General features: G+C 36.0%; 44 protein-coding genes and 1 other RNA gene (1 of these 45 running past the window's edge). 18 read left to right on the top strand and 27 right to left on the bottom strand.

Translation table 11 applies throughout. The features are described from left to right. Positions 1 to 26 precede the first annotated feature (26 nt). The 3 genes from C245_RS0115925 to C245_RS0115935 all read left to right on the top strand — a co-directional run bounded on the left by C245_RS0115925 (position 27) and on the right by C245_RS0115935 (position 4766). Positions 27 to 1742, top strand: coding sequence for a gliding motility-associated C-terminal domain-containing protein (locus C245_RS0115925; RefSeq protein ID WP_198288056.1), 1716 nt, complete (start codon positions 27 to 29; stop codon positions 1740 to 1742). Positions 1743 to 1896: 154 nt separating this feature from the next. Continuing rightward, entirely contained in the window at positions 1897 to 2814 is a 918-nt protein-coding gene (locus tag C245_RS0115930; RefSeq protein ID WP_026110108.1) for a type IX secretion system membrane protein PorP/SprF, read from the top strand. 11 nt (positions 2815 to 2825) lie between these two features. Beyond that, positions 2826 to 4766 carry an OmpA family protein gene (locus tag C245_RS0115935; protein ID WP_017497611.1) on the top strand — a complete coding sequence of 647 codons (1941 nt, stop codon included), beginning with the start codon at positions 2826 to 2828 and terminating at the stop codon, positions 4764 to 4766. Between the two features lie 379 nt (positions 4767 to 5145). Here the strand turns inward: C245_RS0115935 and C245_RS0115940 are convergent, their stop codons facing one another. From C245_RS0115940 to pyrR, 7 genes are all read right to left on the bottom strand, one after another. Next, positions 5146 to 5658: a CAP domain-containing protein gene (locus tag C245_RS0115940; RefSeq protein ID WP_017497612.1), complete on the bottom strand. Its 513-nt coding sequence runs from the start codon at positions 5656 to 5658 to the stop codon at positions 5146 to 5148. A 171-nt stretch (positions 5659 to 5829) separates the two neighbouring features. Continuing rightward, complete coding sequence (gene pdxH, locus C245_RS0115945; RefSeq protein ID WP_017497613.1) at positions 5830 to 6474, bottom strand: pyridoxamine 5'-phosphate oxidase; 645 nt, start codon at positions 6472 to 6474, stop codon at positions 5830 to 5832. A 112-nt stretch (positions 6475 to 6586) separates the two neighbouring features. Beyond that, positions 6587 to 7492 carry a ribonuclease Z gene (locus C245_RS0115950; protein WP_017497614.1) on the bottom strand — a complete coding sequence of 302 codons (906 nt, stop codon included), beginning with the start codon at positions 7490 to 7492 and terminating at the stop codon, positions 6587 to 6589. 96 nt (positions 7493 to 7588) lie between these two features. Next, positions 7589 to 7921, bottom strand: coding sequence for a hypothetical protein (locus C245_RS0115955; protein WP_017497615.1), 333 nt, complete (start codon positions 7919 to 7921; stop codon positions 7589 to 7591). A gap of 128 nt (positions 7922 to 8049) precedes the next feature. Continuing rightward, complete coding sequence (locus C245_RS0115960; protein ID WP_017497616.1) at positions 8050 to 8979, bottom strand: aspartate carbamoyltransferase catalytic subunit; 930 nt, start codon at positions 8977 to 8979, stop codon at positions 8050 to 8052. Between the two features lie 84 nt (positions 8980 to 9063). Beyond that, positions 9064 to 9705, bottom strand: coding sequence for a hypothetical protein (locus C245_RS0115965; protein WP_017497617.1), 642 nt, complete (start codon positions 9703 to 9705; stop codon positions 9064 to 9066). Positions 9706 to 9723: 18 nt separating this feature from the next. Further along, the gene (pyrR, locus tag C245_RS0115970; protein ID WP_017497618.1) at positions 9724 to 10263 is read right to left on the bottom strand and encodes a bifunctional pyr operon transcriptional regulator/uracil phosphoribosyltransferase PyrR; all 540 of its coding nucleotides are present in this window, start codon (positions 10261 to 10263) and stop codon (positions 9724 to 9726) included. A gap of 293 nt (positions 10264 to 10556) precedes the next feature. Here pyrR and C245_RS0115975 point away from each other — a divergent pair, with 293 nt between their 5' ends. The 5 genes from C245_RS0115975 (at position 10557) to C245_RS23180 (ending at position 14267) form a co-directional block, all read left to right on the top strand. Continuing rightward, a complete protein-coding gene (locus tag C245_RS0115975; RefSeq protein WP_232424372.1) occupies positions 10557 to 11159 on the top strand; it encodes a Crp/Fnr family transcriptional regulator in 603 nt (200 codons plus the stop codon). A 72-nt stretch (positions 11160 to 11231) separates the two neighbouring features. Further along, complete coding sequence (locus C245_RS0115980; protein ID WP_017497620.1) at positions 11232 to 12308, top strand: DUF418 domain-containing protein; 1077 nt, start codon at positions 11232 to 11234, stop codon at positions 12306 to 12308. 194 nt (positions 12309 to 12502) lie between these two features. Further along, a complete protein-coding gene (locus C245_RS0115985) occupies positions 12503 to 13153 on the top strand; it encodes a class I SAM-dependent methyltransferase (RefSeq protein ID WP_017497621.1) in 651 nt (216 codons plus the stop codon). Next, a complete protein-coding gene (locus C245_RS0115990; protein WP_017497622.1) occupies positions 13128 to 13637 on the top strand; it encodes a Crp/Fnr family transcriptional regulator in 510 nt (169 codons plus the stop codon). The genes C245_RS0115985 and C245_RS0115990 overlap by 26 nt, the downstream gene beginning before the upstream one ends. Positions 13638 to 13694: 57 nt before the next feature. Continuing rightward, entirely contained in the window at positions 13695 to 14267 is a 573-nt protein-coding gene (locus C245_RS23180; RefSeq protein ID WP_017497623.1) for a DinB family protein, read from the top strand. Between the two features lie 56 nt (positions 14268 to 14323). Here C245_RS23180 and C245_RS0116000 read toward each other — a convergent pair whose 3' ends face one another. Further along, positions 14324 to 17068: a fibronectin type III domain-containing protein gene (locus C245_RS0116000; RefSeq protein WP_017497624.1), complete on the bottom strand. Its 2745-nt coding sequence runs from the start codon at positions 17066 to 17068 to the stop codon at positions 14324 to 14326. 239 nt (positions 17069 to 17307) lie between these two features. On the opposite strand from C245_RS0116000, the gene C245_RS24410 reads away from it, so the two are divergent. Further along, on the top strand, positions 17308 to 17481 hold the full coding sequence (locus C245_RS24410; RefSeq protein WP_017497625.1) for a hypothetical protein: 174 nt from the start codon (positions 17308 to 17310) through the stop codon (positions 17479 to 17481). A 58-nt stretch (positions 17482 to 17539) separates the two neighbouring features. Here the strand turns inward: C245_RS24410 and C245_RS0116010 are convergent, their stop codons facing one another. The 7 genes from C245_RS0116010 to C245_RS0116045 all read right to left on the bottom strand — a co-directional run bounded on the left by C245_RS0116010 (position 17540) and on the right by C245_RS0116045 (position 35116). Continuing rightward, positions 17540 to 19159, bottom strand: coding sequence for an ABC-F family ATP-binding cassette domain-containing protein (locus C245_RS0116010; RefSeq protein WP_017497626.1), 1620 nt, complete (start codon positions 19157 to 19159; stop codon positions 17540 to 17542). Positions 19160 to 19327: 168 nt separating this feature from the next. Then, positions 19328 to 20128 (bottom strand): TlpA disulfide reductase family protein, encoded by an 801-nt coding sequence (locus C245_RS0116015; RefSeq protein ID WP_232424373.1) that lies wholly within the window; start codon positions 20126 to 20128, stop codon positions 19328 to 19330. A 606-nt stretch (positions 20129 to 20734) separates the two neighbouring features. Further along, positions 20735 to 25711, bottom strand: a complete 4977-nt coding sequence (locus C245_RS0116025) for a glycosyl hydrolase family 18 protein (protein WP_232424374.1) — start codon at positions 25709 to 25711, stop codon at positions 20735 to 20737. A 498-nt stretch (positions 25712 to 26209) separates the two neighbouring features. Next, positions 26210 to 28276, bottom strand: a complete 2067-nt coding sequence (locus tag C245_RS0116030) for a beta-N-acetylhexosaminidase (protein WP_026110110.1) — start codon at positions 28274 to 28276, stop codon at positions 26210 to 26212. Between the two features lie 159 nt (positions 28277 to 28435). Then, positions 28436 to 30373 (bottom strand): glucosamine-6-phosphate deaminase, encoded by a 1938-nt coding sequence (gene nagB / locus C245_RS0116035; protein WP_017497631.1) that lies wholly within the window; start codon positions 30371 to 30373, stop codon positions 28436 to 28438. 116 nt (positions 30374 to 30489) lie between these two features. Beyond that, a complete protein-coding gene (locus C245_RS0116040) occupies positions 30490 to 32073 on the bottom strand; it encodes a RagB/SusD family nutrient uptake outer membrane protein (RefSeq protein WP_017497632.1) in 1584 nt (527 codons plus the stop codon). 10 nt (positions 32074 to 32083) lie between these two features. Then, positions 32084 to 35116, bottom strand: coding sequence for a SusC/RagA family TonB-linked outer membrane protein (locus C245_RS0116045; protein ID WP_017497633.1), 3033 nt, complete (start codon positions 35114 to 35116; stop codon positions 32084 to 32086). A gap of 421 nt (positions 35117 to 35537) precedes the next feature. Here C245_RS0116045 and C245_RS0116050 point away from each other — a divergent pair, with 421 nt between their 5' ends. The 3 genes from C245_RS0116050 (at position 35538) to C245_RS0116060 (ending at position 38927) form a co-directional block, all read left to right on the top strand. Continuing rightward, positions 35538 to 36590 (top strand): sensor histidine kinase, encoded by a 1053-nt coding sequence (locus C245_RS0116050; RefSeq protein WP_017497634.1) that lies wholly within the window; start codon positions 35538 to 35540, stop codon positions 36588 to 36590. Further along, positions 36580 to 37281: a LytTR family DNA-binding domain-containing protein gene (locus tag C245_RS0116055; RefSeq protein ID WP_017497635.1), complete on the top strand. Its 702-nt coding sequence runs from the start codon at positions 36580 to 36582 to the stop codon at positions 37279 to 37281. Before C245_RS0116050 ends, C245_RS0116055 begins: the two co-directional genes overlap by 11 nt. A 176-nt stretch (positions 37282 to 37457) precedes the next feature. After that, on the top strand, positions 37458 to 38927 hold the full coding sequence (locus C245_RS0116060; RefSeq protein ID WP_017497636.1) for an MFS transporter: 1470 nt from the start codon (positions 37458 to 37460) through the stop codon (positions 38925 to 38927). Positions 38928 to 39136: 209 nt separating this feature from the next. On the opposite strand, the gene fsa is transcribed toward C245_RS0116060, so the two are convergent. From fsa to ffs, 3 genes are all read right to left on the bottom strand, one after another. Then, the gene (gene fsa, locus C245_RS0116070) at positions 39137 to 39793 is read right to left on the bottom strand and encodes a fructose-6-phosphate aldolase (protein WP_017497638.1); all 657 of its coding nucleotides are present in this window, start codon (positions 39791 to 39793) and stop codon (positions 39137 to 39139) included. A 44-nt stretch (positions 39794 to 39837) separates the two neighbouring features. Next, entirely contained in the window at positions 39838 to 40641 is an 804-nt protein-coding gene (locus C245_RS0116075) for an SDR family oxidoreductase (RefSeq protein WP_017497639.1), read from the bottom strand. A gap of 173 nt (positions 40642 to 40814) precedes the next feature. After that, an RNA gene (gene ffs / locus C245_RS24035) (signal recognition particle sRNA small type) lies at positions 40815 to 40912 on the bottom strand. An 88-nt stretch (positions 40913 to 41000) separates the two neighbouring features. Here ffs and C245_RS0116080 point away from each other — a divergent pair. Together C245_RS0116080 and hutI are read left to right on the top strand one after the other, a co-directional pair. Further along, positions 41001 to 42053: a glutaminyl-peptide cyclotransferase gene (locus tag C245_RS0116080; protein WP_017497640.1), complete on the top strand. Its 1053-nt coding sequence runs from the start codon at positions 41001 to 41003 to the stop codon at positions 42051 to 42053. 101 nt (positions 42054 to 42154) lie between these two features. Next, positions 42155 to 43393, top strand: coding sequence for an imidazolonepropionase (hutI, locus tag C245_RS0116085; protein WP_017497641.1), 1239 nt, complete (start codon positions 42155 to 42157; stop codon positions 43391 to 43393). Between the two features lie 75 nt (positions 43394 to 43468). Here hutI and C245_RS0116090 read toward each other — a convergent pair whose 3' ends face one another. Beyond that, a complete protein-coding gene (locus tag C245_RS0116090) occupies positions 43469 to 44347 on the bottom strand; it encodes a hypothetical protein (protein WP_017497642.1) in 879 nt (292 codons plus the stop codon). A gap of 97 nt (positions 44348 to 44444) precedes the next feature. On the opposite strand from C245_RS0116090, the gene C245_RS0116095 reads away from it, so the two are divergent. Then, a complete protein-coding gene (locus C245_RS0116095; protein ID WP_017497643.1) occupies positions 44445 to 45482 on the top strand; it encodes a formimidoylglutamase in 1038 nt (345 codons plus the stop codon). 136 nt (positions 45483 to 45618) lie between these two features. After that, entirely contained in the window at positions 45619 to 46869 is a 1251-nt protein-coding gene (locus tag C245_RS0116100; protein WP_017497644.1) for a DEAD/DEAH box helicase, read from the top strand. Here C245_RS0116100 and C245_RS0116105 read toward each other — a convergent pair. From C245_RS0116105 to aroC, 3 genes are all read right to left on the bottom strand, one after another. Then, entirely contained in the window at positions 46866 to 49055 is a 2190-nt protein-coding gene (locus tag C245_RS0116105; protein ID WP_026110111.1) for a response regulator, read from the bottom strand. The two genes, C245_RS0116100 and C245_RS0116105, sit on opposite strands and share 4 nt — an antisense overlap. A 127-nt stretch (positions 49056 to 49182) precedes the next feature. Further along, positions 49183 to 50469: a dicarboxylate/amino acid:cation symporter gene (locus tag C245_RS0116110; RefSeq protein ID WP_017497646.1), complete on the bottom strand. Its 1287-nt coding sequence runs from the start codon at positions 50467 to 50469 to the stop codon at positions 49183 to 49185. Between the two features lie 50 nt (positions 50470 to 50519). After that, positions 50520 to 51581 carry a chorismate synthase gene (gene aroC, locus C245_RS0116115; protein ID WP_017497647.1) on the bottom strand — a complete coding sequence of 354 codons (1062 nt, stop codon included), beginning with the start codon at positions 51579 to 51581 and terminating at the stop codon, positions 50520 to 50522. Positions 51582 to 51769: 188 nt separating this feature from the next. Between aroC and C245_RS0116120 the strand changes: the two genes are divergently transcribed. Next, positions 51770 to 52594: a UDP-2,3-diacylglucosamine diphosphatase gene (locus C245_RS0116120; protein ID WP_017497648.1), complete on the top strand. Its 825-nt coding sequence runs from the start codon at positions 51770 to 51772 to the stop codon at positions 52592 to 52594. 152 nt (positions 52595 to 52746) lie between these two features. Next, complete coding sequence (locus C245_RS0116125) at positions 52747 to 53244, top strand: hypothetical protein (RefSeq protein ID WP_017497649.1); 498 nt, start codon at positions 52747 to 52749, stop codon at positions 53242 to 53244. 184 nt (positions 53245 to 53428) lie between these two features. On the opposite strand, the gene C245_RS0116130 is transcribed toward C245_RS0116125, so the two are convergent. The 5 genes from C245_RS0116130 to C245_RS0116150 form a co-directional block, all read right to left on the bottom strand. Next, positions 53429 to 53857 (bottom strand): protease complex subunit PrcB family protein, encoded by a 429-nt coding sequence (locus C245_RS0116130; RefSeq protein ID WP_017497650.1) that lies wholly within the window; start codon positions 53855 to 53857, stop codon positions 53429 to 53431. A gap of 18 nt (positions 53858 to 53875) precedes the next feature. Then, positions 53876 to 55030 carry an N-acetyl-alpha-D-glucosaminyl L-malate synthase BshA gene (bshA, locus tag C245_RS0116135; protein ID WP_017497651.1) on the bottom strand — a complete coding sequence of 385 codons (1155 nt, stop codon included), beginning with the start codon at positions 55028 to 55030 and terminating at the stop codon, positions 53876 to 53878. A 195-nt stretch (positions 55031 to 55225) separates the two neighbouring features. Further along, the gene (locus tag C245_RS0116140; protein WP_017497652.1) at positions 55226 to 55708 is read right to left on the bottom strand and encodes a hypothetical protein; all 483 of its coding nucleotides are present in this window, start codon (positions 55706 to 55708) and stop codon (positions 55226 to 55228) included. A gap of 98 nt (positions 55709 to 55806) precedes the next feature. After that, positions 55807 to 56598 (bottom strand): (Fe-S)-binding protein, encoded by a 792-nt coding sequence (locus C245_RS0116145; protein WP_017497653.1) that lies wholly within the window; start codon positions 56596 to 56598, stop codon positions 55807 to 55809. A gap of 133 nt (positions 56599 to 56731) precedes the next feature. After that, positions 56732 to 57671, bottom strand: the 3' portion of a protein-coding gene (locus C245_RS0116150) for a (Fe-S)-binding protein (RefSeq protein WP_026110112.1). Its footprint extends 392 nt past the window's final position; 940 of the gene's 1332 nt are visible here — the last part of the coding sequence; its start codon lies off the right edge, out of view; it ends in the stop codon at positions 56732 to 56734.

Below are 57671 nucleotides of genomic sequence, written 5' to 3' on the forward strand. Positions count from 1 at the left end.
TGTTTCGAATATCGTAAAAGTAAGTGGTGCTTTTTGTGGCCTCTCAAGGTTGTGCTAATGCCGGAACGTATACCAATACCTGGACTGCGAAAGACGATTGTGGAAATACTTCTGATACTTTTACTCAGGTGATTACCATTCAGGATACTTCAAAACCAACATGGTCTACACAAACTGCTTCTTTAAACAAAACTGTAGAATGCAGTGACACAGCAGCTTTAACTGCCGCACAGGCTTTATTCCCAACGGCTACAGATGCTTGCGATACTAATGTTTCGAACATCGTAAAAGTAAGCGGTTTATTTGTAGCTTCTGAAGGTTGTTCTAATGCCGGAACGTATACCAATACCTGGACCGTGAAAGACGATTGTGGAAATACCTCAGATACTTTCACTCAGGTGATTACTATTCAGGATACTACAAAACCAACCTTTACAGGGGTGCTGCCTGCCGATATTACAGTTTCTTGTGATGCAGTACCTCAACCGGCAAATATGGAAGCTTCCGATAATTGTAGTGGTAACTTACCAATTGTTTTCAGTGAAATAAAAAGCAATACTGAAAATCAATGTAGTACAAATTATACTTTAACTCGTAAATGGACCACCAGTGATTGTAGTGGAAATACAATTTCTTACACTCAGATCATAACCGTTAGAGATACTACTCCACCTACAGGAACAGCTCCAGTAAATGTAGCAAATCTCCAAACTATTGCTGATATCCCAGTTGGAAATCCGAGCGACATAACCAATGCTGTGGATAATTGCAGCAGTACGGTAAACATTACTGTAAGTGACGCCAATAATGGAGGAAGCGGTTGTGATGGAAGTCCTTACATCCTAACAAGAACTTATACTTTAACAGATTGTGCCGGTAATAAAACACTACTGACTCAAACCTTTACTGTAGAAAACAAAGTTTCTGTATCCGGAGTTGCTACAAATGTGAACTGTTCGAACGGAAGAACTGGTTCAATCCAGGTAACTAGTAGCCCAGGTTCGACCGTTATCATTAAAAATGAAAAAAATGAAACTGTTGGAAATACCAATTTACCGGCCGGTACATACACTCTTACAGCAACATCTTCTGTAAACAAAGGAAATCAAGCCTGTACTGCAACTGCAACCGTTACAATCACAGCTGCTCCTAATGAAACAACGACTGTTAGCAGTACAGCCTGTAACGATGATTCAACCATTATTAACTTGCTATCATTGTTACCTGAAAACACTCCTACTAACGGAATCTGGGTAGATAACAGTAATACCAACAGCATACAAGGAAACAATTTTAATCCTTTAGGTCTGGCAATAGGTAATTATACATTCGAATACAAAATACCTGATGCCAGCTGTCCAAGAAGTATTGTACTGAATATGGCAATAAATGATGATTGTAAAGTACTTGCCTGTGGAAGTATAGTAGTTCACAATGCTTTCTCTCCAAATGGTGACGGAATCAACGATGTCTTCACTATAGACAGTATTGGTGATACCACTTGTTATCCTGAGAATGATGTAGAAATCTATAACCGTTGGGGGGTATTAGTATTTGAAACACACAATTACAACAATCAAACCAATGCCTTCGACGGAATTTCAAGAGGCCGAACCACAGTGAAACAATCTGACGGACTACCAACGGGAACTTATTTCTACATTATTAACTACAAATCACTCGACGGAAATAATGTATTACAGAATAATAAAAAAGACGGATATCTTTATTTATCGAAATAAAAAAAGACCATATCTCATTGCATAGCAAGCACATAAAGCAACAATTTACAATTAATTAATAAAAAAATCCTTATTTTTGAATATACAAATGCATAGACTTTTTTACAATTTAAATTGAAAAAAAGTAGTACTAATGAAAATAATAAATACCACTATGAGAACAAAATTATTTTTCTTCGTCATTATGTTTGTAACAATTGCGAGCTATGCACAGCAAGATGCACAATTTACGCAATACATGTACAATACCATAAACATTAATCCGGCTTATGCAGGATCGCGAGGAGCTTTAAGTGTTTTTGGATTATACCGCACCCAATGGGTTGGACTCGACGGGGCTCCTGAAACCAGCGCTTTCTCAATCAATAGCCCAATAAATAATAGTAATTTAGGAATCGGAGCCTCTTTAGTAAATGATAAAATTGGCCCAACTAACGAAAACAACTTTTCTGTTGACCTTTCCTATACTGTTCAAACCTCAGCCGATTTTAAACTTTCGTTTGGTATCAAAGGAACAGCCAACCTGTTCAATTTGGATGTCAGCAAATTAAATCCGGAGAGTCAGGGAGATCCACAGTTTCAGGATTTAAACAATAAGTTTTCGCCGAATGTGGGAGCCGGAGTCTATTGGCATTCTGATAAAGCATACATTGGGTTATCAGTACCTAATTTTATCGAAACCAATCGGTACGATGATAATGATTACGCCATTTACAAAGATAAAATCAATTATTATTTAATAGCCGGATATGTGTTTGATCTTGATAGACTTCAATACATCAAATTCAAACCCGCTTTACTGACCAAAATGGTCGAAGGAGCACCACTTCAGGTAGATGTTTCTGCCAACTTTATGTTCATGGATAAACTTGTGGTGGGAGTTGCCTACCGATGGAGTGCTTCACTTAGTGCTATGGTAGGATTCCAGATTACTGACGGCCTCTATCTTGGTTATGGTTACGATCGCGAAACCACACGTTTAAACAACTATAATTCAGGATCACATGAGATATTCCTGCGTTACGAATTCTTCAAAAACAATGGTAAAATGACAACGCCACGTTTCTTCTAAAAATAACGATTATGAAAAATTATATACTCCTTTGCTTAACAATTATCTGTTCTTTTTCAGCCGGCAGTTATGCGCAACAATCGAAAATTAATACTGCCGATAAGAACTACGATAATTATGCGTATATCGACGCTATTAAAACCTATGAACGTGTAGCTGATAAAGGATACAAATCGGAAGATTTGTTTAAGAAGCTCGGAAACTCATACTACTTCAACTCTAATTTTGAAGCTGCTGCAAAATGGTACGGTGAATTATTTGCGATGAACACCGTTGTTGAGCCAGAGTATTACTATCGATATGCACAATGTCTGAAATCAAGCGGACAAACCGATAAGGCCAGTAAAATTATGACTGAATTTTTGGCTAAATCTAAAAACGACGACAGAGCAAAATTATATGCCGAGGATGTAAACTATCTGGACAAAATCAAAGCCAATTCCGGCCGATACAAAATTGAAGATGCCGGAATCAACTCTAAATACTCTGATTACAGTTCCTATGTTTACAACGGCAAAATATACTTTGCCTCTGCCCGGGATACCGGAAACTTTTCACAACGTAAACACAAATGGACCGGAGAATATTTTACGAATTTGTATTTTGCCGATACAGACCCTCCTGCCAACAGTACAGTGAAAGTCAATAAATTCAAAACCTCTCTTAATACAAAGTTTCACGAGTCTTCTCCCGCTTTTACAAAAGACGGACAAACGGTTTACTTTACCAGAAACAATTATATAAACGGTAAAAAAGGAAAAGATGACAACAAAATTACTTTAATCAAAATATACAGAGCCACTCTTGAAAACGGAAAATGGACCAACATAACCGAACTTCCTTTTGACAGTGATAATTACAGTACGGCACATCCTGCACTTAGTCCAGATGAGAAAACACTGTATTTCGCCTCAGATATGCCCGGAACAGTAGGACAATCTGATATTTACAAAGTAAGCATCAATGGCAATGGCAGTTATGGCACACCTATGAACTTAGGTAAAGTCATAAATACACAAGGAAAAGAAACATTTCCGTTTGTTACCAGCGATAATGAAATTTATTTTGCTTCTGACGGACATCCCGGACTAGGCGGTCTGGACGTTTTTGTAGGCCAAATTGAAGATAACGGAACCATAAGCAATATTCAGAATCTTGGAGCGGATGTTAACTCGCCTAAAGATGATTTTGCCTACATTATTGATCCTGCATCCAGAAGAGGCTATTTTAGCTCTAATAAAGATGGCGGACAAGGTTCTGATGATATCTACAAATTTCTCGAAACAAGAAAACTGCAATGCATACAAGAGCTAAACGGAATCATTACAGACGCTGAAACCTTAGCTGTCTTGCCAAACACAAAATTAACCTTGTATGACAATCTGGGCAATATAAAAAACACGACTATTTCAGATGCAACCGGTTTTTACAGTTTCCCTGTTGAATGTGGAAAAACATATAATGTAAGAGCCGAAAAAGAAGAATATACAACCAAAGAAATCAATATTACCATTGGAAAACTAACCGGAAAAACCAGTCTTCCTATTGCTTTGGATAAATCCGCCTGTAAAGTCACCATTGGCGATGATCTGGGCAAATGTTTTGGTATCAAAATGATTTACTTTGATCTGGATAAATCAAATATCCGTACAGAAGCTGCTCTGGATTTAGAAAAAATACTTGATGTCTTAAACAGCCATCCAACGATGAAACTTGATATTCGTTCCCACACAGACAGTCGTGCTACACATCAATACAATGAAGCCTTATCCGACAGAAGAGCTAAATCAACGATTGCATGGCTGGTTAAAAACGGAATCGCTAAAAACAGACTCACCGGAAAAGGATATGGAGAAACCCAACTGGTAAATGGCTGTTCCGATGGTGTACCGTGTACAGAAGAACAACATCAAATGAACAGAAGAAGCGAATTTATTATCACAGCCTTGTAAAAAACCAAATTCAAAAATTCTAAAAAAACGTAATATTTTAAACTCTAAAATTCCAAATTCCAAAAACAGATTAAACACTGATTGGAATTTGGATTTTTTTTTTTAAAACTTGTAAATAACTCTTTTAAAATTCCGTTCTCGTGAAACGAACCTGTATGATTCGTCTTCTTTATTTATTTGGGATTAGGCTTTACACAAACCCTAGTTTTCGTCACTCATAGCGTTTAACCTTATGCTTTGTTTAGACTCTTTGAGAACAACTAACCCACTTTTACATCAGTACACCTTAAGGACTAATTTCATACATAGCCAAAAAAAAATCGTTGCAATTCTCTGAATTACAACGATCAATAAAAACTAAACCAGTTCAATATTTTCTCTACATCTTCACAAAGATGTTAGTATAGTATTTCTTTCCGCTTTTAGGGTCAATCGAAACTGACAAACCAAAATGAGTATAATCTCCTTCAATATTTGCCTTGTGTCCGGGGCTATCGAGCCAGGCTCTTAAAGCAGCCTCAGAAGTTTTATAATTGTAAGCAACATTTTCGCCTACTTTTTTAGCACCTAAAACACTCATGATATTATTCGAACGTGAAGTAAAATCATTATGATCAACCACATTGTTTGCGATCATGTATTTGTTGTGTTCTTCGCACTTAAATGAAACGTGATTGATTCCTTTCAGAGTATTCAAACCAATACTTACCCGATAATCATTGATAAGTTTCATCGATTCGATTTCAGAATCATTGTAATTGTAGTTAGCAACGACAGCCTCGGCTGTAGCAGGGCTTTCGCTACCCTCTGCGCTGTCCGCTGAACAGGAGCTCATTGCAACAAGTAGGGCAACTATTGCAACGAACCTCATGTTACGCATCATCTTTTTCATAATGACATAGTAGTTTAATTTTTAAAGTAGATGTTGGGGCAAATCCTTTAAATATTTATTAAAATAAATTGACTTGTTTCTTTCTCAAACTTATTCAATTTATCGTTAAACTACAAATAATATCGATAAAATACGCAATAATTTCACAATCAAATGTAATAATCCTACAAGCTAAGAGGATAATCTTTCAATCTTCCATGAAAAGTCAGATTGGCTTTGGTAACGAATTCTGTCATGCAATCTATTGGGTCTCCCCTGCCAAAATTCTACCTCTAAAGGAGTTACTAAAAAACCACCCCAATTTTCAGGTCTTGGAATGTGTTTTCCTTCGAACTCTTTTTCCAGTTTTTTCAAATTTTCTTCCAAAAAAGTTCGGGACGGAATCACTTCGCTTTGCTTCGAAACCATCGCACCCAATTTACTTCCATCAGGACGAGAATCAAAATAACCATCTGATATGTTCTCTGATGTTTTTACAGCGATTCCTTTTATGATTACCTGGCGTTCCATCTCCTCCCAGAAAAAAGACAAACAAACATGCGGATTTGCAGCTATCGCCTTCCCTTTTTCCGAATCATAATTAGTATAAAAAATAAAACCTTCCTCTGAAAATTTCTTTAATAAAACCACTCTGGATTTCGGGAAACCATCCAATCCAATTGTCGAAACTGTCATGGCATTAACTTCTCCGTTTCCACCAAAATCTTCTACCTCATGAAACCATCGGTTGAACAAATTGATTGGGTCTTCGGGAATATTGGTTTCCAATAATTCACTCTTTTCGTAAGATTTTCTATAATTGCTTAAATCGTTCATGATTATTGATTTTAGATTGTAGATTGTAGATTTTTTGATTACGAATTCTTACAAATAAACAAATCACCATTTTGTCATTTATAACTCATCCGTACAACTCACATTTCACATTTTAAAACTCAAAACTCCTCCCGTCATCTCCTAAAAGTGTGTTTGGAAAAACGGTTTCGGCTTCTTCTTTAAAACGTTCGATACCATCATAACGTGTTGAATAATGCCCCAGAATTAACTTCTTTGCATTTGCTTTAAGCGCAATTGTTGCAGCTTCTTTTGCAGTTGAATGTAACGTTTTCAGTGCCAAAGCGGCTTCTGATTCCAAAAAGGTAGATTCGTGATACAAAACATCAACATCCTTAATTATAGGAAGTACGTCTTCATGATACACGGTATCGGAACAAAACGCATAACTCATTGACGGAATAGGATCAAAGGATAATTCTTTGTTCTTTATTACGGTTCCATCGTCAAGTGTAACGTCACCACCACCTTTTATTTTTTGAAAATAGGCTGTATGAATATTGTACTGCTGAACCGCTTCTACATTTAATTTTCGATCACCGGGTTTTTCCTGAAACAAAAATCCGTTTGTATACACGCGATGCTTCAACGGAATCGTTTTTACAATCACCTTATTGTCTTCAAAAATAACTTCGCTTTCTTTTGACTCTAATTCATGGAAAAACAATTTATAGGTCGTCCAGGATTCCGTCAATTTTAATTGAAGCAGAATAAGTTCTTTAATCCCTTTCGGTCCGTAAATATGTAAATCGGTCGTTCTTCCTAAAAGAGAAAAAGTAGAAATAGTTCCAATTAATCCATAAAGGTGATCTCCGTGAAGATGCGAGATAAAGATGTGATTTATTTTGGAGAATTTAATCTTATTCTTTCTAAGCTGCACCTGTGTTCCCTCACCACAATCAATTAAAAATAAACGATTTCTTATTTCTAAAACCTGCGAAGTAGGGTTCGTAATTGTTCTGGGAGTAGCGGCATAACAGCCAAGTATGGTTAATTTCAATTTTACTGTTTATTCGTTTATTTGATAAATCGTTTAATCGGCTAAAACTAATTTAAATCGATTAAACCGTTAACCGAATAAACAATTAAACTTATTTTAAAATCCAAGGTCTCTTTCGATTTCCTCCATTTCGATAATATCATGCGCTTCCAAAAGTGACGGAACAACGACTAATTTATCTGAAATGGCATTAAAGTCAAGATCTGAAACTACTATTACAAATGATTTTTTGGCTTTTTTCTGCTGCTTGGCAAGGGGTAAAAAAAGTTTCACCTCTTTTTCCGACACATCACTATCTGCTGATAAATCGATTATAATATTTTGTTTTTCAAAGGTTTTAAACTGTTGCGTTACCCTTTCCAAAAAAGCATTAAAATCTCCCTGGGTATCTTTAATTGTAACGGTATGTCCTTTTTGATCTACTTTCATTTTTTTACTATATACACTTCTGATTTGAAAAGCTAAGGTACGAAGTTTTTTTAGTTTTCAGTTCTTATTCCCAGTTCTCAGTTTTCAGTCAAGACTGAGACTGAAAACCGCGACTGAAGACTATATCATTACTGTTGAATCTTAGATGCGAGCAAATAAATCACCGCCATTCTGATCGCTACTCCGTTTTCGACCTGATTCAAAATAACAGAATGATCGGAGTCAGCCACTTCAGAAGTAATCTCTACTCCTCTGTTAATTGGTCCCGGGTGCATGATTACGATTTCTTTCCCAAGAGAATCCAGTAACGGTTTATCTACTCCGTATTGCTGTGCATACTCACGTGTCGATGGAAAAAAGTTCACATCCATACGTTCGTTTTGAACACGAAGCATATTAGCAACATCACACCACTCTAAAGCTTTACGCAAATTGGGTTCAACTGTGACACCAAGTGATTCAATATATCTCGGAATCAGTGTTTTTGGCCCGCATACTTTTACCTCAGCTCCCTGCATCTTCAAAGCATATATGTTAGACAAAGCTACTCTCGAATGCAGAATATCTCCTACAATGACCACTTTTTTTCCGGCCACATCGCCTAATTTTTCTCTAATCGAATAACTGTCTAATAAAGCCTGAGTTGGGTGTTCGTGTGCTCCGTCTCCGGCATTCACGATACTGGCTTTGACATTTTTGGATAAAAAATAAGCCGCTCCGGGATTGGAGTGGCGCATTACAACCATATCAACTTTCATTGAAAGGATATTATTTACAGTATCAATCAGGGTCTCCCCTTTTTTAACCGAAGACTGGGCTGCCGAAAAACTAATCACATCAGCCGATAATCTTTTTTGTGCCAATTCAAAGGAAAGTTTAGTTCTCGTACTGTTCTCAAAGAAAATATTGGCAATGGTAATATCTCGTAATGAAGGAACTTTTTTAATAGGTCTGTTAATGACTTCTTTAAAATGATCGGCCGTTTCAAAAATCAGGTTAATATCATTTTCATTGATATATTTAATTCCCAATAAATGATCTACGCTTAATTCTTTCATTTTTATTTCTTTAATATTTATTTGTCAAATTCATGAATTCCTGGCATGCTCAGTTTTTCAATACTGCTACAAAGAACAACTCCTTTATTGAATCATTCTTTCTACAACTTCGCTGTAATCCTGCAAATCTCTACCTTCTTCATCAAAAAGATGCTGCCATTTGAAACCTGGAATTTCTATTTTTGTTCTTGCAGATTCATTCCAATTCAGAGTGAAGCCGTTATCTCTTAGAACCTCGGCAACTATTTTACCTACTTCTATTGTTGTCGCATCATCACCATTATCTACTTTCTGGAAAGCGATAAACAAACTTGAATCTTCTATAGCTACACCTCTTGCTAAATCTTGTTCGTGATAAAAACAATATCCATCAGATTCTACTTCGTTTTCACGCAACGCTCTTTCTACCTCAACAACTTCATACTCCCCATCCGATGTGGTATACCCCGCATTATGAAGTGCAATAATATTTCTGTCGGCTAATTCATCAAACGCTTTTATTAATCTTTCCGTATCTGTTGGACTTTTCCATTGTTTACTTTCTGAAAGTAATTTTTGGTTTTCTTCTCTTATTTTATCAAAAGCCCACTCTTCAGAGATTTCATCCTCAAATTCGTTGTCTTCAATTTCTTCCAGAATGTTTTCCTGAATCTCATCAAGAGACAGAAATCCCATTCTAACTTGGTTAAAAATTGATTCATAAATAAAAGCTTCATTCTCTGTCATCCTTTTTTTATTTAATCGTTAATTTGTTATCAAATAGACCACATCTTCACCTTCATTTTCTTTCCAGCTTACCTTAACTTTTTCGTCATTAATAGCATCTACCTGACGACCACGATAATCGGGCTGAATAGGTAAATTGCGGCTAAAACGTCGGTCAATTAAAACTAACAATTCAATTTCTGAAGGTCTTCCAAAAGACTGAATAGCAGTTAACGCGGAACGAATGCTTCGTCCGGTAAACAAAACGTCATCAATAAAAATGACTTTTTTATTTTCGACTATAAAATTGATTTGGGTTTTATTCGCTTCAAGCGGTTTTTCGGTGCGACGGAAATCGTCTCTAAAAAAGGTGATATCTAAATAACCCAGAGAAATTTCGGGCGTTTTGTACTCGCTTTCTAATATTTGTTTCAAACGTTCGGCTAAAAAAACACCTCTTGGCTGAATTCCGATTAAAATAGTATCTGAAAAATCAAGATGTTTTTCGATTAACTGACAAGCCAAACGATGGAGTATGATAGTAACTTCTTTTGAATTAAGTAATACTTTTTGGCTCATAATTAAGTATAATGTTTGGTTGGGCAAATATACAAAATCAGAATTTATTTGTAGTCTCTTTCTAAATACAAATATTTGAATAAATTTTTAACGTTGTAATAGCACAAAGCATTCTCTTTAAATTCCATAGATAACACCGAATTTCAATTTGTCGCTTATGAAACTATACAAGTCAAAGAACCTTTCGTACAACGTCATCAACATCTCTTAACTTAATCAGATCCTTTTTGCTATTTTATTATATTTGACCAACCAAAACACATAAGATTAGGAGAAAAATAATCATCCTGGCTATGATTACTTTTAAAAACCGAATACATACCGAAAAAATGAATTCCTATCTCACCAAAATAGATACTTTTATAAACAGCCTTGATCAGGAAACCTTAGCCGCTTTAAATAACATCTCCACTACCAGGACTTTAAAAAAAGGGGAGTTTTTATTACGGCAAGATGAAATTTGCAGTAAAAGCTATTTTATAGAAGAAGGGATTGTTAGAAAGTACTACCTCGATGATGGAAAAGAAATCACGACAGAATTATACTTTAAAGAGGATATCGCGGTATCTTTTAATAGTTATTGCCTGCAAACGACAAGTAAAGAATTCATTCAGGCCGTCACAGACATCACCGTTTCGCAAACTGACTTTAAAGGCTTTCAGAATGCAAAAAAGCAATTCCCCAAATTGACAGAATTAGATTTGATGCTCACCGAATATTATGCAATTTGGCTGGAGGATCGCTTGTTTCAGTTTCGCACACTGGACGCTACGACCCGCTATCTTAAATTAATTAAAGAGCATTCGCATATTATTAAAAACATCCAGCTTACACATATCGCTTCTTATCTTGGAATATCTTTGGAAACTCTAAGCAGGATCCGGTCCAAAATTTAAATGTATTATTTGACTTAAGTCAAATTCCCCGCGATTTTTCATTTCGACATTTGTTTCATAAAACATAAAAAAATGAAACAAAGAATTATAGGATTTGACCTGGCAAGAGCATATGCCATCTTCGGAATGTTTATCGTTAATTTCAATATGTTTTTTGGCTCCCATAACGACCAAAGTACTGTTGCACAATTTATGTCTCTCTTTAGCGGCAACTCAAGCTCTGTTTTTGTGATACTGGCCGGAATGGGGATTGCGCTTATGACCAACAGAGTTGAATATACTCCTGCCGAGAAAAACAAGCTGAGAAATACCATCCTCAAACGGGCTGGTTTTTTATTTGTCATCGGACTTTTGCTTAACCTGATCTGGCCTGCCGATATTTTACATTTTTACGGTTGCTATATGTTCATAATTGCTTTTTTAATCTTTTTAGACAAAAGGGTTTTTCTGTTTCTGGCGGCTGTGGCGATCTTTGGTTTTCACCTTTTAATTTTTATTGTTCCCTATGAAACGGGCTGGAACATTGCCACTTTTCAATACAAAGATTTTTATACCCTGAACGGGTTTGTCAGAAATACTTTTTACAACGGCTGGAATGCTGTATTCCCCTGGATTGCTTATTTTCTTTTAGGAATGTATCTCGGAAGACTAAACTGGAACAGTAAAAAGATTCAGCAGAAGATGTTTATTATTGGTTTTCTATTATATATCTCGATAGCATTACTTCAATTATTGTCCGGCCAATTTGTACTTTCAGAGAATTTACATTTATTTATCAATGCCGATTATCTCCCTCCGTACCTTCCTTTTATGCTAAGCACCTCCGGATTTGCTCTGATGCTGATTGCCTTCTTTATGTTTATAGGAGAAAAAAACGGAAATAACCAATATGTACAAAATTTTGCACCAACGGGTCAAATGACACTTACGCATTATATTTCACATCTTACCATTGGTTTAATTTTATTTTCTGCACTAACAGGTAATGATCTGGTCCAATATTCCGCAGATCAGAAAGCAACAGAACCAATTTATATTTTACTGTTTTCAATTGCATACTTTATACTCAGTTACTACTTTAGTAAACTTTGGGCAAGACACTTTCAGAACGGTCCATTTGAAGCCCTTATGCGAAAAATAACCCGCTAACTAAATTTTACCGGAACCATTGCCCAATCATTTTGAGTCGGCCATAAACTGTCAAAAAACATCTTTGAAGTTAGAGACCGGACTAAAAGTCTACATCAAAAAAACTATTTCCGTCTCTAAATTTAAAATTATATTTTAGCAGTACAACACTTACCTATTCTTCTTGCTTACAGACCAAACACAAGATTAAAGCTATGGATCAATACAAAGAAACTTTCGAAACCTGGGATAAAATTGCAACTATTTATCAAGATAAGTTCATGGATTTAAAGCTGTATAATGAAACTTACGACTTTTTTTGTGATGCTTTGAAAAACGAACAGCTTCAGATCTTTGAAATTGGCTGTGGTCCGGGAAACATCACAAAATATTTATTATCAAAGAAACCTAATTTAAAAATTAGAGGAATTGACATTGCTCCCAAAATGATTGAATTAGCACAAAAGAACAATCCTTCTGCCCAGTTTGAAGTAATGGATACGCGAGACCTCAACAAAGTAAATCAACAATTTGATGCCATTATTTGTGGTTTTTGTCTGCCCTATTTGTCCGAAGAAGATTGTTCCAAACTAATCAACAGCATTGAAAAAATACTCTGTCCTGGTGGTATTTTTTATCTTAGTTTTGTTGAAGGGCATTCCACTGAATCAGGTTTCATTTCGGGAAGTACCGGCGACCGAACATATTTCTATTATCATAATTTAAAGAACATAGAAAAACAGCTTTCTATACATAATTTCAAAATCATTAAATCATTTGAAGTTAAATATCCAAAATCCGAAAATATTGAAATTCATACGATACTAATTGCTAAAAAAAATGAAAGAAATCATTGCACTTTCTGAAAAAACAATAACCATAAACAGGAATGAATTTCTTAAAGTAAAAGGCAGTATGGACGATACTATTTACTTTGTAGAAAGCGGCAGTCTGCGCCTTTTTGTACTGGATGATGACGATGAAGAACAAATCATTCGATTTGGTTACCAACAAAATTTAATTGTGTCACTGGATTCTTTCTTAACCGGAAGGCCTTCTGATTTGTGTATTCAGGCGATTAAAAAAACAGTTGTAAGGATTATAACGAAGAAGCAAATAGATCAGTTTTTAAAAATTGAAACCAATAAAAACCTATGGATTACTATTTTAGAAAACTTAGTAGTGCAGCAAATGGAACGCGAAATTGATATTTTAACCAATTCTCCAAAAGAAAGATACCGAAGAGTCTTAAGGAGAAGTCCGCAGCTTTTTCAGGAAGTCCCAAACAAACATATTGCCAACTATCTAAGAATGACACCTGAGACTTTATCAAGATTAAAAAAGTCTTGATTTCGATCAATCATTTCCGGAAAAACTTTTTGAAACTTTGCTTCAAAAATTAAACCTATGCAATCAGAAAAACTCATACAGTTACTAATCAATCAAACGAGAGATAGTATCAATCAGGCTAAAAAACTTAAGAATGATACTATACAAACTTTGACCTGGAGAGAAAATCCTGCTTCCTGGAATATTCTGGAATGCATGGAGCATTTGAACTTGTATGGTGATTATTATCTACCTGAGATAAAAAACAAAATAAAGAATTCGAAAACCTCTTCTGAAACCCATTTTAATAGCGGATTTTTAGGAGGTTATTTTGCCAAAAGTATGCTTCCGAAAGAAAAGCTGAACAAAATGAAAACCTTTAAAGACAAAAATCCATTAAACTCTGAGCTTGACAAAAGTGTAATTGACAAATTCATCAATCAACAATTTGAATTATTAACACTACTGGAACAATCCAAAAAGGTGAGTTTAAATCGTATAAAAATCCCCACTTCTTTATCCCGTTTACTAAAATTAAAACTGGGAGATACTTTTCAGTTTTTTATTCATCATATCCTGCGACATCTGAACCAAATAGACACCATAAAAGAATCCATGAAAAAGACAGTTCCCGTACACGAACTGTCATGACCTAAAAAACGAAACCCCACTTACGGATGCAAATGGGGTTTCAAAAAAAAAAAAAACTACTTCACAATTAGTTTAGCCGTAAACAATTTACGGGAATGTATTTTTAGAATATAAACTCCTTTCGGTAAATCCTGATTGATTAGAGAAAACTTATTATTGTTTACATTTTTTGTAGCATATAATAGTTTCCCTTCCATGCTGTAAATTTCTATTTCATCAATAGGATATTCAGATTGAATAAAGGTTTCCGTATCATTCTTTGTTGGATTTGGATACACTCTCAAACCATTATCGATTTTAAATTCATCGTTGTTCAGATGTGGATCGATTACTTCAAAAGAAACTCTGTTTGAAACTTCATTATAAGAATCGTTAGTAAACATTACCAAAAAGTATTTCCCTTTTTCTGTTGGCAATTCTGTAGCAGCAATATTTTTTGTTCCTTCAGAAAGTCCTTCGAAATAGGTATAACTCACCAGAGGTTTTTCATTCGGATTATCTCCATCATGATAAATTCCCAACCAGTCTTTTACAATTCCCGGAGCGTCTGTCCACGAAGCGGTAATCTGCTCGCCCAAATCATAAACCGGTTTATTGATCCATAATTCGGTAACAACTGCTCCTACTTTAAAAAATACTTTGTTTCCAATCGGATTAAATCCGTCCTGTAAATAATACTCGGCATAATAGTAGCCTTTTGGCAGTCCTGTAAAAGATTTAGCATCTGCAGCTGTTGTAACATATTGCCAGCTTGTTGCTGTAACTCCGGATCCGGGATTAACCCCCATTCTGTAAATACCAATCCAGTCTTTTGCCAGTTGCGGACCATTTGTATAATTAATAAGGATGGGAGTTCCAACAGAATACTCGGTTTTATCAGTCGTTAAGGTCGGTACCGGCCCTACATAAAAGTATTTTCGTGGCGCAATTTCTGTGTACCCTCCATTTGAAAATATTGCAGCATAATAACGTCCTTTAGTAGCCAGCCCGCTAGAAAAAGTGATAAATCCGCTGGCACTTCCGTCCGTATATTTCCAGGTTTGCGATGGTGAAGAACCTCCAGGAGTCTGCCCTTCTTTGTATAAACCAATCCACGTTGAAGTACTGGCCGGAGCATCAGTAAAATCAACTTTTATAGGTGTGTTCAACGAATAGGTCAGAGCATCTGTAACTATTGCCGTATTTACATTGTTACTTCCTGTAATCGTAAAAGTCTGAACATCGCTCCATGGCGACCATTCAAGATTACGGTCTCTGTATCTTAACTTCACATAGTATTTGCCATTTGGAAGTGAATTAGAAGCCAAATCCATTTTAGTAATATCTACACCCAGATTGATGTTTACAGTCGAATCTTTCTTAGTGCCATATTTTCCGTATAAATTTTCGAAATCTCGATATACTTCTTTCTTTACAATATCGAATGTTGGTGTTTGAGAAATCAAAAACTGACTGGTATTCAACTTCTCATCTGTAGTTGTCGTATAAGTCGATCCGGAAACGGTTAGCGGCAATGTATTTGTCGCAGTAAAAGTATTCGTAATCGAAGGCTTGGCAGGTGCCGCTTTGTTTTTATATCGATGAAATTCATCCATTAACTGGTTGTTCTTCCATTTATCAACACTTCCAATAGAATAACTTTCAATGTCCATTTTTCCGTTTGTCACGTCAATATCTACAATTTGGTAAATCCAGTTACAAATGGTTTTCTGTACATCATCAAAATCCTGCTCTGTAGAAGATCCCCAATATTGATCCCAGGCCGTACCTCCCGAAATAATATTATAGGTAGGTGTATTTTTCAATTGTCCACGATGATACAAATGATGGTGCGCCCCAATATGCATCGAATATTTTGGAGAAGTTACCAATAACGGCACGGCTGTATTACGAACCCAAGTCGAAATATCACCTACATATTGCTCTGCCTGATAAGGTCTGTGGCTTAAAGAGAAAATCCATTCTACAGTATTATCCGCATTTGCAGCGGTAAGAACTTTTTGCAACCAGCTTAGCTGTTCTGCCCCTGTATGTTCTGAACTTAAACTGATAAACAAAACATTACCAGCCTGCTGTGCATAATAATTCTCTGTTCCTGACGAAATGCCTTTATACGAAAGCTCGCTTATATAAAAATGATCATAATAGGAGTTCATCCCAAGTGTCCCGTAGGTTTCATGGTTTCCTACTGTGGTCTGAATAGGTACATTACCTGATAAACCTCTGTTCTTTTTAAAATGCACATTTTCGTAGTGATCTAAAGTTCCCACATCAACCTGATCTCCCACCATAAAAGTCATAGAGATATTATCATCCGGAGATGCGTCTTTTCCCCATTTCTGTTTTATTTTTCTTTTGGCCGCTGACACTAAAGAATCATAACGCGGAACAGCTTTCAGTTGATTATCCCCCATAATCAAAAACCGAATGTGTCCATTAACTGTTGCTGCTTGTCCCGGATTGGGCAATGTTTTAAAAGAATAAACCGAAGACACATCTGCTCCGGTTTTTATTCTGTAGAAATATTTCGTGTTAGGCGAAAGGTTCGTCAGCTTTGCACTATGGTAGAAATAATTACCCGGATAACCTGAATCTGTAAAAACATTTGTATTACCGGTAACAGTAACATTTAGACTCGATGCTGTTGTTCCGTACTCTACGATAGATTCCGGATTACTGTCCGTTTTCCAGTTAACGTAAATAGATGTTGGTGTCGCGTTTTGCAGATAAGGAAATAATTTTTGCGCTTTTGAAGCATAACTTAGCCCCAGAAGCATAAATAATAAGTAAAGTTTTTTCATACGTTTTTTGTTTAGATCGAACAAAAGTATTGTTCGAAAACGTAATAGCTTTTAAGAGAACATTACCTTTCCCTTATCTTTACTTCTCTTTATTGTAAAGTTGTTTAACCTTTTGCACCTAGTTGATTTTAATCTAAATCATAGAACTTTTTAATTAAATCATATAAGATCTTTCTTGTTTTTTGGCCTAATTTTAAGTTATACGAATCAGAACAGCAAGTTCTTAAAACATCAAAGTCATGCAAAATAAAATCAAACGTTTGTTAATGGTATTTGTACTATTATTTTTATTTACGAGCTGCGAAGTTATCGGAGACATTTTTAAAGCCGGAATGGGCTTTGGTATCTTTATCGTTATTTTTATTATTGCGATAATTATCTTCATTTTCGCTAAACTGTTTGGCAAAAAATAAATCAAAAAAAATCCCGTTCAGCTAGCGAACGGGATTTCTCTTATTATAAATTATAAAATTACAGGTTGTACATTTTTTTTCTTAATTCCTGAATTTTTTCATCGTCCAGGTATTCGTCAAATGTCATGTAACGGTCTATGACTCCGTTTGGTGTTAACTCCACTACTCTGTTACCAACAGTTTGTGCAAACTCGTGGTCATGTGTGGTGAAAATTACGGAACCTTTAAAATTTTTCAATGAGTTATTAAAAGCTGTAATGGACTCCAGATCTAAGTGATTGGTTGGCTCATCAAGCATTAAGATATTGGCTCTCTCCATCATCATTCTGGATAGCATACAACGTACTTTTTCTCCTCCTGATAATACGCGGCTTGTTTTTAACGCCTCTTCTCCGGAGAAAATCATTTTCCCTAAGAATCCTCTAATAAAAACCTCATCACGCTCTTCTTCTGTTTTGGCGTACTGGCGTAACCAATCTACCAAAGTCAGATCATTTTCAAAGAAAGAATGATTCTCAGCCGGTAAATAAGCCTGATTGGTTGTAATTCCCCAATCAAAAGTTCCGGCATCTGCCTTTTGTTCGTTGTTCAAAATTTGGTAGAATGCTGTTGTAGCACGTGAATCTTTAGAAAAAAGAACGATTTTATCGCCTTTTGCCATATTCAAATCAACATCTTTAAACAAAAGATCGCCATCGATAGAAGCTGCCAGACCTTCAACATTCAAAATCTGATCTCCGGCTTCACGATCCTGATCAAAAATAATCGCAGGATAACGACGGCTTGAAGGTTTAATTTCAGAAATATTCAATTTCGAAATCATTTTTTTACGAGAAGTAGCTTGTTTCGATTTCGCAACGTTTGCACTAAAACGACGAATAAATTCTTCAAGTTCCTGTTTCTTCTCTTCTGCTTTTTTGTTCTGCTGTGCACGTTGTTTTGCCGCTAATTGGCTGGACTCGTACCAGAACGTATAGTTTCCTGAGTAGTGGTTTATTTTTCCAAAATCAATATCAGAAATATGTGTACAAACCGCATCTAAAAAGTGACGGTCGTGAGACACTACAATTACAGTATTTTCATAATTCGCAAGGAAATTCTCTAACCACGCAATGGTTTCAAAGTCCAGGTCGTTGGTAGGCTCATCCATGATAAGCAAATCGGGATTTCCAAAAAGTGCCTGCGCCAAAAGCACACGTACTTTAATTTTTCCTTCCAAATCACCCATCAGAGTATAATGATCTGCCTCTGTGATTCCTAAGTTAGACAACATGGCCGCAGCATCAGAGTCGGCATTCCAACCGTTCATTTCTTCAAACTGAACCTGAAGTTCTCCAATTCTGTCTGCGTTTTTATCGTTGTAGTCGGCATAAAGTTCATCCATTTCTTTCTTAACAGCATACAAAACTTTATTTCCCATCAAAACAGTTTCCAAAACCGTATGCTCATCGAACATGTTGTGATTTTGGTTCAAAACCGACATACGTTTTCCCGGTTCTAAATGAATATGTCCTGATGTAGGATCAATATCTCCTGCTAAGATTTTTAGAAAAGTAGATTTTCCAGCACCATTGGCTCCAATAACTCCATAAATATTCCCATGAGTGAAAGTAGTATTTACTTCGTCGAACAAAATTCGTTTGCCAAACTGAACTGATAAATTATTGACTGTTAACATGAATGTCTTTTTAATTAATTTGGTGCAAAAGTATGAAAAAAGGTTCAGAGTTGCAAAGGGGACAATAGTGAAATGTAATCTGTAAAATGTAAGATGTTATCTAACCTACAGTTCACCGTTTACAGCTTATATTTTACAGATTACATTTCACATTTTACTGCTTACATTTTACTGTCTGCTTTCTTTCGCCAAAGCGACTTCTAAACTTTCAAAATTAGGCAGGACTTTAGCAATCATTCCTTCTTTGTTTAAAATAAAATGCGTTGGAAATGAATTTAACTGCAAGGCTTCATTCATGTATACTTTCATATCGGGAATAACGGAATATGACAATGGTTTTCTTGCCAGAAATGTTTTTAACTGCGCTGCAGCATCTTCTGCAAGGCTTATAAACAGAATGTCTTTTCGGTCTTTGTATTCCGCAGCTAATTTGTTGACTTGCGGAAATTCTCTGATACAGGGTGTGCAATGAATGTACCAGCATTTGATGACCACTATCTTTCCTTTCATCGATTCATTGCTAACCAAATTTCCATCCAGATCTTTAAATGAGAATTTAGGAAAAATGGTTCCTTCCATTTTGTAATTCTTAAGAGCGTCAAAACCAATCTGGTTCATCGTTGCCTTTATACTGCTATCAGTCCCGGGCTGAATTTCGAATAATTTATAAACATACATTTCGGGTTCTGATTCTAATCGAATTGGGATGAAATTTCCATTTGCCAACTGATCTAAGAAAGTCTCTTTTGAAATTTCTTTTGAAGAATCCAGAGCAATAAAATCTCTGGAAAGCATGATTTTTTTGCTCTGATAATCGGACCAGTCTGTGTAGGTTTTTTGAATTTGAACAGGATCAACTTCCGGGGCTCCGAATCTATTCTGTGCGGTACTTATGGCGAAAAAGAGAAAAATTATAATAAAGCTGACAAATTTCTGCATGGAATCTAAGATAATTGTATTTGATCTCAAAAGTAGTGAAAGTTTTTTTTTAACCGCAATGACGCAAGGTTTTCGCAAGGTTCGCAAAGTTTTTTTAAAAGGTTGTGACGCGGATGAGACAGATTCGTTTCACGAAAACGCGGATTTACACTGATTTTTAAAATCCAGTTTTTATCTGCAAGAGAAGATGCAAAACCATGGAATCTGAGATAATTGTACTTGATATCAAAAGTAGTGAAAGTTTTTTTCTAACCGCAAAGTCGCAAGGTTTTCGCAAGGTTCGCAAAGTTATTTTTTAAGGTTATGACGCGGATGAAACAGATTCGTTTCACGAAAACGCGGATTTACACTGATTTTTAAAATCCGTTTTTATCTGCGTCTTTCCGATAGCAAATCCGTTTTATCCGTGTCCTTTACCTCAACATGAAGATTAAATCATTTTAAACAAAAAAAAACCCGACAATACAATTGTCGGGTTTATAATGCGCTTCCTTCAGGTGAAAACCAAATAACAAATCACCTCAATTTGCAGCATTTATTCGAAATAAAAATTAGATTAAAAAATAAATAACCAAACTCAATTTTAACCATTCCAACTTTTTATTTCTGTATTTTTCATTCTTCCATACTGTCCTTTTAGTTCAAAAAGTTCATTACTTTGAATGATTTTTTATTTCCTGCTTTGTCCGTCACCACAACTAAAAATAATTGCTTAGTGGTAAAGCTGTAATTATGAAGCACCACTTCTTTGTTTTGATGAACATTTCTATGACTCACCAATGGTTGTCCAATAGTATTGAAAACTTCTACCTGAGCAATATCTCCAGAGTCAGTTGTCACTAGTAAAGCATCGTTTTTAAAGTAAGCGATAGTCGTACTTTTCGTTTCGATTCCTTCAGGCAACGCTCTTGCGGCAGTCTGTCCTGCAAAATAAGCGGCATACGCTTTAGACAATTCAGATGAATTACCACAAGAAGAAAAATCCCAGTTAACAGACCAAGTCATAAAACCTCTTAAAGCAGGATATGGTCCGCCTGGCTGCATAGTGTATGTTCTTCCTGAAAAAGTGGTTCCGGTTCTTAAATAATGCATCGCACTAACTCCTTCTGCCGGTGTTATAAAACCACTTCCCGCTGCACTTGGACAAGCTGGTAATGCAATAAGGATTTTTGAAGGCGGTAAACCATCAAAACGCATTCCTGTTGTACCAATGTTGTACCCTTTTATCAGCATATCAGTTAGAGCTGTTACCATGTTTCCTCTCTTAGATGAACCATAATACTGACCGTCTAATCCGTTCTCTCCTCCTGTATTATACAATTGTACAGCTAACAAATCTAATTCATTACGCAAGTTGTGAATAACTGGCAGGAAGGAACCAAAAGTATCATTGTAGGTAGAATATCCTCCTTGCACATATTGTGTTTCCGGAGCGGCAGTTAATAAAAATCCAGGGCCATAGAAAGCTTTTAATTCTTTAAAAGCATCTACTACGTTTTTCAATCTTGGATAAGCAGAAATACCCGCATAAGAAATATCTCTTAAACCTCCTGCGTTAAAATTCATCGATCCGCCTTCAAAATCGATATCAACTCCGTCAAATTGGTACTCGTCAATAATTGCTTTCAGACCATTAACAAAAATATTCTTTTGAGTTACGTTCTCTAAAACAACATGACCATTTTGACCTCCGATAGATACAATAACAGGAACCCCGCTATTTCTTAAAGATTTTATATCGTTTTTCAACAATTGCTTATCAAAAACACCATTGGTCAAATATCTCGCATCATTTGTAGTTAATACCGGAGTATAACCATCACGGTTAACCGTTTCTACGAAAGCATAATCCACTACATTAAATTTGCTTCCCACCATTTGAGAGAAATATAAAAATGGAGCTCCAGCATTTTCCCAGGAATGTGCATATCCTAAAACAATTTTTCCTGGAAGCGGACGCCATCTAGTAGTATCTTCCTTAACAATTTTAATGGCATTGTTTAAGGTAGTTACAGCAGCTTTATCATCGGTTGCTTTAATTACAATCGGATAATCCTGATAAGCAGCTGGTGTAAAATTATACGTATAGGTATTATTAGTACCTGCCGTCATGTTGAAGGTTCCTCCATTGATTGTAATCGTAACACCTGAAACCGATCCGTCACTATCAACAGCTGTAACCGAAATTGGCACAACCTGCAAAGAAGGTTGATTTATTGTAGTGTTCGATGGTGAAATCCAAGTAATTACAGGCAATGAATTAGGACAATTTGTCCCTGAACATTGTAAAGCAAACGCTTTTGTATTTTCTGCAGTCGCACCGCTTGATGCAGTTACGGTTGCTTTTAATGTATAATTTTTATTGAAATCTGCTAAAACCGGTGTCCAGTTTGCTACGTATTCTGTTCCTGAAAGTGCTGCTGTAATATTTTGTCCGTTGATGTTGAACACCACTGACGAAATAGTTAAGCTGGCGTCTACACTTGCAGTTGCTTTTAGCTGTATCGCAGTTCCAGGAGCAATAGCTACCGTTGCTGCAGAAGGCGCTGTAATGGTAACCTGAGGTGGTGTAACCGCATTTCTATTGAAATTATAAACTGTTGGTGTCGTTGGCATTGCAAAATTTGCCAGATTATTTGGGAAGTAACTTACTTCACCATTTTGCCAGGAATTTAATTTCAAACTTAAAACTTGCGCATAACCCGCTGTAACTGTGTTGTCATAGCTAAAGTTCCCCTGAGCATCTGTTGTAGCCAAGACGCTTTTCCATGGATGCGTGTTATCGGTCCAAGGCACAATAAGTTCTACTTTTGCATTTGCAACCGGAGCTGTACCATTTTTAACAGTACCACTAATTAGATTAGCACTTACCAAATTTTGCGTAAAGTCAAGAGTTTTGTTCCCAGACTCTGTTGTTGAAACTGCTGAAACCGGAGCAAATGTTAAGTTCGTTTTAGCAACAGATACCTTATAATCTGATCCTGAAGTTAAACCTGCAAAAGAATAAGCTCCATTTCTATCTGTTGTAGCAGTTAAAACTGTCGTACCTGAAACTGCCGAAACTACAGCTCCTGATACCGGAGTAGTTCCGTTTAGCACTTTTCCGCTCATTGCATAAGAGGATGTTCTTGCGGTAGCGGCAGTATTGAAATTATAAACCGTAGGGGTTGCTGGAACAGCAAAACTGGTCAGATTATTTGGAAAATAATTAACGTCGTTATTTTGCCACGCATTCAATTTCAAACTTGAAACAGTAGTATATCCGTCTACAACTGAATTGGCAAAGCTATAATTTCCTTGTGCATCTGTAGTCGCCAAAACGCTTTTCCATCCGTGTGTATTGTCAGTCCAAGGTAAAACGATTTCTACTTTAGCTCCTGCAACCGGAACTGTACCGTTTTTAACTGTACCGCTAATTTTATTGGTTCCAACGTTATACTCGGTTAAATTCAACGTTTTGTTAGCTATTAGATTGGTATAAACTGTTGAAGCTGGCGTATAAGTTTTTCCTGTAGCTGAGGCTGATATTGTATAATCTACACCAGAAGGAAGACTAAGCGAATAAGTACCATTTGCGCCAGAAGTTGTGGAAACAGGCGCTCCTGTTGATGTTGCGGTAACCGTAACTCCCACAGCCGGTGTAGTTCCGTTTAAAATTGTACCACTAACCGTGTAATACACAATCGGAGCCCCTTGAACAAAATTTAACGTTTTATTGCTATCAATTGCATTGTAAGTTGTCACAGCTGGTGTATAAGGAAAGCCTGTTTTAGCAGCTGAAACTGTAAAATTAAGTCCAGCAGTTAAACCTGTAACACTGTAGGTTCCATTAGTACCGGAAACAGCAGTTAAAACAGTCGTACCGGAAGTTGCTGTAACTGTAACTCCTGAAACTGGTGTAGTGCTAGTGCCAACTACAATAGATCCACTTACGGTGTACAATGGCTGTGTCCCCTGAATCACAACTCCTGTCTGATCAGCAGCAACATTTGTTAAGCTAACCGGTGTAAAAGTATAGGCAGTCTTTATCGCTGTAAGGGTATAGTTTTGATTCTTTGGTAAATTATAAAATGTAAAATTACCTGTCGGAGACACTACACTTTCTAAAACTACATTACTTGCATTTCTAATCTCTACGGTAACGTTAGTAACCAAAGCTGTTCCATTTTTCACAGAACCTCCAATACTCACGGTTCCTTCTACGATACTTTTAAACGAAGTATCTACCTGAGTTAAAAGTGAATTAGGGATAGAACCTCTGGTATCCTGAGATAATTCCCAAATCATACCACCGGCCAGATTTTTAGATTTGATGTATTGTACTTTTAAATCCATTGATTGTTTATCTTCATAACTGATAAACTGTTTCAAAGTACTGTTGTACAGATACGGAACTTTAGTGGTGTTATCAAAATACCTTACCCAACCTGCGGCAGCTGCCGTTGGCGTAACTAGCATTGTATTTGGATCTAAAAAAGCATGTGAATTGGTAACCGGATTTCCAACCAGGCCACAAATTTCGATACTGCCGGATTTCTCACAAGCCGCTGGCCCATCCCAGGTTCCTGTTGGGTTTTGCGGATTTGTACAGCCTGCAACATTATATCTTGGTGCAGCAACAAATAACCCAGGAAAGTTTGGATTGGTTCCGTTATTGGCAACGTTGTCAAATTTCTTGCCGTAAAAAGGCAATCCCATGATTAATTTATTGGCAGGAAAACCAACTACATTCAAATAGATGTTCGTTAACTCATCAAGTGATTCTGACTGAGTTGCACCATATAATGGATCATTCGGGTTTCCGCTTCCATAAAGAGGAGCATTATAACATGTTTTATCATACCAGTTTCCGCCAAAATCATATCCAAAGTAAGTAATGTAATCACAGTACGTTGAAATATCTTCGGTCATTCCATACGTTGCCCTGTTGTTTGGCCCTAAATATTGTTTAGGTACATTTCGAACATTGTTTCCGGCCGCAATAGTTACCAGTTTATTAGGCATTGCCTGACGCATGGCTTTTAATAAAAGTACAAGGTTTTTGTTGTCATCGGGGTGGTATTTTTGTGGAGGAACCGGGATTCCGTTCACGATTTCAGTACCGTCTGTTCCTCCCATAAGAGGATACTCCCAGTCAATATCAAATCCGTCAATAAACGGATAAGTGACAATGAAGTTTGCCATATCTGCAGCTAAAGCAGCTCTTGCCACCGGACTTGCGGCAATTGGAGAAAGATCCTGACCTTTAGTCCATCCTCCAACAGAGATTAAAATTTTTAAATGCGGATACTTTTCTTTCAACTTTTTCAAGTCATAAAAATTCCCTTTTACAGGAGCATCCCATGGAATTCCGCCTTCCGTATGCTCATAATCAGCATAGGTATCCAAACATTTTAATTTTGTATTCTCCGGACGGGCAGGGTCAAAAGTTGTCCCGTAAAAAGAATAATTCAAATGGGTTATCTTGCTCCCGTCTATCTTGGGAACGTTGAAATCCCGGGCATAAATAGCCCATTGCGCATAATACCCTACTACTTTTTTACCGTGGGCTGGTTGGGCCGACGCAAGTAAGGGAAACAGTAACATAAAGAGTAATCTGTAATAATGTTTCATAGTTAATAAATATTGGTTAATAGATAATAAATATTCCAATTACAATACCTTACCTGCCAAAATGCGGCAAATAAATACGATAACCGGGGTTCAATACACCGCGAATAAATAACATCACGACACACTGGATTTTTAATTCATTACTTCTAAAAATAAATATTACTATTACTGATCCTAGCCATAATCATTAGTGAATAGTAGTGACTGATATTTATTTAATTTTAAAAAAAATTAGTTTAAACACAGAAGATAAATTTGGGATTCATCAATCTAAATACTTTACTTTTTGTCATGTTTGTGGTATGCGACTTACTATTTGGTTTTAAATGTTAATACTTCTTTATATGGTTATAATTGTATGCTTATTCTTTGGTCAGGAGTTAAAGATTTAGTGAAGTCTACCATAATTATCTCTGCCAAAAACCTATATGGCAGAGATAACGAATTACTAAATAATCATGGTAAAAAAACATACTAAATACTAACTCAAACAAATCTTTAAATTAATTTTTTAAGACTTTCATACACTGACAACTCAACATCAGCGTGGTCTTTACTGTTACATTGCTCGATTAAATTTTTCAGATCATCTCCTTTTAAAGTTGATTTGTTATCTAAAACAAGTAATAGTTCTTGTGATGCATCATTCAATTTTTTAGACAGAGGTAAAAAGTGTTGTATCAAAGGTGCATTTGCACTCAATTCTACCAGTCCTTTGTTTACAGCAATCCATTTGTTGAAAAATGCTGTTACTTTTGCTTTATTCTCCGGAGTCTTACTTGCTAAATATTGTGCTACTGCATCGTCAAAAGCCAAAGAATCTTTAGCATCCGGTGTACAGGCATCAGCAAAAAGAGTTAACGGAGAGTACATTTGATATTCGGTTCCTCCTTTGTTTCGTTTATACCCTTTTAAAGGCTCGCAAACATTTGTAAATTCCTCAACAAAATCTGTATTCTGATTGTTTGAGATATTTCTTAAAATAACATCCTTATTACGAATGTGTGTTAATCCCAGTTCTTCTAATCTGAAAGAAACTACATCGAGACGTTTACGCATACTGGCCAAATCGATTATATCTTCGGCTGACCAAAGTCGTTCTGCAATTGCAGCTGTTCTTGGCCAAAGTCTGGAATCAATTGTTGTTGATGATACGAGTTCTGTCCACATTGTTGCTTCACCTCCCAATACTCTTGCTTTTTCTTCAGTGGATAAATTGGCTCCTTTTGGCATAGGGTCATTCAAATAATGACTTGCCACCGGATACATTAAATCAATATAATACCCATTGGACATTACGGTTTTATATCCTTTTTTTACGGATTCAATCAAGGACTGACCTGCTACTACTCCTTCATTAGGACCTCTCCAGGCATGAATAATGGCATCTTTTGACATATTCTTAGTCAAAATTTCCTCCCATCCCATTAACTGTTTCCCATGTTTTTTAAGCATCGGAATTAACTGCATGGTAAAATAAGTCTGCAGTTCATGATTGGTTGTTAACTTATTTTTCTTTTTAAACTCCTGAATTTTTGGATTTGCATCCCAGTCCTTTCCTTCGTTTTCATCCCCTCCGATATGAAAATAAGCGCCTGGAAATAACGGGCAAACCTCATCAAATAATTCACTTAATAATTGGTATGTTTTAGGATTTGAAGGATCTAATGTTGGTGAAAAAATCCCCGCATTTCTTTCAATTCCATAGGTCGCAATTGCGGTTCCCTGAATATTTTTTTCAGAAGTTCCTCCTGTCAGTGTGATTACTTTACTTCCAATCTCAGGATAAGCTGTAAGTATTGCAGATGCGTGACCAGGAACATCTATTTCCGGAACGATTAAAATACCGCGCTCATCAGCATATTTTACGATATTTTTAATTTCCTCTTGTGTGTAATACATTCCATCCGAAGCTTTTTCAATTAGTTTTGGATGTTTTTTCATTTCAATTCTCCACCCCTGATCGTCCACCAAATGCCAGTGAAGAACGTTCATTTTCATAGCCGCCAATCCGTCAATATTTCTTTTGATCACATCTACCGGCTGAAAATGTCTTGCCGCATCGACCATCAGACCTCTCCAGGTAAATCTTGGAAAATCGGAGACTTTTGATACCGGAAAATAAAAGGAGTTGTTCGTATTCTGCAACATTTGCAATAAGGTTTCAAGACCGTGCAGGGCCCCTAAATCACTTGTTGCATTGATTGTAATTTTGTTTGGTTTAATATCCAGGTGATAGCTTTCATCTTCATACAAACCAATTTTCCCGCTCTTGGTACAATTGATTTGAAGCTCAGCTGTTGGAACTTCATTTAATTTGGTAATAAATCCCTGTTCGAAAAAAATACCGGTTCTACCATCTAGTCGGCGCAAAAAGCGAGTTACTCCGCCAAAAATTCGGGGATTTGGATTTCCGGTAATATTTACTTTAAAATTTTTATTTAACGCAAAATTACCATCACTTAACACAATGCTTTGAGGCCAGGGCATAAGATTTAACTGCTCTTTTTTAATCTGAGCACTAGCAGTTACACCCGCTAATAGTAGGACTAATAAATATTTCATTTTTTTTGTTTTTGGAAAGATGTTGCTTTTACACAACATTAATAATAAATAATAAAAGCAAAACTCAGAATGATTTCGATTGAACCCTCACTACTCCTAATGAAACCAATCTGAATTTTGCATTGCGATCCACTCTCACCCGGATCTTATATGGTATTTTTAATAATCAAAACGTTTAAAAGCTTCAATGGCTTCGTATTCTGCCAATCCTAGTTCGTCATATAAGACGGCAGTATTTTTGTTACGGTCTTCGGCTCTTACCCAAAATTCTCTTGAGTCATTTCCTTGGAACATTACGCGGTCTTTTTGTGACTGATGGTACAAAATCGCATGGCGTTTAAGCAATACTTCTGATGGAGAAAGCGGAACGGCCATATCAATTTCGTGAATGTCCCATTCGTGCCAGGCACCACGATACAGCCACAACCAGCAGTCGTCCATGTATTTTTCCGGTTTCAGTTGTTTCATTGCTGCAAAGATGGCATTCAGACAAACTTCATGAGTACCGTGCGGATCTGCTAAGTCACCCGCTGCAAAAACCTGATGGGGTTTGATTTGTGCAATGATGTCCTTTACAATAGCAATGTCTTCAGGACCCAACGGATTCTTTTTTACCTGTCCGGTTTCATAAAACGGAAGATCTAAAAAGTGGGTGTTTTCATCTTTTAAACCAATGTATCGGGTCGCTGCATAGGACTCTCTTCTTCGGATAAGTCCTTTTAATTTGCGAACTTCCAGGGAATCAATTTGGTTCTCTGATTTGTTATTCAAAAATTCAATTACAGCTTTAAAGTTGATTCCCGAGGCAGCATCGCCAAGAAAATCCTTAGCCACTTCGGCAAATTTAAGTGCCTCGTCGTCTGTAACGGCTATATTTCCGGAGGTTTGATATACCACATGTACATCGTGACCTTGTTTGATCAGTTTTGAGAAAGTTCCTCCCATAGAAATCACATCATCATCTGGATGCGGACTAAAAAGAATCACTCGTTTTTTTGCCGGATTGGCTCTTTCCGGACGATGCGAATCGTCGGTATTGGGTTTTCCACCCGGCCATCCGGTGATGGTATGCTGCAAAACATTAAACATATTGATGTTCAAGTCGTAAGCAGAACCTTCCTGCGCCAAAAGATCTGACATTCCGTTGTTGTTGTAATCACGGTCTGTTAATTTTAAAATAGATTGTTTTGTTTTTTGGCACAACCAAACAATCGCTTTGCTTTTTAATTCTTGTGTCCAGATACATTCTCCTACTAACCAAGGCGTTTTGAAACGGGTTAATTCTGAAGCTGCTGACTGGTCTAATACGAAAGTCGCATTAGGGTGGTTTTGTAAAAATGTAGCCGGAACTTCAGAACTGATATCGCCCTGAATGGTTCTCTTGATGATATCGGCTTTGTTTTGTCCCCAGGCCATTAGTACAATTCGTTTGGATCTCATGATGGTAGAAACCCCCATGGTGATCGCTCTTTTTGGAACGTTATCGATTCCGTTAAAATCGGAAGAGGCATCCACTCTTGTAATGTGATCCAGTGTAATGATTCTGGTTCCCGAGTTGATGTGGGATCCGGGTTCGTTGAAACCTACGTGACCCGTACGGCCAATTCCCAATAATTGAAAATCCAGTCCTCCTGCATTTTTAATATTCATTTCGTAATCGATGCAGTATTGATTAAGTTCTTCAATGGCAACGGTTCCGTCTGGAATATTTACATTTTCAGGTTTGATGTCAATATGATTAAAAAGATGCTGATGCATGAAATAATGATAGCTCTGATTGTTCTCTTTGCTCATCGGATAATATTCATCCAGATTGAAAGTGATTACATTGCTAAAACTTAAGCCTTCTTCTCTGTACATTCTCACCAACTCTTCATAAACTTTTATAGGAGAAGAACCTGTGGCTAAACCTAATACGCAAGATTTATTCTTTTCTTGTTTAGATCGGATTAATTGCGCAATTTCCTGTGCTACAATTACCGAAGCTTCTGCGGAATTCCTGAAGATTTCATTGTGGATTTTCTCAAATCGTGTCTCTTCAAATTTCCCCGCGCTTTTATAGCTGATATCAGGTTTTATTTCTAAAGCACTTTTCATTTCTTTTCTTTTTATAACATTTACAATTTTGGTTTATGAAATGGCATAAACAACTCGCGTTGTCTACGCCATTTACTAACCAAACTTAAATTCTTTTAATTCTTTGATTATTTTTTTTAGAAATTTGGAGCATTAACATCCCACCAAAGTCTGGTTCCTCCATTATCCGGACCACCTAACTTAGCTACACCAGTTGCTACACCTTCTTTATTATTTAGTACTTCATTTGAAGTAAAGTTGATTCTTCTAGGACCAAGTTCCGTAGTAATTTTTCCTCCACTATTGTTTACCACTACAGGGAATAATTTTGGATATCCTGTTCTTCTGTAATCAGACCAAGCTTCTTGTCCTTCCGGGAAACCTGCGATCCATTTTTGAGTAATAATTCTTTGCAGTTTCACCTCATTTGTAGCTGCATCATCCCAGGCAATAGTAATATTATTTACCGGAGCTGAATTGTTTACAGCAGCAACAGGATCAACATATGCTACAGGTAAACTAGTATTATCCGTTAAGTATTTAGCAATACCAGAAGCTTCTCTTTGGTCAAATGACGCTCCAATACCTGCCTCGTATAATGATTTAGCATCACCTCCCATATTCCAGCCTCTTAGAGCTCCTTCCGCTCTTAAGAAATAAGCTTCAGCAGTAGTAACTAAATAAATGGTTTTAGATCTAACCACTTCTCCAATACCTGAAAAACGCTCACGGTCTCCTTTTCCTCCAATGGCTATACCAGTACGAATTCCTTTAAACTGACCTGTAAATTGAGCTGATTTATCAAAATAAATTGGCATTCTAGGGTCGTTGTATCCTTTTAATATAGACTCCATATCAGCAGACATTCTAATGTCTAACCATGAACCACTAATGGTAGCAATAGGGTTTGTAAAAGTTGGAGATACAATTCTAAACGCATCTTTTTTAGCTGTAAATACTCCGAATTTTTGTGCTACCGCTTTTTCAGCCTGAGCTTTTGCTAAAGCAGGTTTTACTTTTACGATACGCATAGCTAATCTCAAACGTAAAGTGTTGGCAAATTTTACCCAAGAAGCATAGTTACCTTCATAACCTGATAAATCCGCATCTTTAAATACAAAAGGCTCTCCGGCATCTGCTCTTTTTGTTAATTCATCTACAGCAAAATCCAACTCGCTAAACATTTGGTTGTATACTTCTTCCTGAGAATCATAAGCAATTGGCGCATTTTTACCGTATTGAGAATAGATGATAGGACCAAAGATGTCCGTAACACGGTGCATTCCTTCTACTTTCAAGATTAGAGAAAGTGCATAAAAATGGTCAAATTTCCCTTTTGTTTTGTTTGCAATATCGTATGCATTGAACATAACAGTAGGATAAGCATTTGTCCAAATAGCATTGTTCCATCCGTCAATTAAGTCATAAGTTGTATTGTTACTTCCTCCTCTAAAAGGGGTTGGAGTAGCCATATAACCTGACCAAATATCTGCATTTAGATTCTGTTGTAATTGATATTGAGATTCAAGCTGATCCCCTAAAACCTGAATGTTGTTAAACATCGGAGCGAATCCTTTTTTGATATCATTAAAATCATCCTTTAATTGATCATTGCTGAAACCATTAGGGTTAGTATTAATTTCATCAAAATTACCTGTACAACCTACTGCAGCAAGAAATGACATACAGATAGCTGTTTTTTTTATGTTATTTAGTTTCATTTTTTTTAATTTAGAAAGTTACATTTAAATTAAGACCAATACTTCTGGTAGAAGGTAAACCATAGATATCAATACCTTGTAGTCCCTCTCCTGTACTTAATGCAATGTTTGGATCAAAAGGAGCGTCTTTGTATATAAAGAATAAGTTTCTTGCAATTAATGAAATAGAAGCTGTTTGGAAAACAGGAAGTTTTTTAGGATTGAAAGTATATCCTACAGAAATCTCTCTTACACTTACATTTGTCGCTTTATAAACATATTCGCCTGTAATTCCATCTCTACCTCCTACTTTTTTATAATAATCCTCAGCAGGTATATTTGTTACTACAGTACCGTCTGGTTTAATTGCATTTACTGGAACTCCTCCTGCGTTTCTGGCATCACCTGTTGCTTTAGAAACTCCGAAGAAATCATTTTGAGCTTCAGTCATACTCATAACATTACCACCAAAACGTCCGTCAATTAAAACATTTGCAAAGAAAGAACCAACTTTGAAAGTGTTAGAGAAACCTAACATGAAATCAGGATTTGAATTACCTACTTCAGTAAAACCTTCAGTACCTTGAATTTTACCATCTTTATCTAATAAAATTCTACCCTGATCATCTTTTAGAATGTTTTTCCCCATGATAACACCAAACGGTCTTCCTTCAATTAAAGAGTATTGGTAGTTATTAACTCCAGGAACAGTCAAATTCACTATTCCTTTAGATGAAGCAGGAAGTTCTTTTACTTTATTTTTATTTTGAGAAAAGTTCACAGATGAATCCCATGAGAATTTATCTCCTTTAACAATACCAGCATTTACAACAATTTCAAAACCTTTATTTTCGATACTTCCGGCATTGAATCCGTAAAATCTAACTCCCTCAGGGCTTCCGTCCGGCGCAGCAGATTGGAAATATTGATTTTTTGTTGTTGAATTATAGTAAGAAAGCTCAATACCAAATCTGTTATTAAGGAATCTCCATTCTGTACCAAATTCATATTCTGATTTCAACTCTGGTTTTAAAGTAGTTCCTCTTTGTAATCCAACCTGAGGTTGTGTACTGTTATTCCCCGGAACATATAAATCTACAGGAGTAGTAACAAAAGCAGCAACATCATTACCAACCTGAGCGTAAGTTGCACGAACTTTTGCAAAACTAACTGACTCCGGCATTTTGAACATCTCGCTAAGTATACCTGTCAAACCTACAGACGGGTAAAAATAAGATCCTTTATTCGTATTCACTAATGTAGAAGACCAGTCATTTCTAGCTGCAACATCTAAGAACAACATGTCTTTGTAACCCAATGTAGTAGCTGCAAATACAGACTGTATTTCTCTTTTTGAGTCGATTGTTTGATAATTTCCTGTATTGTTTACAAAGTTGTTAAGTGTAAACCAGTTCGTTATTTTTAATCCGGCACCAATTCCAGAATCTAAAATTGTTCTGTCATTTGTCATCGTATTGGTAATACTTGTACCAATATTAGCATTAAATGAAAAATCATCACTAAATTTTGTATTGATCGTAGCAATTAAATCTCCATAACGTTGCGTACTTACCGCATCATTACTAATGTATCTACCATTAGCGTGAGAAAGTGTTCCTTGAGTAGTAGCAAAAATTCTCTTTTCAAATCCACTGTCAACTCTGTTATAGCTATATCTTGAAGCAATTGTTAACCATTCATTTGCTTTGTATGAAGCCGAAATTGCTCCGTTGAAGAAAGTGTTTGTGTCTTCAGATTTATTTCTGTTAATAGCCCAATATGGGTTTTGCATAATATCTCTGTTTGTCATCCAATTTTGAGCCATTAAATTTCTAGTCGGATTAAAAACTTCATAATTATTTTTATAATAATTGAAATCATTTCCTCTTGGCATTAAATAAACTCCTGTAAGTGGATTAAAGTAAAGACCATTTACCGGTTTATTTGCAATTGATTGTGTAGTATAATTTCCAGTTACACCCACTGTAAGTTTGTTATCAAAAAACTTTGCAGTTTGACGAATTCCAAAGTTATTTCTCTTAATTCCGTTACCTGGAATAATCCCCGATCCTGATGTATTAGCATAAGTCAATGCTGTAGAAGAATTTTCAGTTGCTGCAGAATATCCTACAGATGTAATTTGAGTAACTCCGGTTTGAAAGAAATCTTTAACATGATCTTTTATGTTTTGTTTCGTTCCCCAAGACTCATCTTCCCCTGTTCTTGCAGCATAATCTTTTTGAAACTTAGGCAAATAAGCAGCCGATTCAAAAGTAGTTACAGACGAACCTGAAAAACTTGACTGTCCAACTTTTCCTTTTTTAGACGAAAGTAAAATTACTCCATTTGCTCCTTGCGATCCATATAATACAGAAGCCGCTGCTCCTTTTAGAACCGTCATACCATCGTAATCGTCCGGGTTAATTAAAGATACAACATCTCCACCATCACGGTTACCACCATTCAAACTACCAAAAGTATCATTTGGCTGACCTGAACCAGAGTTTAACATTGGAATACCATCAATAACATACAAAGGCTGATTGTTTGTTGCTGAAGAGCTTCCACGAATATCTACTTTTGTAGAACCACCAGTACCGGCAGAACTTTTTGTTACAGCAACACCCGCAATTTTACCTGCAATTGTATTGATAACGTTCGCGTCTCTTACACGTGTTAGCTCTTCCCCTTTAAGTTCCTGAGCCGCATAAGTTAAAGATTTTCTCGTTTTCTTGATACCTAATGAAGTTACAACAACTTCTGTAAGTGCATTTGACGCTGCTTGTAGCATTTTAACATTAATTGTAGCAGCATCACCTACAACTATTGATTGTGTTTCAAGTCCAACATAAGTAAAAACTAAAGTTTGTCCTTTTTGAACTTCAATTGAGTACACTCCGTCAAAATCGGAAGTAGTTCCCTTTTGACCTCCTTGTACTGCAACGGAAGCCCCTGGCAATGGCATTCCATCAGAATCTGTAATCACACCTTTAATGCTTTTTACCTGAGCAAGCGAAACTTGCGCCGTAAAAACAATCATAAAGATTAAGAAAATTTTTTTCATGTTAATTTATTTTGTTAGTTATAGGGTAAAATTATTCTTAAGGGATTGTTAAAAAAAATAATTTATACAAACAACATTAAATTTTAAACCAACGACATAAAACAATCAATAATATGCTATTCGAAAACGTTTTCTAGCCATTTTCTTGTAAAATTTTACAACAAAATAAATATTTACTACAAAAAAAATCACTTTTATTAAACAATCATTTAATAATCATTAACATCTTAAGGGTATTTATGATCAAACTTTAACCAATGCTTCAAAATATGCATTACGAAAACGTTATCTCATCAAAAAAGCTCAACACATCTCTTTTATCATAAAATTTTATTTAAAAGAATTGCGTTTTAAAAAGTAATTGTTTAAAGTTGCATCATATTTAAGCTAAAGAAAATCCCTATAAACTAGTAATCAAAAGTTGAACGAAATACGAAAATTGAAATTTGACATTAAACTTAAAAATCATGTTTGGTTTTGGAGCTGCTATTTTACTCTTAACTTTTTAAGATGGGGAGCCTACTTTAATGACTACTCCTATTCATTCAAATCAAACCTGATAGAATTCTCTTTACACATTCCATTAGTCTATTTTAATTTATTTGTATTAGTTCCTCGTTTGGTGCTAAAACAAAAGTACATTCAGTACACCTTTATGATGGTTGTAAGCCTATTGGGTGTCTACTTAATAAAAACCGGTCTTACCTATTATATTATATCCGAAAATATTTGGCCGGAAGCGAACCGTGAATATCACACCTTCGACATTAACCACGTACTGGCAGTCTGCATTGGAGAATTGTACGTTGTTGCCATGGCGTCTTCTGTTTACTTGACATTAACCTGGTTGCGAGAACGTGAAAGAAACCGATCATTAAGAGAAAATCAGTTTAAGATCAAACTAAAATATCTGGAGAATCAAATTCAGCCTCATTTCTTTTTTAATACGCTGAATAACTTGTACGCTTTATCACTAGAATCTTCCGATAAAGTTCCGGACGTAATCTTAAAACTGTCTAATTTGATGGAGTATGTTTTATATGATGTCAAAGGAACCAAATCTGTTCCCTTAATCAAAGAAATTGATTACATACAAAATTATATCGAAATCGAGAAGTTACGTTTTGAAAATGTAGAAGTTACGATCAATCTGGAATCGAATATCGAAGATATTGTAGTGCCTCCGCTGATCTTTATTTCATTGGTAGAAAATGCCTTTAAACATGGCGGAGTCAATAACAACAATATAAAAATCAAAATCAATTGTAAAGTTATCGACAATAAAATGTTAGACTTTGAAATCTTAAATAATTTTGTAATTTCACAAAATCTTAACTCGAAAGGTGGTATTGGCCTGGCGAATACCAAAAAAAGATTAAAACTGATTTACAAGAACGATTTTAGTCTAAAAAACACAATCAAATTAAATTACTATATAATCCGTTTGCAAATACCTCTTAATAATGAAAATTAAATGTGTGTTGGTTGATGATGAGCCTTTAGCAATCAAAGTCCTGCAAAATTATTTTACCAATTTTACAGATTTTGAAGTAATCGGCACATTTAATAATTCTTTGGAAGCGCTTGATTTTATAAACAGTACCACTGTCGATGCTGTATTCTTAGACATTAACATGCCTATGATGACAGGGTTCGAACTTATTAGCTTAATCGAAAACAAAACCAAAGTTATCATCACAACCGCTTTTAGAGAATTTGCCGCCGAAAGTTACGATCTGGATGTTCTGGATTATTTAGTAAAACCGATTCCTCTTCCAAGATTCATAAAATGCATTAATAAAATCACCACCGAATACAACCTGAAAAACAATATTAAAGTCGAAACCGTAAAAGGAGACTCTCATATTTTTATCAAAGTCGATAAAAAAATGATGAAAATTAATATTGAAGAAATTCTCTTTGTTGAAGGTATGAAAGAATATATAAAAGTGGTGACTTCCGACAAAACCTACATTACACACAAATCTCTGACTTCTTTGTCTGAAGAATTACCGGCTGACCGATTCCTGCGCATTCACAAATCATACGTAATCGCACTCAACAAAGTAAAATCTATAGAGGGTAATCGTATTCAAATACAATCCTACACCATTCCAATTGGAAGAAATTACAGCAAAGAAGTAAAAAACAAAATTCTGGAATAAATTCAGCTTCCTAAATCGTTTTTGTAACTCAGTAAAAACTAACACATTGTTGAAAAAATAATGTCGTTGGTTTAAATTTAACATTATTTGTAGCTTTTTATTTTTTTTTGATACACTTAACAAATATATTTACGGTCTTCAAAAAACAATAAAATAAAAAATTAACCTCTTAAATTATGAGTTCAGAAAATGTTCAAACCAAATGGGGACAGTTTATCTCGTTGATAATTGTTTTCTTCTTTTGGGGTTTTGTTGGTTCTGCCAATGACATCCTGATTCCTGTTTTCAAGAAAGTATTCACCTTATCGCAAGTACAATCACAATTAGTAGCCTGGGCCTTTTATGCGGCATACTTCGTAGGTTCCTTGATTTTCTTTTTGGTGTCCTTAAAATTAGATGTATTACAAAAATTTGGATACAAAAAAACACTTTCTGCCGGTTTACTCCTATCTGCCGTTGGATCATTTTTATTCATTCCCGCTGCAACAATGGAAAGCTTCCCTTTCTTCTTAACCGCTTTATTTACGGTAGGATTAGGATTTTCTATCCAGCAAATTGTTGCCAATCCTCTTGCTATTAAAATGGGAAGCCCTGCAACAGGTGCTCACCGTTTGACTTTAGCGGGTGGAATTAACTCTTTCGGAACTACAATTGGAGCTATCTTACTGGGAATCGCTTTATTCGGAATGGGAGATAACAAAAAGACAGCTCTTTCTTTAGAGGACATTAAACTGCCTTTTATTATTCTTGGACTTGCTTTTATCATCGTAGCCGTTTTCATGAACTTCTCCAAAATTGAAGACCCTGCAAAAGAGGACGAAGAAGAAATTAAAGTAGCTCACGAAAAATTCAACATACTAGACTACCCGCAGCTTTATTTAGGAATGTTAGGAATCTTTATCTACGTAGGTACAGAGGTAACGATTATCAGTAACCTACCTGCCTTATTGCATACACATGAATTTGGAAACATCCTGGAAGATGCTATCGCCCCATTTATTGCCCTTTACTGGGGAAGTTTAATGATTGGCCGATGGAATGGTGGTGTTAACGTTTTCAACACTTCAAACTTAGTAAATACAGCACTTAAATTTATCGTTCCTGCTTTGGCATTTGGAGTAATCATTGGTGCTAACCTTTTTGCTGCACACGATGTTTCTTCTTTTTACATTTACCCAATCTGGATCTTATTATTTATAGCAGTAAGTTTTGTTGGAGGTAAAAATGCAGGTAAAACATTAATGCTTTTCGGAATTTCAGGAGTATTAATGATGTTTGCCGGATTGGTTTACCCTGATCCGCAAATTGCTAAATTCTTCTTCATTTCCGGAGGTTTATTCTTATCTATCATGTGGCCGTCTATCTTTGATTTAGCGATTGCCGGCTTAGGTAAAAACACCGGAAAAGCATCTTCATTCTTAATCATGATGATTCTTGGTGGAGGAGTTATCCCTTTAATTCAGGGAAGCATCTGCGATATCGACCTTACAAGTCCAAACGGAATTTTCGGAATCACGTGGACACACTTCTCCTACATCGTTCCTCTTTTAGGTTTTGCTTATTTAGGATTTTATGGCTTCTATTGCCCTAAAATTTTAAAAAGACAAGGGATCAACCACGTTGAAGGTGGAGGCGGAGGTCACTAAACCGAATAAAATTTTAAATTCCAAATCTCAAATTCAAATTCCAAACGCTCACTAAAGGTTTGGAATTTGAATTTGAGATTTGTTTTTTTTTTATAATAAATACACAAACCCGACAGGTTTCAAAAATCTGTCGGGTTTATATATACAACATAAAAAAACGCCATCTTTCTATTGAAAAATGGCGTTTTAAGTTTTTTAATAGCTAAGGACTACTTGTTTCCTTTTTCGAAATCAGCCACAAACTGAGCCAATCCAATATCTGTTAATGGGTGTTTCAACAATCCGTAAATTGCGGAAAGAGGCCCAGTCATAACATCAGCACCAATCTTAGCACAATTTACAATGTGCATCGTGTGACGCACAGAAGCTGCTAAAATTTGAGTTTCGTAACCGTAGTTATCATATACCAATCTAATCTCTTCGATTAAATTCAATCCGTCAGTTGAAACATCATCTAAACGACCTACAAACGGAGACACATAAGTTGCTCCAGCTTTTGCAGCCAAAATAGCTTGTCCTACTGAAAACACAAGAGTTACATTCGTTTTAATTCCTTTATCAGAAAAATATTTTGCCGCCATAACACCTTCTTTCGTCATAGGCAATTTTACCACGATTTGGTCATGTAATTCAGCCAGCTCCTCACCTTCCTTAACCATACCGTCAAAATCCAGCGCATTCACTTCAGCACTTACATCTCCTTCAACCAAATTACAGATGTCAACATAGTGCTTCAAAATGTTGTTTTTTCCGGTAATTCCTTCTTTAGCCATCAATGATGGGTTAGTTGTTACACCATCCAAAACTCCTAAAGCCTGTGCTTCTTTAATCTGAGCTAAATTAGCCGTGTCAATAAAAAATTTCATAATCTATTTATATTTAATTGTGTGTTTAAAAATTTCGTGCAAAATTACAACTTATAATGATTCATCAGCATTTTTTCATAAACTTTATCCGGTAATGCACGTTTTAAAACAATGGAGAACTTCTGCATAAAAGCCCCTACTTTATAATGTACTTTTGGTTTTTCCTTTTGGATGATTTTATAAACAGCTTCAGCCATTTCATTTGGATTTCCCCCTGCGTCAACATGTTCGTTCATCGTTGCCAGAATATCGCCATACACTTTTTCGTAAGCCGAACCTTTTACCACTGGTGCATGATAACGACCTGCTGCAATATTTGTAGCAAAATCACCCGGCGCCACATTCGTAATTTCAATTCCAAACGACTTCACTTCCATACGCAAAGCCTCTGTAATTAATTCTAAGGCCCCTTTTGAAGCCGAATACACACTGCGATACGGCAATCCCATATAACCTGCAATCGAAGTAATATTGATAATCAAACCCGATTTTTGCTCTCGCATTTGAGGCAAAACCGCTTTCATCACTTCAATTGGTCCGAAAAAATTGGTTTCAAAATTATTCTTGATTTCCTCCGTCGGAATCTCCTCTAAAGGTCCGGTAATTCCAACCCCGGCATTATTAATGACAACATCCAGCCTTCCGGAAGCTGCAATAATCTGAGCTACTGCCGACTGTATAGAATTTATATTACGAACATCCAAAGCAACCAAAGGAAAAACAGAATGCTGTACCTTTTCAGGATTTCGGCTCGTTCCGTATACCACGAAACCTTTTTGGTGTAAATACTCTCCAATTGACTTTCCAATTCCTGAAGATCCGCCGGTAATTAAAACAACTTTACTCATTATTTAAGTTTTGAGTTACGAGTTATGGGTTATGTGGAGAAATTTTTAATTTCCATCACTTAACTTTAACTTTCAAAAGGGTCAAAAATAAAAAAATCCTCCATAAGGAAGACTACTTTTAAATTAATTCTAAAAAAAAATCCCGAAACATCGGGAACTAACTAAAAAAAAAAAATAGGCAAGCGACCTACATCGCACCGCTCAACCACGTACCCTTGCTATGTTCCCATCCTGGGGGAGTCTGCAGGAGCTGGTCGTGTAGGACTTGCCGGTGCAAATATACAATCTTTTTATATTTTTGCAAGAGCTTTGTTGCTATAAAAATATCATCGTATATTGGCTTATTCAAATTTTAAACTATGAAAAATTATAACTTCCTAACTGTCATTTTATTAGGAATCACATTAATTGGATGTGGAGATACAAAAAAAGGTGAAAATTCTTTGTTTACTATCGATGATTCGGCTTTTCCGGCCCATTTTTTACCTCAGGAAGCCATTTCGATCGGTGTTTTAAACCCAAATTCGAAAGAAATCGACAGCATTACCTACTTTGTAAACGATAAAAAAGTAGGTAGTACTAAAGGTGCAGAAAAATTCAAATTTGAACTAAAAGAACAAAGATTAGGGTATCAGTACCTAAAAGCTACCGTTTATTTTGGATCAGATTCCTCAGATGCCACTAAACGTGTGGAACTGGTTTCTAATATCGAACCTAAATTATTAAAATATAAAATAATCAACACCTATCCGCATGACAAACAATCTTTTACTGAAGGATTAGAATTCTATAAAGACACTTTATACGAAAGCACCGGTCAGGAAGGAGCTTCTTACTTAAGAAAATACGATTATAAAACCGGGAAAATTTTCAAGCAAATTGATTTAGACAAAAAATACTTTGGTGAAGGAATTACGTTCATCAACGGCAAATTATTTCAGCTGACCTGGCAAAATAAAACAGGTTTTATCTACAATGCCAACACTTTAAAACTGGAAAAAACCTTTGCGTACGAGAAAGATATCGAAGGCTGGGGAATGACGAATGATGGGAAATACATTTATCAAACGGACAAAACCGAGAAAATCTGGAAAATGGATCCTGCAACGCAAAAAATGATAGATTATATCAACGTATACTCAGGAACTTCAAAAATTAAAGCCATTAATGAATTGGAGTGGATTAACGGAAAAATCTATACCAACGTTTGGTTTAAGGACGCTATTGCTGTCGTAAATCCTACTTCCGGAGCCGTTGAAGGAATTCTGGACATGTCAGGATTACGCAAACTTATGACTGATGTAACGAAAGATGATGTTTTAAACGGAATTGCTTACAACCCAAAAACTAAAACTATTTTTGTTACCGGTAAAAACTGGAGCAAAATGTTCGAAATAACCGTTTCAGAATAAGACAATTAAGAACAAATTTTCAAACACAGATTTCACTAATTTCACTAATCTTTAGTGTGATAATTGTGAAATTTGTGCTTTTTACTTTATACCTCAAAATAATGACAACTCTTATAACCAACATAAAAGAACTACTTCAGGTTCGCGAAACTTCAATAGCCAAAGTATCAGGAACAGAAATGGCCATACTTCCAACACTGAAAAATGCCTATTTAATTCTAAAAGACGATCTTATTCAGGATTACGGCCTGATGGAAAATCTTCCAGAAACCAATGCCGATCTGACAATCGACGCAACAGGACGAGTTATATTGCCTACGTGGTGCGACAGTCACACCCACATTGTATATGCAGGAAATCGCGAGCAGGAATTTGTAGACCGAATCAATGGGTTTTCATATGAAGAAATTGCCAATCGTGGCGGCGGCATTCTAAACTCGGCTAAAAAACTCAATGAAACTACTGAAGAGGAAATCTACGAGCAGTCGAAACTTCGTTTAGAAGAAGTCATGCATTTGGGAACCGGAGCTGTAGAAATTAAATCAGGGTACGGACTAACTATCGAGGGTGAGCTCAAAATGCTTCGCGTAATTCAAAAATTAGCTCAGAATTATCCGATTGCCATAAAAGCAACGTTTTTAGGAGCACATGCCTTCCCTTTGCATTACAAAGAAAACAAAGCGGGTTATATTGATGAAATCATCACTAAAATGCTGCCTGAGATTGCCCAAAACAAACTGGCCGATTATGTGGATGCCTTTTGTGAAACTGGTTATTTCTCTGTTGAAGAAACAGAAAAAATCATGGAAGCCGGAATACAATATGGACTGAAACCTAAAATTCATGTGAACCAATTCAATTCTATTGGCGGAATACAGGCTGGAATCAAATACAACGCCCTTTCAGTGGATCATCTTGAAATTATGAACCCGGAAGACATTGAGGCTTTAAAAAACACAGAAACGATGCCTGTTGCGTTACCGTCCTGTTCTTATTTTTTAAGTATTCCTTACACTCCGGCTCGTGAAATGATAAAAGCAGGCCTGCCAATTGCCCTGGCTACAGACTTTAACCCCGGTTCTACTCCATCCGGAAACATGAATTTTGTAGTTGCAACGGCTTGTATTAAAATGAAAATGACTCCTGAAGAAGCTATAAATGCTGCTACTATAAATGGCGCGTACGCGATGGGAATTTCTGAAACACACGGAAGTATCACCAAAGGTAAAAAAGCCAATCTGATCCTTACAAAACCCGTTTCCTCTTACTATCAAATCCCTTACGCTTTTGGAAGCAATCTTATCGAAAGCGTTTTTCTTGAAGGAAAAATTCTAAAATAGTAAAACATAAAAAAAAGGTCTGTGAAAAATCACAGACCTTTTTTACTTTTAGTGGTATTTGTCCTAGACAGCGTATTATCTTAAAGTGAAACTAGTTTTAGAAACTAATTCGTCATTGTCAAAAACGTTAATAAAGTACGTTCCTTTTTCGAAATCTTTACCAATTAAATCTTCTGAAACGTTTACTGTTTTATTTTCATATTTAACAGTAGTTTTAAAACTGTACGTTAAAGTATTGTCTCCAAAACTTTCTGTTCTCTTTTCTCCTAAAACATTGTTTTTAGAATCAATAACCTGAACATAGTACGTTTTATCTCCTGATTTTGCGATTTGATTTTCAGCAATTGTAAAGCTTACTTTCAATACATCAGCACGGCTTGCTTTATCCGTTTCGATTTGTTTACCAGAGCTTCTTACTTTGTAAGCAATTGTTTTAGTATTTAAAACTGATAATTTAGCTCCTTTTTCAACTGTTTTAGCCAATTCTTCGTTTTGACCAACCAAAACTTCATTGTATTTCTTAGACTCTCCTAAAACTACAATTGTACTGTCTCTTTGAACTGTTAAAACACCATTTTGTTTTTTCAACTCATCGTTTTCAGCAACTAAAGTTTTCATTTTACCTTGCATTGCCTGAACTTGTGATCTGTACTTAGAGACATCTCCTTTAGATTTATTTAAATCATCCATTAGAGCGACTACTTTATCTCTTTCCTGAATTAACTCATCAGACATTGAAGTATTCTCAGCAATTGCAGCATCGTAAGTTGCTTTTAACTCCTGTAAATCTTTCATAACAGATTCTTTTTCTGTCATTGTCGTTGTAAGTTCAGTCTTAACTACATCTGTATCAGATGATAATTTAAAAATATACACTAAGCTACCAATCAGTAGGACTGCTAAAACTGCGATTACCGCCTTTAGACTTGAGTTGTTGTTCTTTGGGTTTTCCATATTTAAAAAATTTTCTTTAAAACAAATTTAAGAATTAATATAAAGGTATTAACGTAAGTTTCTACAATTATAGTATTTTTGAAAAATTTTTTTTTTCATGGAGAAACTCATTCCTTTTACTGTTAACGATTTAGCAAAAATTACCAATCACAGAAGTGGTGAAATAAAATTCGGAGAGAAAATGATCGTCATCCCTAAAGGAGTTGACAAGATTCAGTTTCTAAAAGAGAGCGAAGCTAAATATGTCCTTTTCGGAATTCCGGAAGATATTGGCGTGCGTGCCAACTACGGCAGACCGGGAGCAGCATCGGCATGGGAAAGCGCTATGAAAAGCATTGCTAACATTCAGCACAATCGTTTTTCTAAAGGCAGTCAGATTATTGTTTTAGGACAATTGGACGTCGCTGCGGAAATGCGCGATGTTGAAAATCTTGATTTCAATGATATCGACGACCGGTCAAAACTTAGTCAATTAGTCGAAAAAATAGACAAAGAAGTTTCACACATTATCTTTACTCTTATAAAAGCAGGAAAAACTCCTATTATTATTGGAGGCGGACACAACAATGCTTACGGAAATATAAAAGGATCGGCTTTGGCCAAAGGAAAACCTATTAACGCTATCAATTTCGATGCGCATTCCGATTTTAGAATCCTTGAAGGACGTCATAGCGGCAACGGTTTTTCTTATGCCTATGAAGAAGGTTTCTTAAAAAAATACTTCATTTTTGGTCTGCATGAAAACTATACTTCTAAAAGTGTTTTAGACATCATCAAAAAACTGGAAGACCGCGTTCGCTATAATACGTACGACAGCGTCAGCATCCGCAGGGAAAAAGATTTTGACAGAGAAATGGCTCTGGCTTTAGAATTCATCAGAACAGATTCTTTCGGAATCGAAATCGATTTGGATGCTCTTCCAAACATTGCCAGCAGCGCTATGACCATCAGCGGTTTTTCGGTAGAACAAGTACGTCAGTTTATTTCCTTTTTCGGACAACATAAAAATGCGACGTATCTGCATATTTGTGAGGGCGCGCCGGATCTGGCCGATTCTCCGAACAACAATTTAATTGGCAAGCTAATAGGCTATTTAGTAACAGATTTTATTAAAGCGAATAACGAAAAAATCTAATCACAACAGAAACTTTACTAATCAAAAAAATAGGCGTTTGCCAAATAAAGCAATATTCAAATAAAGGATTAAACGAATAAACCTATCTTTGCACTGAATTTTAGTACTTAAAACTAAATTCTTAATAAGTCAAGATATGTTATTCGAAGATCTGTCACTCTCAAAAAGTATACAAAAAGCCGTATTTGAAGAAGGTTACTTAAATCCTACTCCTATTCAGGAACAATCGATCCCGATCGTTTTGTCAGGAAGAGATTTAATTGGCTGTGCACAAACCGGTACCGGAAAAACAGCAGCATTTGCTATTCCAATCATACATCAATTACACCGAATTGTTGGTTCTTCTAAAAAGGCCAAACAAGTCCGTGCTCTTATAGTTACTCCTACACGTGAATTAGCGGTTCAGATTGGCCAAAGTTTTGACACTTATGCCAAATATACCAATTTAACACAATTGACCATTTTTGGAGGGGTTTCACAAAATCCTCAGGTAGATGCCCTAAAAAATGGAGTTGACATTTTAGTTGCAACCCCGGGCCGTTTACTTGATTTACACAAACAAGGATTCCTGGATCTCGATCATTTACACACTTTGGTTCTGGATGAAGCTGACCAAATGCTGGACATGGGTTTTATCAATGATGTCAAAAAAATTGTAAAACTGACTCCTAAAAACAGGCAGACTTTATTGTTCTCTGCTACTATGCCGATTGCTATCCGCGAACTGGCTGAAATGTTTTTGAAAGATCCCGAAAAGGTAGAAGTTTCGCCTGTTTCATCAACGGCAGAAACGGTTGAGCAGCGCATTTACTTTGTAGAAAAAACAGAGAAAAGAAATTTATTGTATCATTTAATCAAAAATGAAAATCTGTCTAATGTTCTGGTTTTTTCAAGAACCAAACATGGTGCTGACAATGTGGTAAAAGCGCTTCGTAAAAAAGACATTCCTGCCGAGGCTATTCACGGAGATAAATCTCAAAATGCCAGACAGCGTGTTTTAGATGCGTTTAAAAACAAAGAAGTTGGCGTTCTTGTTGCAACCGATATTGCTGCAAGAGGAATCGATATTGACCAATTGCCTTTTGTTATCAATTTTGATTTACCCAACATTCCGGAGACTTATGTGCATAGGATTGGACGTACGGGGCGTGCCGGAAATGGCGGAATTGCTATTTCGTTTTGTGGTAAAGACGAACAGCCTTACTGGAAAGACATTCAGAAACTTATTAAAGTAGAGGTAAAAACCATTACCGATCATCCTTACCCATGGCACTCAGGAAGCCCGGGAGCGACGGATGAAAAACCTAAAAACTCAAACCGAAGCGGTGGCGCTCATAAATCGAGAAAATCAAATGCTTCTAAACAAAATAAAAAACGCTGGTATTAACCGGCGTTTTTCGTTTCCAATATTAAGTAATTCATTATCTTAAAAAGGCGTACCGGTTCAAACGGCTTGATAATAATATCATTTATTCCTGAAGAAATCGCTTCATCTGTAATCTCGTCTTTATCAAAAGCAGTAAGCGCTATAATGGGAGTTTTAAGCCCTTTTGAACGAATCCTTCTCGTAGTTTCAAAACCATTCATCAAAGGCATGTTGATATCCATTAAAATCAAGTCGAAATTTTCGCTCTCCAGCATTTTTAGAGCCGCAAAGCCATCATCAACTACTTTGCAGACATAATTGTGTTTTTCGATAATTTTTTTAGTGACCAGCTGATTAATGAGATTATCTTCCACAATTAGAATCTTATACACCTCATTTGAACTCAGGTCCACCTCTATTTCTTCAATAATCAGTTTTGTTTTCTGAGGATCGAATTCAAACGGAATGGTAAATGAAAATGAAGTCCCAAAGCCTACTTCGCTTTTCAAATCAATTGTGCTGCCAAAAAGCCCCAACAATCGTTTTACGATACTCAATCCCAAGCCTGTTCCCTGATAATCTTCATCTTTTCTTCCAACCTGTACGAACTTTTCAAAAATTTTATCCTGATCCACAGCTGCAATTCCTACTCCGTTATCTTTTACCCAAAAATCCAGAAAATACATCTTTCCTTCAAAGCGATTCAGTTTTACGATAATTTCAACTTCGCCATCTTTTGTAAACTTAAGCGCATTACTCACCAGATTCATTAAAATCTGAGCAAGTCGCAACTTATCTCCAATAAGGTACTCGGGAATGCAGGGATCAATAGAAACCGTGATTTTATCATTGTTTTTTTGCGATAAAAAAGACAGCGAATTCTTAATCATCATAATCTCATCGGAAATATTGAATGTTAAATTCTCCAATACCACTTTATTCTCCTCAATTTTATTGATCTGAAGAATGTCATTGACCAAGGATAATAAATAACGGGCCGAAAATTTCAACGAACTCAAATGCTGACTTCTGGACAGTTCTTTGTGTTCTTCCAGCAGCATATTGGTGATTCCAACCACACCGTACAATGGTGTACGCAATTCATGGCTTATAGTCGAAATAAATTGACTTTTAAGAAGTGAGGCTTCCTCTGCAATTTCTTTGGCTTCTAAAAGCTCTGCATTGTGTTTTTTCTTAAACCTGATATTTTTAATCAGAGTGATAATGAGAACCAAAAGAATCAGCGAAATCAGAACAAATAAAATCACAATAATCCTTGACTTTTTAAGACTTTGATACTGTGAATCTTTCTCACTTTCTATCTTATCAATCTGCCTTTTGTATTCGTCTAATTCTAAATTAAAACCGGCAATAGAGGCTTTTTTGAGTTTTTCCTCATTGTACAATTCTTCTGTTATTTTATTGTATGAAGCCAGATTCACATAAGCCTCTTCATACTTCCCTATTTTGTTTAAGAACTTAGAATATTCCTGATGTGAATATGACAAATCCGATCGCTCGTCACTGTTTTTACCCGCCTGAATTGCTTTGAGAAAGAAAACATTGGCCAACTCATAATCATTATGGTAACTATAATACATCCCGTTTAGCATGTTTACAACGATCTCCGTGGACTCGTCACCATATTTACTCTTATTGCTGTTTACAAATTTTAGAAACGGATATCCTTCTTTAAATTTTCCTATATCAAAATAAGCCCAGGCAATATTTACGTTTGTAAAATATACTTGCCCCATCTCGTTTAATTTTAAACTGTAGGCTATGGATTTTTTGTAATAATTAATTCCCAGGTTGAACTGTTTTTTCTCAAAACAATAAATATTACCAAGATTATTATGAAGACTGTATTTTAAGGAATCGTTATTGGTTTTACCGGCGTAAAACAATCCTTTTTTATAGAAAAAAATAGCTTTATCAAATTCCGACAATTCATTGTAATTTCCGGCAATTATTTTATACGATTTTGCTATTAAATTATTATTCTTAGCAGCTGTAGCATAGTTTAATGCTATTCGCGAGGTGATGAGTGACTTTTCAAAATTTGATTTCCTGTAGTCGCCCCAGGCTTCCTCTACAAGTTTATTAATCTTTGCCTCCGGCACCGTTTCAGATTGCATAATGGCTGAATTGGCAAAACAATTCAGACACACCAGCAGTAGCAGCAAAAGAATCCGTATTCGGGGCATAAATAGGCTAATTTGACCAAATATACATCAAAAATAAAAAAAAGCTGTATTTCTATTAAAAATACAGCTTCTTTTTTATTTGGACTTTAAAAGTTTTCAAAGTCTTTTCCTACCTGAATAAAAATAATTATAAGTTTTCGGAAGCAATTTCAGAATCTTTATCATCCTCCCATTGCCCCACAACTGATGTTGCCAAAGCATTTCCTAAAACGTTTGTAGCACTTCTGAACATATCACAAAAGTGATCGATTGGTAAGATTAATGCAATTCCTTCAACCGGTATATCAAACATACCGCAAGTTGCAGCAACTACAACCAAACTGGCTCTTGGCACACCTGCAATACCTTTACTTGTCAACATTAAAACCAAAAGCATCACCATTTGAGTCCCTAAATCCAGATGTACTCCATAAAACTGAGCAATAAAAATACTGGCAAAAGTCATGTACATCATACTTCCGTCCAGGTTAAACGAGTATCCAAGCGGCAGCATAAAGGCTACAATTTTGTCTTTTACACCAAAATCTTCCAATTCTTCTGTTAATTTTGGAAAAACAGCTTCACTACTCGTTGTACCGAAAGCGATCGCCAGAGGCCCTGTAATACGTCTTAAAAGCTCTGTCATTCTTCCTTTCAGAAAAAGATACCCTACTGCAACTAAAACCACCCATAAAGTACCAATTCCAACTAAAAACGATCCGAAGAATTTAAAATAGGTAATTACCAACTCTTCGGCATCTCTAATAGCGAATACTCCTGCAATGGCTCCGAAAACTCCAATTGGAGCGAAGTTCATAACATAGTTCACCATTTTTAAAACGATATGCGAAGTCTTATCTAAAGCATTGATTACTGGTTTTACTGTACTTCCCAAAGAGGCACCAGCTAACCCGAAGAAGATTGAAAATACAACAATCTGTAAAATTTCATTGGTTGCCATTGCTTCAAAAATACTTTTAGGTACAATGTGTTCTACAAAATTTTCAACAGATAATGTTTTTGTTTTAGCAGTTACTTCCGAAGCTGCAGCCATATCAACGTGATCCAGTTTTAAACCTACGCCCGGCTCCAGAATGTTCACATAAAACAATCCAATCAATAAAGAGATAAAAGAAGCAGTAAAAAACCATCCAAGGGCTTTTCCTCCAATTCTTCCCACAGTTTTAATATCTCCAAGTTTTGCAATACCTACAACTAAAGTGGTAAATACTAACGGAGAAATAATCATCTGCACCAATCTGATAAAGATCGTTGCAAGCATTTTTATTTTATTACTAAAAGATTGTGCTGCCTCAGGCGAAATCGAATTGTGCAAAATTATTCCCAAAGTGGCTCCAAGAACCATTGCAATAATAATCTGCCCTGTTAATCCTTTAAGAAAAGATTTCTTTTTAGTTTCTGTAACTTCTTGCATTAATTTGTTTGTTTTAAATTAAAATGTTAAAACCCTCACTGTCTTAACTTTTATAAATACGTTTTGTTGATCAAATAAAAATCAGCCAAAACAATCGCAGCCATTGCCTCAACAATTGGCACTGCGCGAGGCACTACACACGGATCATGACGGCCTTTACCGGTCATTGGTGTAATATTCCCTTTATTGTCTAATGAATCCTGAGTCTGCATGATAGTCGCAACAGGTTTGAAGGCTACTCTGAAATAAATATCCATTCCGTTGCTTATTCCTCCCTGTATTCCTCCCGAAAGATTTGTTTTTGTAGTTCCGTCAGGATTGTATAAATCGTTATGTTCACTTCCTTTCATTTCAGAACCTGAAAATCCGCTTCCGTATTCAAAACCTTTTACTGCATTTATCGAAAGCATGGCTTTTCCTAATTCAGCATGCAGCTTATCAAAAACCGGTTCTCCTAAACCAACCGGAACATTTTGAATGACACAGGAAACTACTCCTCCAACGGTATCTCCTTGTTTGCGGATATCACGAATATATTCTTCCATAATCGCTGCCGATTTTTCATCCGGACAACGAACAGGATTGCTCTCTATTTTAGAAAAATCCAAATCCTGATAAGGTGTATCTAAATGAATTGGACCAACCGATGAAACGTAGGCATTAATTTTTATTTCAGGAAGCATTTGTTTTGCTATCGCCCCCGCAACTACTCTGCTTGCCGTTTCTCTGGCAGAGCTTCGCCCACCACCGCGATAGTCTCGAAAACCATACTTCTGATCGTATACGTAATCAGCATGACTAGGTCTGTAATTGTCTTTTATATGAGAGTAATCGTCTGATTTTTGATTGGTATTCGGAATAATAAATCCAATAGGCGTTCCAGTCGTTTTACCTTCAAAAATACCAGATAAAAACTGAACTGCATCCGGTTCTTTACGTTGTGTTACAATTGCCGACTGTCCGGGCTTTCTTCTGGACATTTCAACTTCAATTGCATCTAAATCAAGTTCAATTCCTGATGGACAACCATCTATAATTCCGCCTAAAGCTTCACCATGAGATTCTCCAAATGTTGTAACTTTATATAAATTGCCGTAGCTATTTCCTGCCATTGTAATTAGTTTTGAGCAAATGTAAGTTTTATGAATTAAATTAAAAAATTTAAAATTGGTATTATTAAGCAAAGGTTAAGGTGATTAAAAATCACAATTTATTAAAATTGCAGCCAAATTGATAACCATTTCATAAAATTTCTCTCACAAGAGTTTCATTCATTTGTTAAACTTCAAAAAAAGAAAAATTGAAAAAACGAAATGTTGAATTGGTCATTATATCAGATGTCCATTTAGGAACTTACGGAAGTCACGCCAAAGAACTAAACAACTACTTATCAAGCATAAAGCCTAAAACATTAGTCCTGAACGGTGACATTATTGATGCCTGGCAATTTAGAAAATCATACTTTCCAAAAGCACATTTAAGAGTCATTCAGCGCATTATCGGCATGGCATCTAAAGGCACAAAAGTATATTACATCACCGGAAACCATGATGAAATTCTTCGGAAATTCAGCGATATGAACATGGGCAATTTTGCACTGGTCGATAAATTAGTTTTGGAACTGGACGATAAAAAAGCATGGATTTTTCACGGAGATGTATTTGATGCTTCCGTTCAACACTCTAAATGGATTGCAAAACTGGGCGGATTAGGATACGATTACTTAATTCTAAGCAATCGATTTGCCAACTGGTGCCTTGCAAAACTAGGACGAGAACCTTACTCCTTCTCTAAAAAGATAAAAGCCAGCGTGAAAAAAGCAGTGAAATTTATCTCTGATTTTGAAACTACTGCTACTGATCTGGCTATTGAAAAAAAATACGATTACGTCATCTGCGGACACATACACGAACCGAAAATCGTTACCAAAGAAAACAAACATGGGTCGACTTTATACCTTAATTCGGGAGATTGGGTGGAAAATCTTACCGCATTGGAATATCATAAAAAGCGATGGAAATTATACTCTTATGCCGAAAGTAATTTTACCGAAGAAGAAAATCTCTTTGAAATGGAGGACACGCTGAGCTCTCAGTTAATTTCTACTATCATTCTAAACAAATAAACCTCTAAACACACTGCCTATCGCAAATAAAACTACTTTAAACCTGCTTTCTTACTTTCTAAAAATGTGAATTATATAACAATTTTTAATAATCCTATACGATTCAAAATTATAGTGAGGATTAAATTTGGCAAAAATTAATAACCATTTTTATGAAAAAAATCACTTTATCTGCCCTAATGCTATTAGGTTTAGCGTTTACGGCACAATCACAAGAAATTTCGAAACATGCCCTGGGTATCCGTTTAGGAGATAATAACGGTTTTGGCGGAGAAGTATCTTATCAGTTAGGATTAAACCAAAAAAACAGACTGGAATTTGATTTAGGATGGAGAAACAGCAGTAACGTTGACGCTATTAAAGGTGTAGCACTTTATCAATGGGTTTGGAATATTGATGGAGGTTTCAACTGGTATGCCGGTGTTGGAGGTGGTCTTGCAACCTGGAATCACGACTATTATACCAACAACAACAGATACAAAGATAACGGAACGTATGTTTTTGCGGCGGGAGATATTGGTATAGAATACAGATTTAAAGAAGCACCAATTACTTTATCATTAGACGCGAGACCTGAAGTTGGTTCCGGATATTATGACGATGACAATTTTGGATTTGATGTTGGTTTAGGAGTGAAATTCAGATTCTAATTAAAGACAAAAATAATTATAAAAAGAAACCTGTCGTTTTTAATGCGACAGGTTTTTTTTATGTTTACATTGAAAATGAGTCTCAGGCTGAGCAAAGTCGAAGCTTTGCGCATAGGGGCTTCGACTTCGCTCAGCCGGACATTCGCTTCGACTTCGCTCAGCCTGACATCCCACAACTCATCACTTACTTCACAATAATCTCTTTTTTAGAGTGTACTTTGATTACAGTGTACGGATAAGTAATAGCCTGCGTTACCATAGCATCTGCAGCGGGATTATTTTCTTTAACGGTGATGATAATATTTTTATCCGTTTCTTCTACTTTTTCAACACCAATAGAATAGCCACCGGTATTTTTTTCACCCATATTCAGGATTACATAATTTGAATTACTGATATCGTCCTGTTTCATTTTTGCTTTCAAATGGGGATCATTTTCCAGCATTTTGATTTCATTCGGTTCCGTTAGAATTTCAAAAAATTTGATATTTCCTCCTCCGTCAGATTGTTCTGTGAGAACTTCATACAGAATTTTAGAGGTTCCGTCAGAGTTTTTCTTAACCCCGCAAGAAACTAAAACCAGAATCACCAGTACCGAAATTACTTTTTTCATTTACGTTAACTTTTAAGATTATTGTTTCTCGTGTTTCTCATGCTTATAATCATCAATCGCTTTTTGATACAACGCCTCATACTTAGGCAATATTGTTTTGATATCAAACTTACGGGCAACTTCTAATGCATTTGCTTTAAACTGATTCAAAACGTCGTCGTCTTTTAGTATTTTGATTGCATTGGCAGCCATTTCCTCAACGTTACCAACATTGCTCAAATATCCTGAAAAACCGTCAAAATTAACCTCTGGCAAACCACCCGAATTACTTGAAATCACAGGGACTCCGCTTGACATTGCTTCTAAAGCTGCCAAACCAAAACTCTCTGTTTCTGATGGAAGCAGGAATAAATCGGTAAAACATAAAATTTTATCAATCTCGTTACTATTTCCAAAGAAAATAACTTTGTCATAGATACCAAGTTCCATACATAAAACTTCTGCTTTTTCTTTTTCCGGACCATCACCTACCATCATCAGTTTAGACGGAATTTCTTTCTGAATATTATAGAAAATCTTAATGATATCCGGAATTCTCTTCACCTTTCTAAAGTTACTAATGTGCGTGATAATGCGCTCGTCCTCCTTCGCCATAACATAACGATGGCAAGGTGCCTGAGGATCTTTTCTAACTTTATCCAATTCGATAAAATTAGGGATAACCTTAATTTTATTCTTGATTTTAAACAGCTTTAAAGTATCATCTTTCAAACTCTGAGAAACGGAAGTCACATAATCTGATTTATTGATGCTAAAGGTCACCGCAGGTTTATAAAAGGGATGATTCCCCACTAGTGTAATATCTGTTCCGTGAAGTGTGGTAATCATTGGAAGATTAATCCCTTCATTTTTCAGCATTTGCTTCGCCATATAACCCGCATATGCGTGAGGAATGGCATAATGCACGTGAAGCACTTCTATTTTATACAATTTCACCATATCAACCAATTTACTGGACAATGCCAATTCATAAGGCTGATAATGAAAAAGAGGATATTCAGGAACGTTTACTTCGTGATAATGAACATTAGGGTTTAAAAGTGCCAACCGAACTGGCTGACTGTAGGTAATAAAGTGGATTTCGTGTCCGCGTCTGGCTAATTCAAGGCCTAATTCCGTAGCAACTACACCACTACCACCAAATGTCGGATAACAAACTATTGCTATTTTCATGTATTAAGTTTAGTAACTACGAAAGTACTTAAAAATAGCTTTTAGTTGCTCTTTTAAACTGTTAGATTTTTGTGAATATATAGATTCAGATTTTTCGATTTTAAACCCGACAGGTTTTTGAAACCTGTCCGGTTTATAAAAACAAAAAAGGCGCAAAATTTAGATTTTGCACCTTTCGAATATTATAAATTTCTCTTAGAAAAATCTGCTGTGCCAGCTATCGGCAGCAGGAACTTCCCATGATTCGTTGAATTCTTCAATATTGTTTACCAGATTATTAAAAACAATAGTGTTCTCGGAAACTGACTTGTCTTTAACCATTTTCTTAAAATCGATTAAAGGTTTGTGTGCAATATGTTCCCCCAGTTTAAAAGTCACGTTCATTTTATCTAACAAATCAACGTTGTACTTTTTCTCTAAACTTTGGATAAACTCCACCGAACTATCGATCGAACAACCTGTTGCCGCCTGTACTTCCTGATTTACAGCCAAAATAATGAATCGGTTGTATTTTAATTGATACGAAGCCTCCAGACTTGTTCCGTGTGCCGCCCATTCTTCTACAAAAGCTTTCAGGTCGGTTTCTATTTCAGAAAATTCTTCCTCAGAAAACTTTCTGTTTGATTGATAAATCCAAACTCTGGATTCACCAGGTAAATTTTCAAAAGGTATATACATTTTTTCTTTTTGTTTTATTTTGTTTCAAGTTTCAGGTTTCAAGTTAAAAAACTTAGAACCTTAGCGCCTTAGCATCTTAGTAACTCAGAACCTTTTTTTTAAAGATCCTGTGCATTCGCAATTAGCTCCGCAACATCCATTACTTTCACTTGTCCTTCTTTTTCCTGATGTTTGATACCATCAGTCAACATTGTATTACAGAACGGACACCCGGCTGCAATAATATCCGGCTGTACTTCCAAAGCATCTTCGGTACGTAAAACGTTCACTTCTTTATTTCCAGGCTCGGCATCTTTAAACATTTGTGCTCCACCGGCTCCACAACAAAGTCCGTTTGCTTTTGAGCGCTTCATTTCCACTAGCTCAACATCAAGTTTCTGAATCAGGTCTCTTGGTGCTTCATATACTTTGTTAGCTCTACCTAAATAACAAGGATCGTGAAAAGTAATTTTCTTTCCTTTAAACTGACCTCCTTCTACGGTTAGTCTTCCGTCATCAATTAATGATTTTAAGAATTCTGTATGATGTATAACATCGTACTGACCTCCTAATTCAGGATATTCATTCTTTAAAGTATTGAAACAATGCGGACAAGCGGTAACAATTTTCTTTGCTTCATAAGCATTCAGCACCTCGATATTCATCATGGCCTGCATTTGAAACAAAAACTCATTTCCAGCACGTTTTGCAGGATCTCCGGTACAGCTCTCTTCAGTACCTAAAACTGCAAACGATACATTAGTACGATTTAAAATTCGCACAAATGCTTTTGTAATTTTTTTTGCTCTATCATCAAAACTCCCTGCGCAACCTACCCAAAATAAAACTTCAGGCTGTGTTCCCTGGGCTAGCATCTCAGCCATTGTTGGCACTACTAAACTTTCTGACATCTTCTTTTGTTGTTAAATCGGTTAATTGTTTATTTGGTTAATCGCACTCTTTGCTGTAACCTTACTAAAAAACCTTACTATTTTATTCAAATCGATTAAACGGTTAAACCAATAACCTTTTAAACTTTTATTTCTAATTTTCGTTTTTCCAATTCAAACGATCCTGCTGGCTATATTGCCAAGGCGCTCCATTGTTTTCGATATTGGTCATCATCGCATTTAATGACATTGGAGCAGCACTTTGTTCCATTACTAAATAACGACGCATATCCATAATAATAGACAACGGACTGATGTTTACCGGACATTCTTCTACACAAGCGTTACATGAGGTACAAGCCCACAATTCTTCAGGTGTAATATAATCGTTCAATAATGTTTTATTATCCGGAACAAAAACTCCTTTATTTGCATCGATGTTTTTACCAACTTCCTGCAAACGGTCTCTTGTGTCCATCATAATTTTACGAGGAGACAATTTTTTACCCGTTTGATTTGCCGGACATGATGATGTACAACGACCACATTCCGTACAAGTATAAGCATTTAAAAGCTGTACCCAGTTCAAATCCTGAACATCACTTGCTCCAAATTTTGCAGGGGCAGCATTTTCGTCAACAGGGGCTGCTGCAAACGGATCTGCATTTGGATCCATCATCAACTTTACCTCTTTGGTTACTGACTCTAAATTATCAAACTGACCTTCAGGGTTCAAGTTCGCAAAATAAGTATTTGGGAAAGCCAAAAGAATGTGCAGGTGTTTAGAAAAGTATAAATAGTTCATGAAAACTAAAATACCTGCTATGTGCAGCCACCAGAATACTTCAAATAACAGCACTACCAAATCATTCGACATTCCGTTAAAAATTGGCGCTATAAACTGACTGATCGGGAAACTTCCTGCTTTATGAAAAACTCCTCCTGGAACATTTTGCAAATGAAGATCGGAAGCATTCATTAATAAAAACAATAACATCAAAACGGTTTCGAAATACAAGATGTAATTCGCATCGCTTTTTGGAAATCCGTCCAGGTCTTTGTTCACAAAACGCTTTAATCGGATTACATTTCTT

Origin of the sequence: Flavobacterium sp. WG21, from assembly GCF_000335775.1 — a bacterium.
GTDB lineage: Bacteria > Bacteroidota > Bacteroidia > Flavobacteriales > Flavobacteriaceae > Flavobacterium > Flavobacterium tructae.

Excerpts from the sequence above, each read along its gene's own strand:
- C245_RS0116105 (WP_026110111.1), bottom strand. The coding sequence starts at position 49,055 with ATGCCCCGAATACGGATTCTTTTGCTGCTACTGCTGGTGTGTCTGAAT.
- C245_RS24410 (WP_017497625.1), top strand. The coding sequence starts at position 17,308 with ATGCAAAATAAAATCAAACGTTTGTTAATGGTATTTGTACTATTATTT.
- C245_RS0115990 (WP_017497622.1), top strand. The coding sequence starts at position 13,128 with ATGAAAGAAATCATTGCACTTTCTGAAAAAACAATAACCATAAACAGG.
- C245_RS0116090 (WP_017497642.1), bottom strand. The coding sequence starts at position 44,347 with ATGGAAAACCCAAAGAACAACAACTCAAGTCTAAAGGCGGTAATCGCA.
- C245_RS0116100 (WP_017497644.1), top strand. The coding sequence starts at position 45,619 with ATGTTATTCGAAGATCTGTCACTCTCAAAAAGTATACAAAAAGCCGTA.
- aroC (WP_017497647.1), bottom strand. The coding sequence starts at position 51,581 with ATGGCAGGAAATAGCTACGGCAATTTATATAAAGTTACAACATTTGGA.
- C245_RS0116025 (WP_232424374.1), bottom strand. The coding sequence starts at position 25,711 with ATGAAACATTATTACAGATTACTCTTTATGTTACTGTTTCCCTTACTT.
- C245_RS0115975 (WP_232424372.1), top strand. The coding sequence starts at position 10,557 with ATGATTACTTTTAAAAACCGAATACATACCGAAAAAATGAATTCCTAT.
- C245_RS0116075 (WP_017497639.1), bottom strand. The coding sequence starts at position 40,641 with ATGAGTAAAGTTGTTTTAATTACCGGCGGATCTTCAGGAATTGGAAAG.
- C245_RS0116000 (WP_017497624.1), bottom strand. The coding sequence starts at position 17,068 with ATGAAAAAACTTTACTTATTATTTATGCTTCTGGGGCTAAGTTATGCT.
- C245_RS0115960 (WP_017497616.1), bottom strand. The coding sequence starts at position 8,979 with ATGAAAGAATTAAGCGTAGATCATTTATTGGGAATTAAATATATCAAT.
- C245_RS0115930 (WP_026110108.1), top strand. The coding sequence starts at position 1,897 with ATGAGAACAAAATTATTTTTCTTCGTCATTATGTTTGTAACAATTGCG.
- C245_RS0116045 (WP_017497633.1), bottom strand. The coding sequence starts at position 35,116 with ATGAAAAAAATTTTCTTAATCTTTATGATTGTTTTTACGGCGCAAGTT.
- bshA (WP_017497651.1), bottom strand. The coding sequence starts at position 55,030 with ATGAAAATAGCAATAGTTTGTTATCCGACATTTGGTGGTAGTGGTGTA.
- C245_RS0115955 (WP_017497615.1), bottom strand. The coding sequence starts at position 7,921 with ATGAAAGTAGATCAAAAAGGACATACCGTTACAATTAAAGATACCCAG.
- C245_RS23180 (WP_017497623.1), top strand. The coding sequence starts at position 13,695 with ATGCAATCAGAAAAACTCATACAGTTACTAATCAATCAAACGAGAGAT.
- C245_RS0115985 (WP_017497621.1), top strand. The coding sequence starts at position 12,503 with ATGGATCAATACAAAGAAACTTTCGAAACCTGGGATAAAATTGCAACT.
- C245_RS0115965 (WP_017497617.1), bottom strand. The coding sequence starts at position 9,705 with ATGACAGAGAATGAAGCTTTTATTTATGAATCAATTTTTAACCAAGTT.
- C245_RS0116080 (WP_017497640.1), top strand. The coding sequence starts at position 41,001 with ATGAAAAATTATAACTTCCTAACTGTCATTTTATTAGGAATCACATTA.
- C245_RS0116095 (WP_017497643.1), top strand. The coding sequence starts at position 44,445 with ATGGAGAAACTCATTCCTTTTACTGTTAACGATTTAGCAAAAATTACC.
- nagB (WP_017497631.1), bottom strand. The coding sequence starts at position 30,373 with ATGAAAAGTGCTTTAGAAATAAAACCTGATATCAGCTATAAAAGCGCG.
- C245_RS0116125 (WP_017497649.1), top strand. The coding sequence starts at position 52,747 with ATGAAAAAAATCACTTTATCTGCCCTAATGCTATTAGGTTTAGCGTTT.
- C245_RS0116010 (WP_017497626.1), bottom strand. The coding sequence starts at position 19,159 with ATGTTAACAGTCAATAATTTATCAGTTCAGTTTGGCAAACGAATTTTG.
- C245_RS0116055 (WP_017497635.1), top strand. The coding sequence starts at position 36,580 with ATGAAAATTAAATGTGTGTTGGTTGATGATGAGCCTTTAGCAATCAAA.
- C245_RS0116130 (WP_017497650.1), bottom strand. The coding sequence starts at position 53,857 with ATGAAAAAAGTAATTTCGGTACTGGTGATTCTGGTTTTAGTTTCTTGC.
- pdxH (WP_017497613.1), bottom strand. The coding sequence starts at position 6,474 with ATGAACGATTTAAGCAATTATAGAAAATCTTACGAAAAGAGTGAATTA.
- C245_RS0115935 (WP_017497611.1), top strand. The coding sequence starts at position 2,826 with ATGAAAAATTATATACTCCTTTGCTTAACAATTATCTGTTCTTTTTCA.
- C245_RS0116060 (WP_017497636.1), top strand. The coding sequence starts at position 37,458 with ATGAGTTCAGAAAATGTTCAAACCAAATGGGGACAGTTTATCTCGTTG.
- fsa (WP_017497638.1), bottom strand. The coding sequence starts at position 39,793 with ATGAAATTTTTTATTGACACGGCTAATTTAGCTCAGATTAAAGAAGCA.
- C245_RS0116110 (WP_017497646.1), bottom strand. The coding sequence starts at position 50,469 with ATGCAAGAAGTTACAGAAACTAAAAAGAAATCTTTTCTTAAAGGATTA.
- C245_RS0116140 (WP_017497652.1), bottom strand. The coding sequence starts at position 55,708 with ATGTATATACCTTTTGAAAATTTACCTGGTGAATCCAGAGTTTGGATT.
- C245_RS0115940 (WP_017497612.1), bottom strand. The coding sequence starts at position 5,658 with ATGAAAAAGATGATGCGTAACATGAGGTTCGTTGCAATAGTTGCCCTA.
- hutI (WP_017497641.1), top strand. The coding sequence starts at position 42,155 with ATGACAACTCTTATAACCAACATAAAAGAACTACTTCAGGTTCGCGAA.
- pyrR (WP_017497618.1), bottom strand. The coding sequence starts at position 10,263 with ATGAGCCAAAAAGTATTACTTAATTCAAAAGAAGTTACTATCATACTC.
- C245_RS0116145 (WP_017497653.1), bottom strand. The coding sequence starts at position 56,598 with ATGTCAGAAAGTTTAGTAGTGCCAACAATGGCTGAGATGCTAGCCCAG.
- C245_RS0116030 (WP_026110110.1), bottom strand. The coding sequence starts at position 28,276 with ATGAAATATTTATTAGTCCTACTATTAGCGGGTGTAACTGCTAGTGCT.
- C245_RS0116040 (WP_017497632.1), bottom strand. The coding sequence starts at position 32,073 with ATGAAACTAAATAACATAAAAAAAACAGCTATCTGTATGTCATTTCTT.
- C245_RS0115980 (WP_017497620.1), top strand. The coding sequence starts at position 11,232 with ATGAAACAAAGAATTATAGGATTTGACCTGGCAAGAGCATATGCCATC.